General features: G+C 66.0%; 56 protein-coding genes and 1 riboswitch (2 of these 57 cut by a window edge). Of the genes, 17 read left to right on the plus strand and 39 right to left on the minus strand.

What is annotated here, in order from left to right; all coding sequences use genetic code 11:
• The 10 genes from ABIC51_RS15970 to ABIC51_RS16015 form a co-directional block, all read right to left on the minus strand.
• A protein-coding gene (locus ABIC51_RS15970; RefSeq protein WP_175899237.1) for a porin crosses the window boundary here: on the minus strand, positions 1–1,034 show its 5' portion. Its footprint begins 55 nt before the window's first position; the window shows 1,034 of its 1,089 coding nt (coding positions 1–1,034); its start codon is at positions 1,032–1,034; the stop codon falls past the left edge of the window.
• 195 nt (positions 1,035–1,229) lie between these two features.
• Entirely contained in the window at positions 1,230–1,565 is a 336-nt protein-coding gene (locus ABIC51_RS15975; protein WP_027789802.1) for a Rieske (2Fe-2S) protein, read from the minus strand.
• 3 nt (positions 1,566–1,568) lie between these two features.
• Positions 1,569–1,880 carry a YciI family protein gene (locus tag ABIC51_RS15980; protein ID WP_021160030.1) on the minus strand — a complete coding sequence of 104 codons (312 nt, stop codon included), beginning with the start codon at positions 1,878–1,880 and terminating at the stop codon, positions 1,569–1,571.
• Positions 1,881–1,885: 5 nt separating this feature from the next.
• Positions 1,886–2,023 (minus strand): hypothetical protein, encoded by a 138-nt coding sequence (locus tag ABIC51_RS15985; protein ID WP_155637450.1) that lies wholly within the window; start codon positions 2,021–2,023, stop codon positions 1,886–1,888.
• Between the two features lie 27 nt (positions 2,024–2,050).
• Positions 2,051–3,118, minus strand: a complete 1,068-nt coding sequence (locus ABIC51_RS15990; RefSeq protein ID WP_060208540.1) for a maleylacetate reductase — start codon at positions 3,116–3,118, stop codon at positions 2,051–2,053.
• Positions 3,119–3,126: 8 nt separating this feature from the next.
• Positions 3,127–4,593, minus strand: coding sequence for an aldehyde dehydrogenase family protein (locus tag ABIC51_RS15995; RefSeq protein ID WP_091920415.1), 1,467 nt, complete (start codon positions 4,591–4,593; stop codon positions 3,127–3,129).
• A 44-nt stretch (positions 4,594–4,637) separates the two neighbouring features.
• Positions 4,638–5,657 carry a hydroxyquinol 1,2-dioxygenase gene (locus ABIC51_RS16000; protein WP_027789805.1) on the minus strand — a complete coding sequence of 340 codons (1,020 nt, stop codon included), beginning with the start codon at positions 5,655–5,657 and terminating at the stop codon, positions 4,638–4,640.
• Between the two features lie 38 nt (positions 5,658–5,695).
• A complete protein-coding gene (locus ABIC51_RS16005) occupies positions 5,696–6,190 on the minus strand; it encodes a cupin domain-containing protein (RefSeq protein WP_027789806.1) in 495 nt (164 codons plus the stop codon).
• Between the two features lie 115 nt (positions 6,191–6,305).
• Positions 6,306–7,235, minus strand: coding sequence for a LysR family transcriptional regulator (locus tag ABIC51_RS16010; protein WP_027789807.1), 930 nt, complete (start codon positions 7,233–7,235; stop codon positions 6,306–6,308).
• 146 nt (positions 7,236–7,381) lie between these two features.
• The gene (locus tag ABIC51_RS16015) at positions 7,382–8,635 is read right to left on the minus strand and encodes an MFS transporter (RefSeq protein WP_060171584.1); all 1,254 of its coding nucleotides are present in this window, start codon (positions 8,633–8,635) and stop codon (positions 7,382–7,384) included.
• A gap of 978 nt (positions 8,636–9,613) precedes the next feature.
• Between ABIC51_RS16015 and ABIC51_RS16020 the strand changes: the two genes are divergently transcribed.
• The 6 genes from ABIC51_RS16020 (at position 9,614) to ABIC51_RS16045 (ending at position 18,564) form a co-directional block, all read left to right on the plus strand.
• Entirely contained in the window at positions 9,614–12,382 is a 2,769-nt protein-coding gene (locus tag ABIC51_RS16020) for a type VI secretion system Vgr family protein (RefSeq protein WP_354006544.1), read from the plus strand.
• 142 nt (positions 12,383–12,524) lie between these two features.
• Entirely contained in the window at positions 12,525–14,699 is a 2,175-nt protein-coding gene (locus tag ABIC51_RS16025) for a T6SS effector phospholipase Tle3 domain-containing protein (protein ID WP_354006560.1), read from the plus strand.
• Positions 14,696–16,177 (plus strand): virulence factor, encoded by a 1,482-nt coding sequence (locus ABIC51_RS16030; RefSeq protein WP_354006545.1) that lies wholly within the window; start codon positions 14,696–14,698, stop codon positions 16,175–16,177. The genes ABIC51_RS16025 and ABIC51_RS16030 overlap by 4 nt, the downstream gene beginning before the upstream one ends.
• Before the next feature lie 70 nt (positions 16,178–16,247).
• Entirely contained in the window at positions 16,248–16,505 is a 258-nt protein-coding gene (locus ABIC51_RS16035; RefSeq protein ID WP_081072723.1) for a PAAR domain-containing protein, read from the plus strand.
• 18 nt (positions 16,506–16,523) lie between these two features.
• A complete protein-coding gene (locus ABIC51_RS16040) occupies positions 16,524–16,829 on the plus strand; it encodes a TrfB-related DNA-binding protein (protein ID WP_354006546.1) in 306 nt (101 codons plus the stop codon).
• 256 nt (positions 16,830–17,085) lie between these two features.
• Complete coding sequence (locus ABIC51_RS16045; protein ID WP_354006547.1) at positions 17,086–18,564, plus strand: aminotransferase class V-fold PLP-dependent enzyme; 1,479 nt, start codon at positions 17,086–17,088, stop codon at positions 18,562–18,564.
• 97 nt (positions 18,565–18,661) lie between these two features.
• On the opposite strand, the gene ABIC51_RS16050 is transcribed toward ABIC51_RS16045, so the two are convergent.
• Entirely contained in the window at positions 18,662–19,453 is a 792-nt protein-coding gene (locus tag ABIC51_RS16050) for a helix-turn-helix transcriptional regulator (protein WP_175899229.1), read from the minus strand.
• 110 nt (positions 19,454–19,563) lie between these two features.
• On the opposite strand from ABIC51_RS16050, the gene ABIC51_RS16055 reads away from it, so the two are divergent.
• Together ABIC51_RS16055 and ABIC51_RS16060 are read left to right on the plus strand one after the other, a co-directional pair.
• Entirely contained in the window at positions 19,564–20,643 is a 1,080-nt protein-coding gene (locus tag ABIC51_RS16055) for an alcohol dehydrogenase catalytic domain-containing protein (protein WP_175899227.1), read from the plus strand.
• Positions 20,644–20,682: 39 nt separating this feature from the next.
• Positions 20,683–21,204: a hypothetical protein gene (locus ABIC51_RS16060; protein ID WP_226128178.1), complete on the plus strand. Its 522-nt coding sequence runs from the start codon at positions 20,683–20,685 to the stop codon at positions 21,202–21,204.
• A gap of 17 nt (positions 21,205–21,221) precedes the next feature.
• On the opposite strand, the gene ABIC51_RS16065 is transcribed toward ABIC51_RS16060, so the two are convergent.
• Entirely contained in the window at positions 21,222–22,322 is a 1,101-nt protein-coding gene (locus tag ABIC51_RS16065) for a DJ-1/PfpI family protein (protein ID WP_175899224.1), read from the minus strand.
• An 88-nt stretch (positions 22,323–22,410) separates the two neighbouring features.
• Between ABIC51_RS16065 and ABIC51_RS16070 the strand changes: the two genes are divergently transcribed.
• Together ABIC51_RS16070 and ABIC51_RS16075 are read left to right on the plus strand one after the other, a co-directional pair.
• Positions 22,411–23,421 (plus strand): GlxA family transcriptional regulator, encoded by a 1,011-nt coding sequence (locus tag ABIC51_RS16070; RefSeq protein ID WP_060171602.1) that lies wholly within the window; start codon positions 22,411–22,413, stop codon positions 23,419–23,421.
• A 35-nt stretch (positions 23,422–23,456) separates the two neighbouring features.
• Positions 23,457–23,660 (plus strand): helix-turn-helix domain-containing protein, encoded by a 204-nt coding sequence (locus tag ABIC51_RS16075; protein WP_244112279.1) that lies wholly within the window; start codon positions 23,457–23,459, stop codon positions 23,658–23,660.
• A 65-nt stretch (positions 23,661–23,725) separates the two neighbouring features.
• Here the strand turns inward: ABIC51_RS16075 and ABIC51_RS16080 are convergent, their stop codons facing one another.
• From ABIC51_RS16080 to ABIC51_RS16125, 10 genes are all read right to left on the minus strand, one after another.
• The gene (locus ABIC51_RS16080; RefSeq protein ID WP_049098427.1) at positions 23,726–24,157 is read right to left on the minus strand and encodes a hypothetical protein; all 432 of its coding nucleotides are present in this window, start codon (positions 24,155–24,157) and stop codon (positions 23,726–23,728) included.
• A 43-nt stretch (positions 24,158–24,200) separates the two neighbouring features.
• Positions 24,201–26,045 carry a S10 family serine carboxypeptidase-like protein gene (locus ABIC51_RS16085; protein ID WP_175899222.1) on the minus strand — a complete coding sequence of 615 codons (1,845 nt, stop codon included), beginning with the start codon at positions 26,043–26,045 and terminating at the stop codon, positions 24,201–24,203.
• 732 nt (positions 26,046–26,777) lie between these two features.
• Positions 26,778–28,592 (minus strand): ExeM/NucH family extracellular endonuclease, encoded by a 1,815-nt coding sequence (locus tag ABIC51_RS16090; protein ID WP_175899220.1) that lies wholly within the window; start codon positions 28,590–28,592, stop codon positions 26,778–26,780.
• Positions 28,593–28,806: 214 nt separating this feature from the next.
• The gene (locus ABIC51_RS16095) at positions 28,807–29,748 is read right to left on the minus strand and encodes a CopD family protein (protein ID WP_354006548.1); all 942 of its coding nucleotides are present in this window, start codon (positions 29,746–29,748) and stop codon (positions 28,807–28,809) included.
• A complete protein-coding gene (copC, locus tag ABIC51_RS16100) occupies positions 29,745–30,125 on the minus strand; it encodes a copper homeostasis periplasmic binding protein CopC (protein WP_027789824.1) in 381 nt (126 codons plus the stop codon). The genes ABIC51_RS16095 and copC overlap by 4 nt, the downstream gene beginning before the upstream one ends.
• Before the next feature lie 14 nt (positions 30,126–30,139).
• On the minus strand, positions 30,140–30,487 hold the full coding sequence (locus tag ABIC51_RS16105) for a copper-binding protein (RefSeq protein ID WP_027789825.1): 348 nt from the start codon (positions 30,485–30,487) through the stop codon (positions 30,140–30,142).
• A gap of 68 nt (positions 30,488–30,555) precedes the next feature.
• Positions 30,556–31,851 carry a multicopper oxidase family protein gene (locus ABIC51_RS16110; protein ID WP_175899215.1) on the minus strand — a complete coding sequence of 432 codons (1,296 nt, stop codon included), beginning with the start codon at positions 31,849–31,851 and terminating at the stop codon, positions 30,556–30,558.
• A 1-nt stretch (position 31,852) separates the two neighbouring features.
• Positions 31,853–33,349 (minus strand): TolC family protein, encoded by a 1,497-nt coding sequence (locus tag ABIC51_RS16115; protein WP_354006549.1) that lies wholly within the window; start codon positions 33,347–33,349, stop codon positions 31,853–31,855.
• Positions 33,346–33,624, minus strand: a complete 279-nt coding sequence (locus ABIC51_RS16120) for a hypothetical protein (protein ID WP_059688620.1) — start codon at positions 33,622–33,624, stop codon at positions 33,346–33,348. Before ABIC51_RS16120 ends, ABIC51_RS16115 begins: the two co-directional genes overlap by 4 nt.
• Positions 33,625–33,714: 90 nt before the next feature.
• On the minus strand, positions 33,715–34,071 hold the full coding sequence (locus tag ABIC51_RS16125; RefSeq protein ID WP_146252393.1) for a hypothetical protein: 357 nt from the start codon (positions 34,069–34,071) through the stop codon (positions 33,715–33,717).
• A gap of 266 nt (positions 34,072–34,337) precedes the next feature.
• On the opposite strand from ABIC51_RS16125, the gene ABIC51_RS16130 reads away from it, so the two are divergent.
• Both ABIC51_RS16130 and ABIC51_RS16135 read left to right on the plus strand, forming a co-directional pair.
• Complete coding sequence (locus ABIC51_RS16130) at positions 34,338–35,009, plus strand: heavy metal response regulator transcription factor (protein ID WP_027789830.1); 672 nt, start codon at positions 34,338–34,340, stop codon at positions 35,007–35,009.
• Positions 35,006–36,418 carry a heavy metal sensor histidine kinase gene (locus ABIC51_RS16135; RefSeq protein WP_091920435.1) on the plus strand — a complete coding sequence of 471 codons (1,413 nt, stop codon included), beginning with the start codon at positions 35,006–35,008 and terminating at the stop codon, positions 36,416–36,418. The genes ABIC51_RS16130 and ABIC51_RS16135 overlap by 4 nt, the downstream gene beginning before the upstream one ends.
• 70 nt (positions 36,419–36,488) lie before the next feature.
• Here ABIC51_RS16135 and ABIC51_RS16140 read toward each other — a convergent pair whose 3' ends face one another.
• The 6 genes from ABIC51_RS16140 to ABIC51_RS16165 form a co-directional block, all read right to left on the minus strand.
• Positions 36,489–36,674, minus strand: a complete 186-nt coding sequence (locus ABIC51_RS16140) for a DUF1289 domain-containing protein (protein ID WP_021159996.1) — start codon at positions 36,672–36,674, stop codon at positions 36,489–36,491.
• 2 nt (positions 36,675–36,676) lie between these two features.
• On the minus strand, positions 36,677–37,678 hold the full coding sequence (gene dmeF, locus ABIC51_RS16145) for a CDF family Co(II)/Ni(II) efflux transporter DmeF (RefSeq protein ID WP_301764490.1): 1,002 nt from the start codon (positions 37,676–37,678) through the stop codon (positions 36,677–36,679).
• 12 nt (positions 37,679–37,690) lie between these two features.
• Entirely contained in the window at positions 37,691–37,966 is a 276-nt protein-coding gene (locus tag ABIC51_RS16150) for a metal/formaldehyde-sensitive transcriptional repressor (RefSeq protein ID WP_021159994.1), read from the minus strand.
• A 126-nt stretch (positions 37,967–38,092) separates the two neighbouring features.
• The gene (locus ABIC51_RS16155; RefSeq protein ID WP_080982157.1) at positions 38,093–38,320 is read right to left on the minus strand and encodes a DUF1289 domain-containing protein; all 228 of its coding nucleotides are present in this window, start codon (positions 38,318–38,320) and stop codon (positions 38,093–38,095) included.
• A gap of 156 nt (positions 38,321–38,476) precedes the next feature.
• A complete protein-coding gene (locus ABIC51_RS16160) occupies positions 38,477–39,157 on the minus strand; it encodes a hypothetical protein (protein WP_354006550.1) in 681 nt (226 codons plus the stop codon).
• Positions 39,130–40,392 (minus strand): DUF6402 family protein, encoded by a 1,263-nt coding sequence (locus ABIC51_RS16165; protein WP_354006551.1) that lies wholly within the window; start codon positions 40,390–40,392, stop codon positions 39,130–39,132. The genes ABIC51_RS16160 and ABIC51_RS16165 overlap by 28 nt, the downstream gene beginning before the upstream one ends.
• A 686-nt stretch (positions 40,393–41,078) precedes the next feature.
• Positions 41,079–41,253: riboswitch (yybP-ykoY riboswitch) on the plus strand.
• Positions 41,254–41,333: 80 nt separating this feature from the next.
• On the opposite strand from ABIC51_RS16165, the gene ABIC51_RS16170 reads away from it, so the two are divergent.
• Positions 41,334–42,344, plus strand: coding sequence for a sodium:calcium antiporter (locus ABIC51_RS16170; protein ID WP_354006552.1), 1,011 nt, complete (start codon positions 41,334–41,336; stop codon positions 42,342–42,344).
• Positions 42,345–42,417: 73 nt separating this feature from the next.
• On the opposite strand, the gene arsH is transcribed toward ABIC51_RS16170, so the two are convergent.
• From arsH to ABIC51_RS16220, 10 genes are all read right to left on the minus strand, one after another.
• On the minus strand, positions 42,418–43,155 hold the full coding sequence (gene arsH, locus ABIC51_RS16175) for an arsenical resistance protein ArsH (protein WP_080981935.1): 738 nt from the start codon (positions 43,153–43,155) through the stop codon (positions 42,418–42,420).
• Complete coding sequence (gene arsC, locus ABIC51_RS16180) at positions 43,133–43,555, minus strand: arsenate reductase (glutaredoxin) (protein ID WP_060171627.1); 423 nt, start codon at positions 43,553–43,555, stop codon at positions 43,133–43,135. The genes arsH and arsC overlap by 23 nt, the downstream gene beginning before the upstream one ends.
• Before the next feature lie 20 nt (positions 43,556–43,575).
• Entirely contained in the window at positions 43,576–44,646 is a 1,071-nt protein-coding gene (arsB, locus tag ABIC51_RS16185) for an ACR3 family arsenite efflux transporter (protein WP_059692948.1), read from the minus strand.
• The gene (locus tag ABIC51_RS16190; protein ID WP_027789840.1) at positions 44,643–44,975 is read right to left on the minus strand and encodes an ArsR/SmtB family transcription factor; all 333 of its coding nucleotides are present in this window, start codon (positions 44,973–44,975) and stop codon (positions 44,643–44,645) included. Before ABIC51_RS16190 ends, arsB begins: the two co-directional genes overlap by 4 nt.
• 210 nt (positions 44,976–45,185) lie before the next feature.
• Entirely contained in the window at positions 45,186–45,554 is a 369-nt protein-coding gene (locus ABIC51_RS16195; protein WP_124545924.1) for a copper-binding protein, read from the minus strand.
• The gene (locus tag ABIC51_RS16200; RefSeq protein WP_354006553.1) at positions 45,551–48,757 is read right to left on the minus strand and encodes an efflux RND transporter permease subunit; all 3,207 of its coding nucleotides are present in this window, start codon (positions 48,755–48,757) and stop codon (positions 45,551–45,553) included. The genes ABIC51_RS16195 and ABIC51_RS16200 overlap by 4 nt, the downstream gene beginning before the upstream one ends.
• Positions 48,754–50,295, minus strand: coding sequence for an efflux RND transporter periplasmic adaptor subunit (locus tag ABIC51_RS16205; protein WP_354006554.1), 1,542 nt, complete (start codon positions 50,293–50,295; stop codon positions 48,754–48,756). The genes ABIC51_RS16200 and ABIC51_RS16205 overlap by 4 nt, the downstream gene beginning before the upstream one ends.
• Before the next feature lie 11 nt (positions 50,296–50,306).
• A complete protein-coding gene (locus ABIC51_RS16210) occupies positions 50,307–51,599 on the minus strand; it encodes a TolC family protein (RefSeq protein ID WP_321839501.1) in 1,293 nt (430 codons plus the stop codon).
• Between the two features lie 93 nt (positions 51,600–51,692).
• Positions 51,693–52,076, minus strand: a complete 384-nt coding sequence (locus ABIC51_RS16215) for a hypothetical protein (RefSeq protein WP_175860711.1) — start codon at positions 52,074–52,076, stop codon at positions 51,693–51,695.
• A 93-nt stretch (positions 52,077–52,169) separates the two neighbouring features.
• Positions 52,170–52,802, minus strand: coding sequence for a glutathione binding-like protein (locus ABIC51_RS16220; RefSeq protein WP_226160341.1), 633 nt, complete (start codon positions 52,800–52,802; stop codon positions 52,170–52,172).
• A gap of 136 nt (positions 52,803–52,938) precedes the next feature.
• On the opposite strand from ABIC51_RS16220, the gene ABIC51_RS16225 reads away from it, so the two are divergent.
• Positions 52,939–53,331: a winged helix-turn-helix transcriptional regulator gene (locus tag ABIC51_RS16225; RefSeq protein WP_027789847.1), complete on the plus strand. Its 393-nt coding sequence runs from the start codon at positions 52,939–52,941 to the stop codon at positions 53,329–53,331.
• A 31-nt stretch (positions 53,332–53,362) separates the two neighbouring features.
• On the plus strand, positions 53,363–53,731 hold the full coding sequence (locus ABIC51_RS16230) for a hypothetical protein (RefSeq protein WP_059692720.1): 369 nt from the start codon (positions 53,363–53,365) through the stop codon (positions 53,729–53,731).
• Here ABIC51_RS16230 and ABIC51_RS16235 read toward each other — a convergent pair.
• Complete coding sequence (locus tag ABIC51_RS16235; protein ID WP_226257367.1) at positions 53,728–54,462, minus strand: YbhB/YbcL family Raf kinase inhibitor-like protein; 735 nt, start codon at positions 54,460–54,462, stop codon at positions 53,728–53,730. The two genes, ABIC51_RS16230 and ABIC51_RS16235, sit on opposite strands and share 4 nt — an antisense overlap.
• 32 nt (positions 54,463–54,494) lie before the next feature.
• On the opposite strand from ABIC51_RS16235, the gene ABIC51_RS16240 reads away from it, so the two are divergent.
• Complete coding sequence (locus tag ABIC51_RS16240; RefSeq protein ID WP_226128188.1) at positions 54,495–55,355, plus strand: XAC2610-related protein; 861 nt, start codon at positions 54,495–54,497, stop codon at positions 55,353–55,355.
• Positions 55,356–55,537: 182 nt separating this feature from the next.
• Positions 55,538–55,993, plus strand: partial view of an MFS transporter gene (locus ABIC51_RS16245; RefSeq protein ID WP_226128190.1) — the 5' end (the start) only. 930 nt of this gene lie beyond the right edge of the window; 456 of the gene's 1,386 nt are visible here — the first part of the coding sequence; it begins with the start codon at positions 55,538–55,540; the stop codon falls past the right edge of the window.

Genomic DNA, 55,993 nt, shown 5'->3' on the forward strand with positions numbered 1-55,993 from the left:
GCCCCGTTCGGATCCAGCACGCCGTTGACCTGCGCATTCGCGCCGCTGTTCGCGCGTTGGTAGTCGGCCGACACATAAACCATCGTCCGCTTCGAAAACAGGTACTGAAGCGCCACACTGACCTGATGCGCGTGGTTGTCGTTCACCGCTTCGTTGCCCTTCATGTACATGTATTTCGCGCCCAGCACGACATCCGGCCTGATGTGCCACAGCCCGCCGGTCTCCGCCATCCACACGCCGGCATCGTTGAACGCGTTGTGCACGGTGGTCACCAGCGCACTCGCGGTCACGGCACCGAAGTCGTAATGCATCCCGACACCCCAGTTGCGCACGCTGGTGGACGGCACGCCAGGCGCGGGACCGTACTTCTCGTTCGTGTAGGCCGCCCCGACCCCGAACGCCCCCATCTCGTAGCTCACCCCGGCGCTGACCGCATTGTCCGCGCCGACCGAGCCGGCCACCCCGCCGAACGCGTACATCACGCCGCCGGAAAAACCCGCGACCGTCGGCGAACTGTACTTGACGGAATTCGCGATCGGCTTGCTGCCTGCCGTGCGATCCCAATCGAACGCACCGGTCGGATTGCCCGGCAGCGCGAGACGCTGGAACGGGCCATTGCGAAAGCCGTACAGCCCCGAGATATCCCGAGAGATGGCGTTGCCCTTCGAAAAGAGCGAATCCACCATGAAGTCGTACTGGTTGCCCAGCGTGATGCGGCCGAACCGGTTGCTTTCGAGGCCCACATACGCGTTGCGGCCGAAAATCCCCGTCCCGACGATACTGCCGTTCGCCATCGAGAACTGGTTCACGAGCGCGAACGTCGCGCGATACCCGCCACCGAGGTCTTCAGTCCCGCGAAAGCCGAAGAGATTGGGCGCGAATATGCCGTCGTCGAACTTGACGTTCTTTCCGCCGCCCTCGTTGCTGACATAAGAAATGCCTGCGTCGATCAGACCGAACATCGTCACGCTGCTCTGTGCCCATGCGCCGTGCGTCACGGCAAGCATCACCACTGCTCCAAACCTGAGTTTCATGTCGTCTCCGTCTTTTTTATGAAAATGCGAGGCCGCCACCCGCTACGTGGCGGGTGCTCGCTCGGTGCTTCAAAGGAAATTGCGTTCATTCAGGCGGAATCGAACAACGCCTGAACCATGATTAGCTCGACTGATTGATCAATTCGATGACCGCCGCATCGACCCGCCCCGCTCGTACTCGTCGAAGCGCCCGAATCAAGCGCCCAGATGGACGATCCACGCGGTGGAATCCACCTCGACCGTCACGGCCTCCAGTGCCGAACCCGAGCAAGGCCCGTCGATACACACGCCATCGTCGAACCGGAACAGCGCGCTGTGATGGGCGCACATCAACACCTGCGACCGGTAACAGGAAACGCTGCCCGGGACGAAATCGAGCGGCACCGAGAAGTGCGGGCAGCGATTCACGTACGCCCACACCTGCCCGCCGCGTCTCACGACGATCACGGGACGTCCGATGCAGGCCTCGTCGACGACCCGCGCGCCGCCGTCGGGCACATCGGAAAAACGGCAGAGTTGTCGGGCTTCCATGTCTCACACCCTCTGCTCGGGATTGCCGAGGCTCCAGTCCCACGGCCGCACTTCGACGTGCGAAAACAGCCCTTCCTTCACGTACGGATCGTTGCCGACGAACTGCATCACCGCGTGAATGTCGTCCGCCTCCACGACGAGCAGCGTGCCGTTCATCGCGTCGCCGTGCGGGTCCAGCGTCGGGCCGCCGAGCCGCACGACCACGCCGTGCTGGTCGGCCGAGCGCAGGTAGGTTCGATGAATCGGCCGCATGCGATCACGCACGTCGCGCATGCCCGGCTGGTCCGTCGCAAACACCGCAAAAAATCGCGCCATGTCGATCAACTCCGGTCGAGGACGAACGCGCGAAGAGGCCGTACCAGGCACCGTACGCGCAGGCGCGCGCCTGGCGTGCCGTCGAAGCCGGCGGCGACCTGCCCGGTCAACCCGGCATCGCCGTCATGGTGGTCATCGCTCATGTCTGTCTCCATTGACGCGCGAGCCGCTCACCGCGGCGCGCGTCCTTCCCATGCATCCTGAAGCAGCGCGCGAATCGCCGCGCGTTCGATCGGCCGCGGGTTCGCGTACGGGTTGCGACAGGCGAGGTCGGCCGCTTCGTCGAGACCGCTCTCCGGCATCCCGAGGTCGGCGAGCGCAGGTGCGATGCCGAGCCGCGCGTTCAGCGCGAACAGCAGCGGGCCGGCTTCGGCTGCGTCGTTTCCGCCCAATGCGCGCGCCACGCGGCGCAGCGCATCGGGCGCGGCGGCATGGTTGTAGTGCGCGGTATGCGGCAGCATCGCCGCGTGCGTCTGTGCGTGCGGCAGGTTGAAGGTGCCGCCGAGCGTGTGGCACAGCTTGTGGTGCAGCGCCATGCCGACCGCGCCCAGGCAGGTTCCGGCGAGCCACGCGCCGTACAACGCGCGGCTGCGCATCGCGCGGTGTTCCGGATCGCGCACGATCACGGGCAGCGCGTCACCCAGCGCGCGGATCGACTCTTCCGCCATCAGGCTGATCACCGGGTTCGCGTCTTCCGCATAGAGCGCCTCGACGGCGTGCGCCATCGCATTGATGCCCGATGCCGCGGAAATATCCGGCGGCAGCGTCACCGTCAGCGACGGGTCGTAGAGCACCGTACGCGGCAGCACGCGCGCGTCGCGCCCGGTGCGCTTCAGCCGGCCTTCCGTGAGCCCGAAGATCGGCGTCATTTCCGAGCCGGCGTATGTCGTCGGCACGGCCAGGATCGGCAACACCGACTCGAGCGCAATGGCCTTGCCGAGCCCGATCGTCGAGCCGCCGCCGATCGCGACGCAGCAGTCCGCGTCCAGCTCGCCGGCCATCTCGCGGGCGGCATGCGCGACCTCGACCGGCACGTGCATGACCGCCTGCGCACAGATGCCGGCCGCACGCTCGCCCAGGATCGCCTCCACGCGCTCGGCGAGCGGCCGCTGCTCGGGCGTGGACAAGACAAGCGCGCGGCGGGCGCCGAGCGTCGACAGCTCGTCCGGCAGCCTCGCGAGTGCGCCCCATTCGAACACCACGCGGGAAGGCGTGCCCTGATAGACGAAGCGATCCATGGAAAACCTCAGCGCTTGAAGTGCGGCGGCACGTTGCCGTCGACGTTGACCCACACCGATCGCGCTTCCGTGTAGTCGTGCATGGCCTCGAAGCCCATCTCGCGGCCATAACCCGACTTGCCGACGCCGCCGAACGGGCTGCCCGGATTGACGCGCTTGTAGCAGTTGATCCAGCACATGCCTGCGTTGATCCGCGATGCCATCCGGTGCGCGCGCGAGAGGTCCTTCGTCCAGAGGCCGCTGCCCAGCCCGTATTCCGTCGCGTTGGCGATGGCCAGCGCTTCGTCGTCGCTGCCGAAGCGCAGCACCGTGACGAACGGGCCGAACACTTCCTCCTGCGCGACGCGATCGGCCGCGCTCCTCGCTTCGATGACCGTCGGGCGCACGTAGTAGCCGCCGGCGAGCGCCGGGTCCTGCGGCGCGCTGCCGCCCGTGAGCACGCGGCCGCCCTGCTCGCGCGCGACGTCGACGTACGACAGCACGCGATCGAGGTGCTGCTTCGAGGTCAGCGGCCCCATCTCGGTATCGGCGTCGAGCGGGTTGCCGATGCGGATCGACGACGCGAGCGCGACGAATCGCTCGATGAATTCATCCGCGATGCGTTCGTGCAGCACGAGACGCGAACCGGCGATGCACGCCTGCCCCTGGTTGTGGAAGATCGCCCATGCGGCGCCGTTGATGGCCGCGTCGAGATCGGCATCGTCGAAGACGAGGTTGGCGCCCTTGCCGCCCAGTTCGAGCTGCACGCGCTTCAGGTTGCCCTGCGACGCTTCGACGATCCGGCGGCCGGTGGCCGTCGACCCCGTGAACGCGATCTTGCCGACCCCCGGATGTTCGGCGAGCCGCTGGCCGGCCGTATGCCCGTAGCCGGGGACGATATTGACGACACCGGCGGGGAACCCGACCTCGGCCATCAGCTCGACGATGCGCAACGTCGACAGCGGCGTGATCTCCGACGGCTTGAGCACGACGGTGTTGCCGGCGGCGAGAGCCGGGCCCATCTTCCAGCTCGTGAACATCAGCGGAAAATTCCACGGCACGATCTGGCCGACCACGCCGATCGGCGCGCGCTGCACGTAGTTCAGGAAGCCGGTTTCGACCGGAATCACCGAGCCTTGCAGCTTGTCGGCCATGCCGCCGAAGTAGCGGAAGCAGGCCGCCGTGCGCGGCACGTCGAGCGCACGCGAATCGCGGATCGGGTGGCCGGTGTCCAGCGATTCGAGCCGCGCCAGTTCGTCGGCGTTGGCCTCGATTGCGTCGGCGAGGCGCAGCAGCAACCGGCCGCGTTCGGCGGCCGGCAGGGCCGACCATTTGGGAAACGCGCGCGCGGCGGCTTCGACGGCGAGATCGACATCCGCCGCGTCGGCTGCCGCGATCTTCGTGATGACGGAGCCGTCGTGCGGGTTCAGCACGTCGATCGTGCCGCGGTCGACGGCGTCAACGAAACGCCCGTCGATGAAGAGTTGGGTTTGCATGAATCGTCCTCGGTACAGGGCTGAAGCGGAAGCGTCTGCGTTGCTCAGAACGCGATCGGATACGGCGCGAGCTCGCCGCTCTCGTAGCGTTGCGGCAGGTCCGGCGTCGCGTTTTCCCAGACGAGCAGCATCGACCGCTTCGTCGAATAACCCTGGTGCCGGATGTCGGCAGGCATCGCGCAGATGTCGCCGGCGCGCATCGTGACGCGTGCGCGCGGTGCGCCGGTGTTCTTGTCGCCGATGTCCCACACGATTTCGTCGGACAGTTGCAGGAACCATTCGACGCGGTCGTTGCCATGGAACACCGGCAGGATGAATTCCTCGGTGGTCGGACAGAACAGGCTGCGCCCGCAGACCGACGTGACCGACGGATTCCACGTGACGTCCGAACGCGACAGGTACTTGAACAGGTTGAACGCGTGCAGTTCGCCTTCGAAGCCCGGCTCGACATGCACTTCCGGTTCGTCCTGCGCGACGTCGAGGAACGCGCGGTTGACCGGCAGGTCGTCGCGCAGCGGCGAGTCGCCCTCGAGGCCCGGCATGCGGCGCGTCGCGATGCGCGTGCGCTCGATCGCCGCGCCGTTGTCGCCGTGCTTGCGCCCGAACGCCGTGCCCGTTTCCTCGGGCGCCGCGAACGGATCGAAGCCTTCGTTCGTCCAGTCGTGCAGCATCGCCTTGAAGGTCGCCATGATCGTGGGCGTTTCGAAGGTCTCGGTGTAGTCGACCCCGGCGTCCTTCAGGATGCCGTTGAACGTGCCCGCATACACGTCCACCTTGCCGTAGTGATTGCGCGTGCCGAACACGTGGTCGAAATTCACCCAGCCGTAGAAGAAGCCCCACGCCACGTCGCGCATCATCGCGCGCAGGAACGCGTCCGCCGGCAGCGCATGCGTGCGGGTCCGGCCTTTCGCGGGCCAGCTGATCTTCACGAAGTATTCGTCGCGCTGGAACGCGAATTCGCCGAGCTGGAAGCGGCGGTAGCCGGTGACGGCATCGGCTTCGGTCGATCGCACCAGATCGGCGGCAAAGCCCGTGGAAAGGTCGAGGGTGTCGAGGGTGGCCATAACGTGTCTCCTGGGAATGTCGAATGAGGTCGGACGAATCAGTGCAGGCAGATTTCGGCCCACTTCTCCACGGACAGCTCGCCAAGGACGGTCTGCACCAGCGCGACGCCCGGCCGGCTCGCGGTGAAGCGGTATGCACAACCGGCCGGCAGCAGCGCCTGATGGCCCTTGCGCAGCACGACATACCCCATCTTGCGGCCGGCCGGCTGGGCGCCGGCGCTCACGGTGCCGCGTCCCGACTTCGGCGGCGAATCGAGCTTGATGAAGTCGATCCGGACTTCGCCGTCCATCTGGATCACGAACTCGTCGTGCGGGCACGCGAACCACGGCGACTGGCCGTCGGTCCGCAGCACTTCGATCACGTATTCGAGGTTCTTGCCGGCGACGACCTTTTCATACGGCGCCGATTTCGATGCGACCTCGAACACGTTCGAGAACGCGTAGTGGCGGGCGCTGCCGCTGGTGATTTCGATCTCGCCCTTCCGGTAATGGTCGAGCGAGCCAAAGACGGTGTGGAATGCCGTGTCGGTCATTGCTGTCTCCTGAGTTGAACTGCTTGTTGGATTCAACTCTAGGGGCAACGCACAGCAGCAACAAGGCAACGGACGGCGATTACGGCATTTGCGTTTCGCGAATAATCCGCGCGGTTCAACGCACCCAGCCGCGCTCCAGGAGGGGACGATCCCACGGGGATTCGTCGCCGATATGGTCTGCAAGGAATTCGACCAGCGCCTTCACCTTCAGCGCCTGTCGCTGCGTCGCGGGATAAACGGCGGCAAAGCTCAGCGGCGCGAGCTGATAGTCGGTCAGGATCGGTACCAGGCGGCCCGCGACGAGCGCATCGCTCGCCACGAGCGTGGGCAGGCAGACGACGCCGCCGCCGGTCAGCGCGTACTCGCGCAGCAGGTGCACGGAGTTCGAGCGGATCATGCCCGGCAGCTCCATTTCGACGACCTCGTCGCCGCGCGTCATCGTCCAGCGGTTGCGCGACGGGTAGCCGGAATACAGCGCGGTCGTGTGCTGCAGCAGGTCGCGCGGATGTTGTGGCGCACCATGCGCGGCGAGGTAGGCGGGCGACGCGCAAAAGAGGCGCCTGACGGTGAACAGCCGCCGTTCGATCAGCGACTCGGAGATCGGCGGAAAGATCTGGAACGCGATGTCGAACCCTTCTTCGACGGGGTCGACCACACGGTCGTTGACGATGACGTCGATCTGGATGCCCGGGTAGCGCCGGTTGAATTCCATCAGCGGCGCGCCGAAATGATCGAGGGCGAAACCGGGCAGCATCTGGATGCGCAGCCGCCCGGTGGGCGTGGCGCGCAGCTCGCGCATCTGGTCCGTCAGTTCGTTGACGCGCCCCACGACCTCCGCGCACTCGCGATAAAACGCCTCGCCCACTTCCGACAGGCGCACGTGGCGGGTGCTGCGATGGAACAGCGGCGCGTTGACGAACTTCTCGAGCTGCTGGATGCGGTTCGTCACGACCGAGCTGGTCACGCCGAGCTGCCGCGCCGCCTCAGCGAAGCTGCTCGCCTCCGCCACCCTGACGAATGCTTCGATGCTCAGAAACCGGTCCATGCCGCGCCCTTTTTCGACAGCGAAACCGGCAGTCTACCCGTGCGGATATCGGGCTGTGTCATGCGGGAGGCGTCACTGTGTCACCCAATCGATGTCAATCGCCGGCGGCGCCGCCCGCCGCATGCACCGCCCTGCCCGCGCGGGCCTTACCGCGATTGCTCGCCGGCCGCCAGTTCCGGCTGCACGGCTACGCGGCGCTGCAGCACGGCCGGCGCGGTTTCCTTCAGCAGCAGGCTGACCAGGATGCCCAGCACGACCGCACACATCGGCAGCCACAGAATGTTCTGGATGCCAAAGTGTGCGGCGACATAGCCGCCCAGCGCCGGCGCGATGCCGCCGCCGAAGATCTCGCCGACGCCCACCACCACGCCGATCGACGTCGACACGAGCCCGACGGGCGCGGCCTCCGTCGCCACCGGGCCGGACAGCAGCGACACCAGGCCGAGCGTGAAGAACGACGCGACGAACAGCACCCCGAACAATGCGAACGGCTCCGGGCCGAGGCCGCGGAACAGATAGAGCATCACGGCCGTCCCCGCGAAGCCGACGATGCTCGCTAGACGGCGGCCGACCAGGTCGGACAGGCCCGGCAACCCGAACTGCCCGAGAAAGCCGCCGAAGCCGATCGCCGACACGACGAGGCCCATCTTCTGCGTGCCGAGCGCCAGGTAGTCGGTCAGGTACAGCGGCAGCAGCGCACCGAGCACGAATACGCCCGTCATCGCGCAGCACAGCGCGGCCATCGCCACGAGAATGTTGCGGCTCCTGAGCACATGGCCGAGCGATGCCGGTGCATGCTCCGACGCGACGGCCGGCGTGACCTTCGGCTCGCGGATGACGAAGAACATGATCGCGCCGAGGATCAGGCCGGGAATGGCGACGAGCGCAAACACCCAGCGCCACGACACGAAACCGAGCAGCTGCGTCGCGATGATCGGCGACAGCGCGAGCCCGAACAGCGCGAAGCCGCTTTGCTGCAGGCCGAGGTTCAGCCCGCGCCGCCGCGGATGCGATGCGTCGGCAGTCGCGGCAAAGCTCGTCGGGCAGAACGAGCCCTCCGCGACACCCATCAGGCCGCGAATCGCCATCAGCCCGAGCAGCCCGCCCGCGAGCCCCGAGAAGCCCGACAGCAGCGAGAACGCGATGATGGCCGGAATCAGCACCTTCCTGCGGCCGACCTTGTCGGAGATGCCGCCCATCAGCGCCGCGAAGATGCCCCACGACAGGCCGAGCACGCCGATGCAGTTGCCGACGTCCTGCGCGTTCAGGTTGAGGTCCTTCATGATCGAAGGGAACAGCGGCGCGATCAGCCAGCGGTCGAGGCCGACCAGCCCGAAGCCGAGCGCCAGCAGCGTGACCGCCTTCCACTCATAGGAGGTATCCCACTCGTTTGCTTTCATTTCCGTCTCCGTGGACACGGGTTCGCCTGCGCGCGACGGAGCGCCTGCGCATCAGCCAGGTCCGATGGTTTTTGTGTGCGATGTGAATCGCCGGGAAGCGCCGGCTGCCGTTCCGGTTCGACATATCGAATCCGGCCAGCCGACGGCACAACGATAGGTGCAACGCCGGGGATCGGGTATCGAACGCGCGGCGAACGCGACATTCGCGATATGCAAATAATCGGCGGCGGTGGGCGGAAGTGACGGTGGGAAGGCGGGGAGAGATCGGTCGTGGGGGTGAAGTGACGCGCGATTGCGCGTCTCGGGGGAAATCCCTCATGGACATCCGGGCGACCGGGGACTGGCCCGTTCACGCCCGGCATGCACCCGATCCGGCGAGGCCGGGCGATACGTGCGGACAACGTATTTCGTATGACAAAAGATGCGTTTTCGATCTTCGACCGCGGTGGACTTTGACTCGGGTTCCGGAATCTTCGCGCTTATGCAGTTGGCCATGGCGAGCCGTGACGGAAACCGCCTTCCACACTATCAAACTGAAAACGGCAAAACTGCTGTCAAGCAGGCACGCATACCGGGTGCACGAGCGCGATCGCACGCACATCGATTTTTATATTTCAAATCCGCCTTATCTATATTCGAATTAGGACAAGTCGAATTTCGAATTGCCAACATCCAATCCGGCTCGGCATAGTTGCCTGCAACCTCCGCGTCCGAACCGTCCAGAAAGGGATAGCGACAAATACCACCCCTGACGAACTGATATAAGACTTTTCCAACCAAAACAAAATACCCAACCGAATCAGAAAAATGTCGAACACCGTTTCAGAGCTAATTGATTTCCATCTCAAAATACCAATAAACCTTTAAAACCCCCATTGTTTGATATTCTTCGCACCGAAATCACGATCACCACTGTTTTACCGCATTGAAAGTCCGACTCAAAGAATACGAAGCCAGAAAAGCAACGAGATTGCCGTTATGTCGATAGCAACAGCATTACGAAACTTTGCGTCCGGTCTGGTCGACTGGAACAACCGGCCCGTCGCCCTGCATTTCGGGCAGGCGCAACACGCGGTCGGCCATCTGCTGGCGCTTCATCACGCCGATATTCGCGAAGGATTGATGTCGGGAATCGACGGGCAGCTGACCTGCATATCCACCCACGCCCATCTGGCGCCCACGCTGTTTCTCGGCCTGCCGGTGTCGGTCCGGCTGACGACCGACCGGGGCGACGTGCGGGCGATCAATGCGATCGTGCACGACGTGCAGGCCGGTCAATCCGACGGCGAGTTGACCGTGTATCAGCTGCGCATCTGCGATGCGCTGTCGTTGATGGACCGCCGCATCAATTCCCGGGTATTCCGGTCGCGAAACATCATCGACATCCTCGGCACGCTGCTGAACGAATGGCGGCAACGCAGCCCCGCACTCGCGCGCGCGTTCGATTTCGACCTGTCGGGATTGCGAGCCGAACGTTATCCGGCACGCGAGCTGACGCGGCAGGTCAACGAGTCGGACGCCCGTTTCGTGCGCCGGCTGTTGCGACGCGAAGGCATCACCGTCTTTGCAAAGGCGTGGGCGGTCGGCAACGCGCGCGGCACGGCCGACGAGCGGCCGATCCACACGCTCGTGTTCTGCGACGACCCGCTGCGATTGCCGGAATCGCCTGCCGGCACCGTGCGCCTTCATCCGCGCGATTCGGGAACCGCGCAACGCGATACGGTGACGTTGTTTGCGCATCATCAGCGCCTGTCCCCCGGCAAAGCCGGCCGTCCGTCGTGGGACTACAAGAAGGCGCGCATGGACGATTCCGCGATCGCGACGAGCATCGATCAGGGCGACGCCGGCAACGACCTGGCCCGGCTGCTGACCGATGTCGCGATCGACATTCCGCACGTCGGCGACTCGTGGAACGATCACGACCGCATCACGCATGACCGGATACTCGCCCACCAGTTCGCGGCGGAGCGCTACGACGGTATCGGCCACGTTCGCGACATGCCGGTCGGCTGCTGGTTCACGCTGACGGGCGACCCCGAACTCGACATGAAGCCGGCCGAGCAGCGGCAGTTCGTCGTGACGTCGGTACAGCACGACATCCGGAACAACCTTCCCAAAGACCTGGCCAGCCGCGTGATCGCGCTGTACGCAGCCAGCCGGAACCTCGCGCAAGCCGCCCCACCCGCGCCGGCCGATGCGTCGGAACAGGCGGATACGCGCTACGAGAACCATTTCACGTGCGTGCGTCGCGGCGTGCCGCTCACGCCGTCCTACGATCCGACAATCGACCTCCCGCCGGCTCACCTGCTGACCGGCACGATCGTCGGCACTGAGGGCGAGGAAGTATTCTGCGACGCGGCCGGCCGCGTGCGCGTACGGATTCATGGCTTCGATCCCGCCGATCACGAACACGCGCAAGGCGCCGGAACGAACGGGTCGGCCGGCGACAGCGCACCGATACGCGTCGGCGCGAGTCTGGCGGGCGGAAACTTCGGCACGCTCTTTCTGCCCCGCGTCGGGATGGAAGTCTTGCTGGGGTGCCTGTCGGGCGATCCGGACCGCCTGGTCATCATCGGCGTGCTGAGCAACGGGGCGAACCCGCCCGCGACGTTCACGCATACCGGCGCGCTGCCCGGCAACCGTTACGTGTCCGGGATCAAGACGAAGGAAATCAAGGGCGCTCGGTACAACCAGCTTCGCCTGGACGATACGCCGTCGCAGATATCCGCGCAGTTGGCGAGCGAGCATGCGCATACCCAGTTGAACCTGGGTTATCTGACGCAGCCCCGCAAGGATGGACACGGTGCCGATCGGGGCGAAGGCGCGGAGTTGCGCACCGATGCCGCGGCGGCCTTGCGCGCGGCCCAGGGCATCCTGTTCTCGACCTATGCGCGCACATGCGCGACCGGTGGTCAGCTCGATCGTGACGAACTGATTCAGTTGCTCGACCAGTGCATGATGCTGTTCAACTCGCTCGGCGACTATGCCGGCCAGCACGGCGGACGAGCCGCGGATACCGCCGGGCAGGAGAAGATCGTCGATGCGTTCCGTCACTGGAAGCCCGACCTTGCGGATGCCGGTTCCGCCGGCGACACGTCCGCCTTGATGGCGTTCGGCGCACAGGCAGGATCGCTGCACGTCACGCCCAGGACGCATGTCATGTATGCGGGCGAGAACATCGACCAGATTGCCCAACGGCACGTGCAGGTCGCGAGCGGTGAGCGCATCAACCTGCACGGCGGCCATGGCGTCGCGATGTTCGCGCACAGCGGCGGCGTGTCGGCCATCGCGAATCGCGGGAAGGTGACGATCCAGTCGCAGGACGACGACACGCAGGTGGATTCCGCGAAGAACATCCAGTTGACCGCGGCCGGCGGCAAGCTCGCCGGCATGGCGAACGATCAGGTCGTGTTCGTGACGTCGGGCGGTGCGTACCTGAAGCTGAACGGCGGCGACATCGAACTCGGGTGCCCCGGCACGTTCACCGTGAAGTCGGCCGGCCATGCGTGGGGCGGCCCGGCCAGCATGAGCACCGACATGCCGACGTTCGACCACGCCCCGCTCGGCCGTGTGCCGAAACTCGTTCGCGCGACCGACGGCGATGCGGTGGCGGGGTTCGACGGGCACCTGCAGCGGGCATCCGAAGCGCTGTCGAACGTGACCACCGACGCGGCCGGCGAGCTGCCCGCAGTGCATGGCGACCAGTTCGAAACGCTGTCGGTGCAGTTCATCAAGAAGAACGGCTAAGACCATGACCGATTCGATTCTCGACCATCGGCCAGTAGCGGGCGCGCGCGCCGACGCGCCCGACACGACGACCGACGCACCCGCCACCGCTGCATCGCACTCCGAATTGCCCCCTGTCGTCGTCGGCAGAGCCGAGGGGCCGATGCTGTTCGACAACGACAAGCGGCTCATCTGCGTCAAGCAACTGCCGTTGCCCGGCGTCGTCATCTTCGTCCACGGCGTCAACTCCGAGGGCGAATGGTACAAGGCGTCCGAAGAGGGATTGTGCAAGGGCCTGAATCGTCGGCTGGGACGCCTGGACGACCAGATGACGTATCACGGAGTCGACGCCGGGCAGTTGACGCCTGCGAAGTACACCGAGAGCGTGACGCCGGAGGGGTTTCTGAATCCGGACTTGCTGCCGGACAATTACGTCATCCCCGATCCGTCGTTCTCACCCGTCATCCATTTTCGGTGGGGCTACCGCGCGACACTGGAAGAACTGAAGGAATACGGCGACAAGATCTTTCTCAACGAGAAGGATTATTGGGGAGGCGGCCCGTTCACCAATGGCTGTTCGAGCTTGCCCGATCTCTGGCACGACGGCCTCGACGACCGAGCCGTGGGGTGGATAACCGTGCAGGGCATCAACCCGACCAACCGGCCGCTGTATCGCGCGCCGCCGCGTGCCTATGGCGTGCTTGCCGCGTTGCGGCTTGCCAAACTGATCGAGTCGATCCGGAAGATGCGCGCCGACGCGCCGATCACCGTCGTGTGTCACAGCCAGGGGAATATCGTCGGCCTCACGGGCGCGTTCTTCGGTGACGCGTTTCCGGAAGTGGAAGATCCGTGGGGCCGCAAGGGACGCTGCGTCGCGGATGCCTACGTGCTGGCGAATGCCCCGTACAGCCTGGCGAACAGCGAAGGCCCGCACAAATCCGACACGTTCATGGATACCTGGTCGCAACGTGCGACGAAGGATGCCGAGGGCAAGCGCGGCCGGCAGACCTACGCAGCGCGCACTCAGACGCTCCGCACTTTCTTGTCGATGATTGGCGATCGCGCTGCCCATGAACCGTCGCCAGACACGGTCGACGCCGACATGGCGAACAATCGGGTATCGCCGACGAGCAACAAGTCGTATACCGCACTGGCCGACCGTGCGCGCCACGGCCTGAACGGATCGACATATGGGCGCGTCACCGCGTATTGCTGTCCGCACGATCAGGTGATTTCGGCGATCACCGTGCAGGGTATCGGCTGGCGCGGCATCGACAAGCACGAACTGACGGATATCGGCGTACACGGCGTCCTGACACAGCGCGTGTTCGCGTCCGGCTTCGATGTCGGTGTGCAGAAGCGCTATCGCTATTGGGAAGACGACTGGCGGTACGGCAAGAAAGGCACGAAGAGGGGCTTCTGGTATCCGCCCTCGCCGCCGGCGAAATTCAATCTGATCGGTGCGCTCAAGGGGAATGAGTCGGTGTGGGGAATGGCGGCAACGCTGTTCTCGGCGCCGATCATGTTCGTCGCGACCGCGGTCAGTTCGGCAATGAACATGTTTCGCGTGAACGCCGATCCGCCGAAGGGTTGGGAGGTATTGGCGGACGCACCGGCCCTGGACGAGACGTTTCCGCCGCAGGCGTTGAGGTTCGACAAGCCGATTCTGACCGAGGACGGCGAAGCAACGAGCGCCTTCAACGAAGACAACGATCCGCCATCCGCATGGCGCGATGCCGGCAAGATCGATGCGGCCAAACGGGCCGACGATCCTTACGACCAGTACAAGGCGAAGAACAAGGACGGTGACGCGCACGGTACGGCCGCGAGTGAAGCCGGGCAACGTTACGAAGACCGCGCCCTGATGCGGATGGAAGCGCGCCGCACGTTGAACACGGAGTGGCTCGACAGCGACGGTCACGTCATCGGTGAAGATGGCAAAAGCGCTCTACCGGATGGCTACAAAGAGTGGCGAGACAAGCAGATCGTGGACTGGCTCGATCGCGGTACGACGAACAGCCCGACGAACCACTCGACGACGATGACCAACCCGGAGCATGCGGAAAAAGCGCTTGCGTATGACGTCGCGATTGGTCCGTGTTACCTGACGCCAAAACAGATGAGAGCTCTGCGCATTGAGGCAGATTGGCGGATGGGGAATGGTATTCCACTCGACAATCTGAACAAAAAATACTTCGACTATTTTGAGTCCGGGCAACTCGACCGAATGACAATGCATGAGTGGGTGCATGCCAATGATTGCGAAGGCAATATGCCCGGCAAAATCGTAGACGAGCGCGAGGGCCAGCTCTATCTGAAGGTTGGAGGGCCGCTATGAAAGCTTTGATCGCCACTCGATCCCGACGCATCACCATCGCCTTTATGGTCTGGTTAATCGCGATCCCGCTGATGGCCACGCTAATGGCACATGTAGAACAACCGGACCCGGCACACTTGAAAATGGGAGATTGGATGAAACGATTCGTAGCTGTGCCCGGCTTGCTGGCGCTCATGATGTTTCTATTCACCACGGCCATGGCACGGCCGGCCCAAGCCGAGACGCACCCCATTCCCCCCACTCTGGAAGCCGCCCGTACAGACGATCCGGCCAGGAACCCCGTTGCGCAAGTCGTCGGCATGATTTGGTTGAATCCATTGCAACGGATGGACTATCCGACAGAGTGGCAACTGTTGTGGGCGCAAGGGCTTGTTACGCCCAACAAGAACGACGATATGGTACGGACCAAGCCTGAAAAATTCTCTTCGCTTCGGTCAATTGGCGCACTGGTCTACGGCAACGAAGGGGAAGAGACGTTCAAAGGCTTCTATGCCAAGTACATTGATAAATCCATACTGCTGCTTCGAACGCGCTATGGGATGAATTCAAAGTACTTCTACACAGTGGGCCCCAAGAATCAGAAGGACTGGCGCGAACTCGCCGGCATACGCGTTGAAATTGCCATTCCTACTCGTCTCGACGCAACGTTCGCTCGGTCGCGCCTGGTCGATCGAATGATGACATTCTATGAAATCGGCCCGCCTTCCCCCAAAACTCTGTGGAGCCGCGACACGCCCCCTGATGTGCAGATCACGCAAGGCGGTGCAAACGCCGGCTTCACATCACTGAACAACGCGCTGGACTACCTGCAAGCGAACCCCGACAAGAGCGTGTGGGTAATGAATTGGGACGCGCCGAATTTCCCGCCCACCGACGCCCAGATCAACGAGAACCTCGTCGTGCTGTTCCTCGCCGGCCCGACCTTCAACACCGAGCGCGAACCGCTCGCGTGGATCGGCAAGGCAACGACCGGCAACACCGCCGAGTTTTCGCAGAAGGCCGGCACGACACGAACAGTGCAAGCGTGGAAGGCAACCATCGATCAGGCAGCACGCAACGCCGGGATTGCCGTTCCGGATATCAAGTACATCGTTCACGATGCCGGTGCCGGTAGCGACGCCGCATCGACGCGACTTGTCGGCCTATCGCAGACACTCACCGAAATCCTGCCGGAGTACGACCACAAGAATCAGGCGTTCAACACCGCGGCCTTGCTCGGCGACATGGGAACCGGCAGCGCCTTGACCGACGTTGCGCTGGCGATCGGCCGGATCAATCACTACGGCGGCAACGCGCTCGTCGCGGGCACGACCGACCCGAAACACCCCGCGGCCGTCGTGGTCATGCCGCCGGCCAATCTCACGCCGATCGATCCGAACGAGGACTGGTTCCGTGCGCGTGGCGGGAACAACGCTTACCTGCCGTGGTGGGGGCGCCGTCACGACACCAACTACGGGATGCAGGGCTATTCATGGTGATGCATGCCGACACACGGCGCGTTGAGCACGAACTCGACCGCCACACCGAAGCACACTGGAAAGGGGTTATATGCGAGGCATCATTCGAACAGGTGACCTGCACACTCACGGCGGCCGGGTCGAATCCGGGGCGGCGACGAGCAAGGTGATGGGACGCGCGGTCGCCCGCGTCGGCGATGCATGTTCGTGCCCGCTTCACGGCGCCTGCGTGATTGCGGAAGGAGACATGGCGTTCGATGTCGAAGGCCGCCCCGCCGCATTCCACAATCACAAGACGTCCTGCGGCGCGGCATTGATTTCTACCCTGCAAACTTCCGGGCGCATCTGAATGGCACAGATTCGACGCATGACAGCCGAACAGTTTCAGTTGTTGAGGCTGCACGATACCCGGATCAAGCCGGTGAACCGGTGGGCCTTGTTTGAAATCTTCGTCAGGGGCCAGTCGCAGCGCAAGCTCGCCGCCGAACTCGGCATCACCAATTCCGCCATGTCGCAGCTGGTCCGGAGAGCGTGGCAGCGATATCTGGCATTGCCGGGCAACGACACGCGCCTGACCACCCTGACGATCACGATCCCTGCCAGGTACGAAAGCGCCTTGCATGCATGGGTGCGCGACACTCACCGACAGGCCACGCCACTCGATTCGCTGTGACCACCCGGTCGAGCCGGGGGAAACGCCGCGCCCCCTTCCCCGTTTCGCAGACGTCGCGGGGTATCGTTTCCCCCGCAACCCAGAGACGGGGCCATCTCGCGCGGCGCCATTGATCAAGAAACAAATTCCCCCAATCGCCACAAAAACAAAACCACATTCCACGCCAGACCCAAACACCAACCCATTTTGGATCCTTTTTCCCTTCTGTCCCCCGTATCATTTCTCCCATTCTGAAAGAACAGAGCAAGAGACGGACATGAGCGAACCCACCACGCTGCACTACCTCGACTACGCAGCCACGACGCCCGCCGATCCCCACGTGATCGAAGCGATGACGGCCTGCCTCGGCTTCGACGGCATCTTCGGCAACCCCGCATCGAGCTCGCACGCCGCCGGCCGGCTGGCGAAAGACAAGGTCGAGCAGGCCCGCGCGCAAGTCGCCGCGTTGATCGGCGCGGATGCCGACGAGATCGTCTGGACGTCCGGCGCCACCGAATCGAACAACCTCGCGCTGAAGGGTTACGCGGAAAACGCGACCGACAAGCGCCACCTGATCACGAGCCGCATCGAGCACAAGGCGATCCTCGACACGATGGCGAACCTGTCGAAGCACGGCATGTCGGTCACGTTCGTCGCGCCCACGCGCGACGGCGAGATCACCGCCGACGCAGTCGCTGCCGCCATCGGCCCCGATACGGGCCTCGTGTCGCTGATGCTGGTGAACAACGAGCTCGGCACGCTGACCGATATCGCCGCCATCTCCCGCATCGTGCACGCCGCCGGCGCGCTGCTCCACGTCGACGCCGCACAGGCGCTCGGCAAGACGCCGATCGACGTGCGCACGCTCGGCATCGACATGCTGTCGATGTCCGCGCACAAGGTGTACGGCCCGAAGGGTATCGGCGCGCTGTTCGTGCGCCGCGACATCGCCAACCGGATCGCCCCGCAAATCCACGGCGGCGGCCACGAGCGCGGCCTGCGCTCAGGGACGCTCGCGACGCATCAGATCGTAGGCATGGGCGTTGCATGTGAACTGGCCGCGGAAAAGCTCGACGGCGAAGCCGCGCGGATCGCGGCGCTCGGCGCGCGCCTGACGAACGCGCTGGCCGCGCTCGGCGACGTCACGCAGAACGCGGCCACGGCACGCCGCATCCCGCACACGCTGAGCCTGACGGTGAATGCGCCCGGCTTCTTCCCGTTCATGCTCGACGAAGCGCTCGCCGTGTCGTCGACCTCCGCGTGCAACTCGGCCAGCGGCGCACCGTCGCACGTGCTGACCGCGATCGGCCTCGACGCGGAGACGGCGGGCCGCACCGTGCGCGTGAGCTTCGGCCGTTTTACGACGGAGCAGGACGTCGATTTCGCGATCGCCTGTTTCCGCCGCGCGATCGAGCAGTGTCGTGCGACGGCCGCGAACGGGTTTTCCGCTTCGCGGCAGATCACGCCGGCCGACCTGAAGGCGATCCGCAACGCCGGCTTCCGCTCGGTGATCTGCAACCGTCCCGACGGCGAAGGCGTCGACCAGCCGGCATTCGACGAGATCGCCGCGGCGGCTCGCGAACTGGGCCTCGACGCGCGCTACCTGCCGGTCGAGCGCGACCGCATCGGCGAGGCGGACATCGACGCATTCGGCGCGCTCGTCGATACGCTGCCGAAACCGGTGCTCGCATACTGCGGAAGCGGCAACCGGGCCGGCATGCTGTGGAATCGCCTGTCGGCACGACGCACGGCCTGAGGCGGCACACTACCGTCGTTACACCGCAACGTCCGCGTTCACGCACGAAGCCGACGCTTCGCTGCCTGAACGCGCGGTGACGCCGGCCTACTCGGCCTCACGTCCCTTCATCGCCGTCCATCGGCGTATAGATCGCCAGCTTCAGCGCGGGATCGTCGTTCGCCTGGAACGTCGCGTACTCGTAGCGCTGCGCGCCGCGTTGCGCGTGGACGAGCACCTTCTCGCCCGACACGCCGCTGCGCACGTCGTGCTCATCCCACCATTGCGCGAACTCGACGCTGCCGGCGCGCAAGCGTTCCACCAGTGCGACGAATGCCGGCTCGCTCGCGTAGAGATCGTGGTTCGCGCGAAACAGTGCGATCATCCGGCGCGCCTCGTCGGCCCAGCTCGCGGCGAAGAGCGCACGCGCGTGCGGCTCGACGAACATGTAGACGAGGATGTTGCGATCGGCTTCCGCCAGCCGGTCGAAGCCGAGCAGCTCGGCCGCTGCGGCATTCCACGCGAGGATGTCCCAGCGCCGCCCGGTCACGTAGGCCGGCTGTCGAAGATGTGCAACGAGCCGCGCGATCGCGGGCGGCACGCGCTCCGGCACGAACGCACGCGCCTCGTCGCGCCGTGCGAGCGTGCGCAGATGGGCAGCCTCGGCCTTGTCCAGCCGCAATGCGCGTGCCAGCGCGTCGAGCGTCGCATCCGACGGGCTGACGTCGCGCCCCTGCTCGAGCCGCACGTACCAGTCCACACCGATGCCCGCCAGTTCCGCCACTTCCTCGCGCCGCAGACCGGGCGTGCGCCGGCGCGGGCCGCCGTGCAGGCCGACGGCATCCGGCCGCAGCTTCTTGCGCCGCGAGCGCAGGAAATCGCCGAACGGGGTTCGCGTGGTGACGGTCATCGGGTTCGCTCCGTGCAGGGTGGTATTGGCCGATCCTGGGCTCGCGCCGGGCCTTGTTGCGGATTCTAAGCCTGCCAGAATCGGCGCGTCCCCCACCCTCGGGAACCCTCATGAAAGCTGCGATCCTGAAGTCACTCGGCCTGCCGCTCGCCGTCGAGACGGTGCCCGATCCCGTGCTCGGCACCGGCGAGGTCATCGTGGATGTCGTCGCGACACCGGTTCTGCCCTACGCGCGGGAAGTGTTCAGCGGCGAGCGCCGCTATCCGATCGCGCTGCCGATCGTCCCCGGCTGCGGCGCGATCGGCCGGGTCCGGCAAACCGGCCCCGATGCGACGCAGTTGCAACCGGGTGACTGGGTGTTCTGCGATCCGACCGTGCGCTCGCGCGACGATGCGCGGATGCCCGACATCGTTTTGCAGGGCTGGAGCGCGCGCGGCGAAGGCGGCAAGCAGTTGCAGCGGTATTTTCACGACGGCCCGTTCGCCGAGCGGCTGCGCGTGCCGACCGAGAACGCGGTGCGCATCGGCGATATCGCATCGGCCGACGCCGCGCGCTGGTGCGCGCTCAATACGCTGCTCGTGCCGTACGGCGGGCTGCTCGCGTCCGACCTGCGCGCGGGCGAGATCCTGCTCGTCAGCGGCGCGACCGGCCACTTCGGCAGCGCATGCGTCGCGGTGGCGCTGGCCATGGGCGCGCGGTGCGTGGTCGCACCCGGCCGCAATGCGCGCGTACTGGCCGACCTCGAGCGCCGCTTCGGCGATCGCGTGCGCACGGTCGAGCTGACCGGCGACGAAGCCGCGGATCGCGCCCGCATGCAGCAGGCGGCACCGGGGCCGATCGACTGCGTGATCGACCTGATGCCGCCTGCGGTGCCGGCGACGACGGTGCGTGCCGCCGTGATGGCCGTGCGCCCCTACGGGCGCGTGGTGCTGATGGGCGGCGTCGGCATGCTCGGCGGGGCGGGGCTCGAGCTGCCGTATCCGTGGATCATGCGCAACGACATCACGCTGCGCGGCAAGTGGATGTACCCGACAGAAGCGGTGACGCTGATGGCGGGGCTCGTCCACGGCGGGCTGCTCGACCTCGGGCATTTCGACGTGACGACGTTCGCGCTCGACGACGCGAACGATGCGGTCGCGCATGCTGCCGCGAACGGCGGGCCGTTCAGGGTGACGGTGATCGCGCCCTAGCCTCCGCATCGCGATCGTGGCGGCGTGCGATGCGACGCGATGAAAGGCGCGCGCGAAGCACTGCGCGAGTTTCCGCTGGCAAAGGCCGGGCGCCGGCGAATTCCGGCACAATGCCCGTCGTGTCCGTCACCCGAAACCCGCATGCCCTGCCCGCCAAACTCCCGCGCGCGGAAGCGCGCTGGCGCCGACGCCCTTTCCCCCGACAGCCCCTGCAACCGGCAGCATGCCGGCCGGGCCGCCGCGCTGCTGCTTGCCGTGAGCCTCGCCGCGTGCGACGCGACGCCCGTCCCTGACCGGCTCTCGGACTTCGACGCGACCTACGCGATGCAGGAGCGGTTCGGCCTCGGCGACGTGTTGGTATTTCTCGGGTCCTGCATCGGCGCCAAAAACCCGACTTATCCGGGCCAGGCCGCCTGCACCGCTGTCATCTACTCGAACGGCCACGGGTCGGAAACGCAGGCCGATTTCCACTGGAACGGGAAGAAATGGGTGGCCGAGCCCACCCAGTCGCAGGATCTCCTGCCTTACCCCGACCCCAAGCTCGCAGAGTGGGTGAAGTAAGCGCGCGCGACGCGCCGCTACTTCGGATACTCCAGTTGCAGTGCGACCCAGCCCGATGTCGCGTCACCGTAGCGTGCCGCGATGTCTGCGAGCACACCCGGAAGCACCGATTCGCCACGCCGTCCGGCCGGCATCGCCACGCGCGCGTGCCCGGCAGTCGCCGGCTGCGCCAGCAACCGCAGCCCGTGCCTCGACTCGATCACGCGCGCGCCCGCCGTCGCGACGACGTCGCTGCGCCAGGTCCGCGCCCACGCATCGGCCGTCAGCGCAACCGGAAGCTCGTCGAACCCGTCTTCGACCGGAAGATCGAACGTCTCGTGCCGCCAGAACGCGAGGCGGTTCGTCAATGCGACCGCCACTGCCGGCGCGGTCAACACGAACCGGCTGCCGTCATGAACGTCGCTCCATGCCTGCGCACCGACGCGCCGCGCGGTCTCGCGCGCCGCGGCCGGCCCGGCCAGCGCACCCACCAATGCCAGCGAAGCGGGAATCGACGCCGACACGCCGGTCGTCGTCATGACGTCGCCGTCCATCACATAGCGGCGATCGTCGACCCACTTCGTCCCGGTAAAGCGGCGACGCAGGCGGTCGCGCGAATACCAGTGCGACGTCGCCGTGCGATGCTGGAGCAGGCCCGCGTTCGCGAGGACTTCCGCGCCATCGCAGATCGCCACCATCGTCGCGCCGCCGCCGGCCTGCTTGCGCAACCACGCCAGCACCGCCGGCCGGTCGGCACCGTGCAGCGCGGGGACGATCACGACATCCGCCCCGGCTGGAACGGCCGCGTCGAACCGGTCGAACGTGGTGTCGGCCAGCATGCGCAACGCGGGCATCAGTTCGACCTCGCCCTCGTCGGCCGATACGGCGACGACATCGGCCGCACCGGACGTCTTCAGAATCGCGTACGGAACGATGAAATCGGTCGTCTCCGTTCCTGCATTGTCCGCGACGATCGCCACGAGCGGCCGCACGCGGCCCGCCTTCGGCGCGCCGACCGTGAGCGCTCGCGCGACCGGCGGTGCGTCCTCCGCCCACACCGGTGCCGGCCACCCCGCCGCACACGCGCCCAGCACCGCGCACACGAGCAGCACTGCCCCACCTGTCTTCCCTGACCGCATCGTCCACCCGTATCCGTCGATTGCACGTCCGGAAAATTACAAGGATCATGCTCGCGGTCACAAGGACAACTCCACCGCACTTTCCGCCATGTCCCAGTCAACCTGTTCGGCACGCGACATCGTTGTCGTCGGCTTCGAAGGCGTCCAGTCGCTCGACATCACGGGCCCGATGGAAGTGTTCGCGGTCGCGAACCGTCATCTTCCCGACCATGCGCTGCCGTACCGGCTCACGCTCGCGTCGCAACACGGCGACGACATCGTCACGCACGCGGGCCTGCGCCTCGCCGGTACGGCCCCGCTGGCGGCACTGCCGGGGCAGATCGACACGATCGTCGTCGCCGGCGGCAATGAAGCGGCACTGCGACACGCCGCGTCGGAAGCCGGCGTGCTGCCGTGGCTGCGCACGCGAATCGCGGACACGCGGCGCATCGCGAGCATCTGCACGGGTGCGTTCGTGCTCGCCGCGGGCGGATGGCTGGACGGCAAGCGCGCGACCACGCACTGGAACCAGTGTGCGACGCTGCAGGCGCTGTGCCCCGACGCGCGAATCGAACCGGACGCGATCTACGTGAGCGATCCGCCGTTTCATACGTCGGCCGGCGTGACGGCCGGCATCGATCTGTGTCTTGCACTCGTCGAAGCGGACTGCGGCGCGCCGACCGCGCTCGCGGTCGCGCGCGAACTCGTGCTGTTCGTGCACCGTCCCGGCGGGCAGGCGCAGTTCAGCGTCGGGCTCGATATCCAGGCCAACGCGACGCCGCGCATGCGGACGCTGCTCACCGGGATCGCCGACGATCCGACCGGCGATCTCGGTGTCGCCGCGCTGGCCGCACGGATGCACATGAGCGAACGCTCGTTTGCGCGCAACTTCCTCAAGGAAACCGGACGATCGCCCGCGCAGTTCGTCCTTGCGGCACGCGTCGAGCGCGCGAAGGCGCTGCTGGAGCGGGCCGACTGGCCGCTCGAGCGGATCGCCGAGCGGTCGGGATTCGGCAGCGTCGACGCGTTGCAGCGCGCATTCGCGAAGCAGGTCGGCGTCTCGCCGCGCGACTATCGCGCACGCTTCGGCGTGAGGCGCGACCGGCAGCGGATCGCGTAGGCCGGCGCACCGCGCAATACGCGTTCCAGGATACGTTGAACCTGAACCCCGTCGCGGACCTGCGGGCCGTGCGCCTGAATCACGCACGTCGCGAGCTTCGGCTCGGCGATTCCGTGACGTCTGCCGCGGCCACCAAATGGGGCTCCCGGCACCTGAGCAGTTTCGCGCAGGACTATCGCGCGATGTCCGGCGAGTTGCCGTCGGCCACCGCGAAGCGCTACGCGCGCCACGCAACCTGAACGCCTGTCACCTTCCGGCGGCCGGTGCAAACGATCCCGCGCCGGCCGCCGCCCTGCCTGCTACGTCACTCGTCCTGCTGATCCTGCTGCGCCTGCACCTGCCGCTGCCGGATGAACTGCCGCACATCGCTCATCGTCACGCGGCCGGTGTGCTTCGCATCGATCTCGTCGAAGTGCTTCGACACGAAGCCCAGGCCGCTGCTCTGCGCCTGCGCCTTCGTCACGGCCGCGCCGTTGCTCAGCACCGTATTGGCGCCGAGCCGCGCATCGACACGCTGCTGTGCCTGCTGCTGCAACGTCGCGCCGGTCGACGGCAGCACCGGCGCCGCCCGCGTGGCAGGAAAGAACGGACCGTCGACACCGTGCCCGCCGTGCGGCAGCTTCACCGGCGCCACCGACTGCGGCGGCAACGCGTGGGCACTGCTCATCACGGCACCGAGGACGATCAACGGGGACATACGCCGCATCAAATTGATTAGGGACATGATCACTCGCATTCAATGGATGAATAGAGGGTTCCTTTGACAAGGAGTCCGTCGCTCAAGGGGCCGCCGCCAGCGTCGTCGCGGCCGTCGCGCCCGGGACGCTGCCGGTCGGCACGCCCGGCGGGTTTTCATCCGGCCACGGCGGCGGCAGCGTGTGCAGCGTCAGTGCCGTCGGAATCCGCGCGCCCTTGTAGAACGTCTTCAGGTCCCGCTTCATCTGCGGACGGGCAACGTCGTCCAGGTAGATCATGTGGCCGCCCTGGAAGAAGTTCACCTGCAGCTTCGGATTCAGGCCCTTCACCGTCTGCAGCCGCGCGAGCTGCTTCTCGGTGTTGAAGAACGGCGTCGCGAGATCGTGGAAACCGTTCTCCGCGAGCACGCGCAGCTTCGGGTTGAGCTGCAGCGCACCGAGCAGATCGGGGATCGTGTCGGGCATCGGCTGGCCGTCGTGCGAGAAGTCCCAGACGCCGATGATGTTGTCGTTCAGCGGCAGGTACGTCGCGTTCGGCGCGGTGTAGCCGAGGTAATCCGGCATCTGCGTCGCGAGCGCGTTCGTGAACGGCTGCGAAATCAGGATGTCGGACGGGTCGCCGTCGTTCTGCAGCCGCGGATCGGAGTTCGGCAACGACACGCGTCCGTCATACCGGCCGATCGTCGTCCCGGGCAGCAGGCTCGTGCCGAACGGATTCGCGTTGAAGTAGCCGCGCAGCGCCTGTTGCGTGAGGCTCGACGGGATCGACCACAGCTTGAGCGTCGCGTCGCTCGGGAACACCGGCGTGCCGAGCGCATCCGGAATGCCGAGCTGGCTCAACACCCACGACTGCGAATACTTCTGCAGCTGGTTGTAGATCAGCGTCGTGAACAGTTCCGTCTGCAGTGCGTACAGATCCTGGTTCACCGGTGCCGGCGAAACCTGGTTGAAGTACGCCGCGACCGCCGCATAACCGGGCAGGTAACCGGCCACGGTATCGGTTTCGAGCAGCAGCCCCTCCGTCGACTGCGTGATCGCCACGGCTTCCACCGCATCCGCGAAGTAGTTCAGGATCGCCGACTGCAGCACGATGCCCGTCAGGTGCACGCCGGCCGATTCGAGCGCCAGCGCGAGCATGTCGGTACGCGGCGTGCCGTACGATTCGCCGTACAGGTAGATCGGCGACGTGCTGCGGCTGTTGACGTTCAGGTAGCGCTGGATGAAGTCGCGCATGATGTTCACGTCCGCGTCGGAACTCCAGTATTTCTGGTTGGTGTTCGGCAACACGGCTTCCGACAGCCCGGTGCCGGGCGGGTCGATGAACACGAGGTCGGTGGTGTCGATCAGGCTGTCGGCGTTGTCGACGAGCGGATAGTTCGGCCAGTTGCTGCCGAACCCCGGATCGGGCGTGGCCACGCGGGTCGGCGCGAACGAGCCGAGACGCAGCCAGATCGACGACGAGCCGGGGCCGCCGTTATAGACGAACGTGACAGGGCGCGGCTTGCCGTTCGTGCTCGGCGCGGTGTACGCGACATACGACATCGACGCTTCCGCATTGCCGTTCGCGTCCTGCGCGGTCAGGTGGCCGGTGGTCGTCGTGTAGTTGACGGTCGTGCCACCGTTTTTCCACTGGTAATGCATGACGGCCGCTTTCTCGGACACCTGGGCGGGCGCGAGGCCGTCGCCCGCGTTCAACGAATAGGCGACCTGGTCGACGTAAGGCTGGTTGGCCGCCGGTGTCTGGCTGCTGGCCGCTTGCGCGCTGGCCTGCTGACTGGCCGTTGTCTGCGCGAGGCTCGACGCGCCGACGGACGACGAATCGTCGCCGCCGCACGCCGAGAGCGCGAGTGTCATCGCGGTCAATGCGCCTAGCCCGGCCATCCGGCCGCGATGGCCATGGCTGCCGGTACTGCTCCTGTCTGGTTTCATCTCGTTCCTTGTGGCTGGTTCGGATACCGCTTCACAAAGGCCGCCCTCACTGGCGAGACGCGCAGCAACACCCGCCACTCGCGCAAAGGCGGTTGGGATCGGACTGCTTCAAGAGACTGAACGTGATACAGACACAGCAAACTGCTGGCGAGAATCGTGCTTGAACCGCCCCCTGCAGTTTGGACTTCTTTTCTGATTACCGAAATTTACGACATCGACAAAATAGGCGGTGCTGCGCCGCGTTGTCAAAGATCATTCCGATATTAAAAATCCCGCAATGATGCGAAGGGTCGCCAGTGTCTGGCATTTGAAAGAAAACGGGATTATTCGTGCAAGGTGCGTCTTGTCGGCAATGCCGCGCCGAATATTTTACTTTTTCGCGAACAACGACGAAGCCTTTACTGCATTGATGCAGCACGCTCAATACCTTCAGATCGACAGGATTTTTCTTTCATTTTTATTATCGCCAATCGATTAATTCATTGCGGTGAAATGCAGGCTTGATTCGAAGATTCGATTCACTTCAATCATTCTTCAATCCGGGGCTTATGCATCCCCGCCATCCATAAAATACCGATTTCGCGGCATGCATCGGTTCCAGTGGAATTATTTACCCGATATCCGGCCGGGTTTGTCGATGCGCGAGCGGCGTGCGATTCATCCGCCGCCGCCCGCGCGACGACGTGCGCACGTGCCGCACGTCGTCCATCGCGAAGCCGGTTCAACCCGCGCTCAATGCCCGCCGCCCGGCAGCGCGATATCGATCAGCACCGGGTCGTGATCCGACGAACGATACGCATCCGGCGCGTAGAACGTCTTCTGCTGCTCCGCCGATTTGTAGGCGAGCGTGTACTGCAGCGCGAGCGGTTCGTCCGCGTTGATGTGCCATTCGTGCACGGCCTTCACGTGCGACGCGAGCGGCAGTGTCGCGAGCGCGTGATCGAGATAACCGGCTTCGCCGTTGTACACGTAGCTGTACGCATTCGCGCCGATCCAGCGCGCGACGAGATTGCGGTAGCCGCGCGATTCGAGCGTGCGGATCGGGTCTTCATACGTGTAGCTGTTGAAATCGCCGATCAGCAGCACGCCCTGGCCCGCGACGCCCGTCGGGTTGCCGGCGAGCCAGTCGGCCACCTTCGCCGCCGCGCGCGTGCGCGTCGGGTTCCAGCAACCCTGGCCGTCACCCTGGTCGAGATCGTCGTTCGTGGCGTCCGGGCAGTTCTTCGACTTCAGATGGTTGACCGCGACCGTCAGCGACTGCTTGTTGCCGCCGACCAGCCGGAACGACTGCGCGAGCGGCTGGCGGTTCTTGTCGTCGATCGCGAGCGTGACCGCGCGGCCGACCGGCTCGACCTTGCGGCTGTCGTAGATCATCGCGACCGCGATCGCATCGCCGCCGAGGCGCGACACGCCCGGATCGACCACGCGCCAGTGGTTGCCGAGCTTCGCCGCGAGCTGGCGCACCGCGCTCAGCTCGCCGTAGCCGTTGTTCTGGATTTCCATCAGGCCGATCACGTCGGCGTCGATCGCCTTCAGCGCGCTGACGATCTTCGCTTCCTGGCGCTGGAATTCCTGGAAGTTCTTCGCGCCGCGGTTGTTCGGATCGTCGAAGCCGCCGCCGAGACCGTCGCCGTTGAAGTAGTTGAGGACGTTGAACGACGCGACGCGCAGGTTCGATTTCGGATCGCGCGCGGGTGCGCTGGTGCGCGGGTTCGTGCGCGCGTCGAATGCCGGCACGGCCGCGCCGGGCAGCGGCTGCACGCGCCATGCGCCGTAACGCACTTCGAGCACGCCTTCGACGTCGCGCACCGTGTAGCCCGCACGCAGCGTGTTCGCGGCCGACAGGCCCGGCGCCGGATACGGCACGGTCGCGGGGTTCTGCTTGTTCGAGCCGTCGTCGAGGACGAGACGGTTGCGTGCGTTCGCATCGATCTGCGTCTGTGCCTGCGCGGGCGGCACGACGCTCGTCGGCGTGCGCAGGCGACCGTTGCTGAGCATCACGCTGCCGTAACGGCCGAGTTCGTAGTTGTCGGTGACATTCAGTGTCTGCGGCAGGCGCACCAGCATCCCTTCATACGCGGCGAACGCGTTCGGGCTGTCGACCGGCAGCGTGAGCGTCGCGGGCGTGACGGCCTGGCCGTTCGCGCACACCGCGATCGCACCCGACTGCGTGAGCTGCGTCTGCCCGTACTTCTCCTCGACCTTGCCCGTCACATGCACGAGGTCACCGGCCTTCGCGCGCACTTTCGGCGCATAGACGAACAGGCCCTCGGACACGCCCGGCTGGTTGCGGCGCTGCGCGTCGGCCTGCTGGACGAAGAAGCCGCCGAAGCCGTCCGTGCCGCCGAAATCGGCGGTGACGACGGCTTCGATCGACACGTTCTGGCCGGCGAGCGGCGACGGCGCGCCCGGCCCCTGGATGTCGGCGATCGGCGTCGTGCTGCCGCCGCAGTTCGGGCTGACAGGCGCGGCGGTGGCGGCGATCGCCGGGGCAGCGAGCGTGGGCAGAAGCAATAGCGGGGCAAACAGGAGGATTATCGAGCGCATGACGGGGAATCCCGGTTGTGAGGGTGGCGAAAGCTTAGCGGCGCTCAATGACAGTTTTTGGTAATCGAAAGACAGGCTGATGTAATCGTCGTCATCACGCTGCGATCGCCACCGATCGCACGTTCGGGCCTGAAAACGCGGGGAAATCGTCCGGCAATAAATTCGTCGCGCTCGCGACGATTCCCCCGCGTGCCTTCGCGCATGGTCCGCCGCGCTATACCGTCCCCGGCAACGCGCTCGACACGAGCACGGCCGCCACCATCAGCACGCCGCCGAGCACGACCGCCTCGATCCGCAGCACTGTGCCGAACCGTTTCAGCGAAACAGCCGGCATCGCGGCGGCCGGGTCCTTCAGCGCGGCCAACAGCTTCGGCATCCCGAAGAAGCGGTTGTGTCCGCCGAGCGCTGCGGCGATCAACACCAGCGCGAGCTTCAGCAGGAGGATCTGCCCGTACGTCGACGCGAGCAGGTTGGCGGGCGTGTCGACGCCGCGCCAGCCGTTGTACGCGCCGGTTGCGAACAGCACGATCAGCGCATATGTCGATGCATCGGACAGCGACTGCACGAACGATGCGCCCGTCGTGCGTTCGCTCGCGGGCAGGCCGGTGAGCCGCGGCATCACGCCGAACGCCGTCACGAGCACGAGCCCGACCCACGCGCTGATCGCCAGCAGATGCAGCCAGTCGATCCACACCGGCACGCTGAACAGCCCCGCGTCGACTGGATGCCCGCCGTTGCTGCGCGCAAGCGCGACGCAGGCGAGCGCGGCCCAGATCGCGAACGGAAAACGCGAATCGTGCGCTCGCCCGACGAACGACAGCAGCACGACGACGAGCATGAATATGGCGCCGGCCAGCCACGCATGACCGAACCCCGTGCCCGCGAGCATCGCGCGGACGGCCGGCCCGGCGTCGAGCATCGACACGTCGCTCATCAGCGCGCAGTGCGCCCAGAACGCGGTGATGCTGGCAAGCAGCGACACGACGGACGCGATGCGCAGCGTCGCGACGAGCCGCCGCCCGATGCCGTGCTGCCACGTCGACGCGCCGCGCGCGAGCCAGTGGCTGCCGAGCAGCGCGCCGACGACGACGGCGAACCCGGCATTCTGGATCGCCACCGACACGAGCCGCAGGAGACCGACGAAGCCGTCGTTCACCCTTTCACCTTGAACGTATAGGCGCCCTTGGTGCGATGCGCATCGGCCGTCATCGCGACCCACTGCACCGTGTACGCGCCCGGCGCGAGCTTCGGCATCGCAATGGTCATCACGCGCGGGTTCGACGCATCGACCTTCGCCTTTTCCTGCGTGACGGCGTTGCCGTTCGCGTCCGACACCTTCACCGAACTGAACGTCGGTTCGAGGTCTTCGTTGAAGGTGAGCCGCAACGTGTCGGGCGCCGTGTCGACCGTGCTGCCCGTCGCCGGTGCGGCGCTTTCCAGCTTGCCGTGCGCCGATGCGGCGACCGGCGCGGCCGCGACGATCGTGCCGGCCACGGCGAAGGCGGCCAGCCGCCTGAGAGTCGTGATCTTCATGTTCATGCCTCGCGTCACGGCTTCTTCAGCTCGACGACGGTCAGCGCGCCGCCCACGTCCTCGGCGACGAAGTCGATCTTGTCGCCCACCTTCACCTGCGACAGCATCGCCGGGTCCTTCACCTTGAACACCATCGTCATCGCGTCCATCCCGAGGTTCTCGAGCGGGCCGTGCTTGATCGTCAGCTTGGCCGCAGCCGTGTCGACCTTGCGGATTTCGCCGTGCGACATGCTCCGCTTTGCCGCGGCTTCCTGCTTCGCGCCACCGCTCATGTCCATGCCGGCCATGTCGCCCGCCGCGTACGACGCGGCGGAAAACGCCAGCGCCCAACCCGTTGCCATCAAAACCAGTCCCTGCTTCATCGTGTCGACTCCCGTGTGAGTGAATGGAAACCGGCGGCCGCATCGGTACGGCCGCCGCATGCTGCTGCTCAACCGTCCGACAGTTCGCCGGTGTACTCGTACGCGACGGTGCCCTTCGGATGCCTGAACCAGCCCGGATCGCGGTAGTCGTTGCGGCCGAGGCCCTGCCGCACCTTGCAGACCGTGAACATGCCGCCCATCTCCAGCGGCCCGAACGGGCCCGTGCCCGTCATCATCGGCAGCGTGTTGTCGGGCAGCGGCATCTCCATGCCGCCCATCGCGCCGCCCGTGCTGCCCATCGCCATGTAGTCGGGCACGAGCTTGCCGATGCGCTGCGCGAGATCCTTCTGCGGCACGCCGATCAAATTCGGCACCTGATGGCCCATCGCATTCATCGTGTGATGCGACTTGTGGCAGTGGAAGGCCCAGTCGCCCGGGCGATCGGCGGTGAATTCGATCGCGCGCATCTGGCCCACCGCGACATCGGCCGTCACTTCCGGCCAGCGCGCCGCCGGCGGAATCCAGCCGCCGTCGGTGCCCGCCACTTCGAAGCTGTAGCCGTGCAGGTGAATCGGATGGTTCGTCATCGTCAGGTTGCCGAAACGAATCCGCACGCGGTCGCCCGCGCGCACCGGCAGCGGATCGATGCCCGGGAACACGCGCGAATTGAACGTCCACATGTTGAAGTCCGTCATCTCGTTCACGCGCGGCGTGTAGCTGCCCGGATCGATGTCGTACGCGGCGAGCAGGAACACGAAGTCGCGATCGACCGGCATTGTGCCGCGATCCTTCGGGTGCACGATGAACATGCCCATCATCCCCATCGCCATCTGCACCATCTCGTCGGCGTGCGGGTGATACATGAACGTGCCGTGCGCCTCGAGCTGGAACTCGTAGACGAAGGTCTTGCCGGGCGGGATATGCGGCTGCGTGAGGCCGCCGACGCCGTCCATCCCGTTCGGCAGCCGCAGCCCGTGCCAGTGGATCGTCGTGTGCTCGGGCAGCCGGTTGGTCACGAAGATGCGCACCTTGTCGCCTTCGACGGCCTCGATCGTCGGCCCGGGCGACTGGCCGTTGTAGCCCCACAGGTTCGCGTTCATGCCGGGCGCCATCTCGCGCACGACGGGCTCGGCCGTCAGGTGGAACTCCTTCCAGCCGTTCTTCATCCGCCACGGCAGCGTCCAGCCGTTCAGCGTCGCGACGGGCGTGTACGGCCGGCCGTTCGGCGGCACGAGCGGCGGCTGCGTGCCGGTTTTCGCCATCGTGGGCGCTTCCGGCAACGACGCGGCGCCGGCCTTGCTGACCATCGCCGAACCGAGCAGCGCGGCGCCCGAGTGGCTGAGAAATTGTCGACGGGACACCATGTCAATGACCTTCCGGATGCGTTTGCGTCGCGGGCGCCGGTGGCGCCGCGGGGGTGGGAGCCGGCTGCGGCGCAGCGTCGGCGTTGGAAGCGGATTCCGGCCGGGCAGATGGCGTCGCACGCGGCACGTCGCCCGGCGTCGGCAGCCGCCCCCCGACGGCCATCTGCAGATCGGTTTCGGCGAGCCAGTAGTCCTTCAGCGCATCGATGTAGCCGTTCACCGCGCCGACCTGCTCGCGTGCATCGGCCAGCAGCTCGAACACGCTCGCGAGCATCCCGTTGTAGCGCAGCAGCAGCTCGTCCGAGATCGTCTTGCGCAGCGGCACGACTTCGTCGCGATAGTGGGTGGCGACGTCGTAGCTCGTCACGTAGGCCGCATACGATTCGCGCACTTCGGAACGCGCGTCGATGGCCGTTTTCGCGAGCCGGTTCGCCGACTGCATGTAGACGGCCTCCGCCCGCGCGACCTTCGCGCCGCCCCAGTCGAACAGCGGAATCTCGACGCTGATCTCGAAGCCGTGCTCGTGCCCCTTGCCGGTCTCGTAGTCGTTCACGTAGCCGAGATCCACCGCATTGACGAAGCGCGTGGCCTTGCTCAGGCCGAGCGACGACGCGACACCCTGCGTCTGCAGCTTCGCGGCCTGGATGTCGAGGCGGTTGCGCATCGCGAAGCGTTCGAGATCGGGCAGGTTCGGCCGCGCTTTCGGCAGGTCGGGCAAGCGCTCGGGCAGCGCGTATTGCGTGCGTTCGCCCCACAGCCCCATCGCGCGCGTGAGCTTCTCGCGCGCGGCCACGGCCTGCTGGCGCGCCTTCGCGTGCTGCGCAACCGCATCGGCGTGGAACGCCTGCTCCCGCGCGTAATCGAGGCGGCTGAAGTTGCCGGCCTGCCGCATGTGCTGCGCCAGTTCGGCGGCCGCGCTCGCGGCATCGCGCACCTGCCCTGCATAGTTCGCGGCCTGTTCGGCCGCGACGGCCTCGACATACGCGCGGCGCGCGTCGGCGGCCACCTTCAGCATCGCGTCGGCGGTTTCGAGCTTGGTCTGCTCGAAGCGGCGGCGTTCGATGTTCGTCGCAAGCGGCAGGGTCAGCAGCGCGAACACGTTCGCCGAGAACGTGCGGCCGAGGGTCAGCTCGCCGTCGCCCGCGCGCGTGCGGCTGAACGCGAAACGCGGATTCGGCAGCCGGCCGGCCTGGACGAGATCGGCCTCCGACAGCCCCAGTTCCGCGTACGACGCCTGCAGGCCGCGGTTGTTCAGCAGCGCGACCTGCACCGCATCGTCGATCGACAGCGGCTTGGCGAGCAGTTCCTTCGTGCGCGTGTCGACGGCTTCACGGTCGGCGTCGGTCCTGACCACGACCGCGTCCTTGCCGATGCGCTCCGACGCGACGGACGACACCGCGTCGAAACCGCCGTCCTTCGAAAACGTCGTACAGCCGGCGAGGAAGGCCAGCACGGCCGCGGCCGCGCCGATCCTCGGCGAGATCGACAGCCTCGTCATCGCGCGGCCTCCTCGTGCATCGAACGGGTAGCGCCGCCAGCCGCACGACCGGTCGTGCGCCCCTTCGCGGGCCGTTCCGTCACGTCGCGGTTCAGCTGTTTCCAGCCCGGGCCTTCGTCGTCACGATACGGCCGGTAGCCGTCGAATGCGGATGTCACGGTGACGTCCGGCACCGCCGCGGCGGCGTCCGCCGGATCGGGCAGCGGGGTTTGCGCAGGCGCGAGCGACGGCACGATGGCCGCCGCGCCAAGCAGCGCCGCAGTAATCAATCGCATGAATGGGTCTCGTCGTGTGTCGTGCGGCGGACGGGATGCCGCCGCCGGAGCGGATTGCGGAGCACGGCCGGTCGGGGCCGCGGGCGGGGTCTAGACGAGAAGCCGGCGCGGCGGCCTGTCGATGCCGCCGGTCAGGAACGACACGACCCCGGCCGCGGGCGGTGGCGAGACGATCGCCGCGCGAACGCCGGCCGCGGCGGGCACGGCGGGCGCGCCCGACATGCCGGCGCCGATGCAGCAGGACACGCACGCGGAACACGCCGGCGCATGCCGGGCGTGGCTATCGGCGTCGTGATGGCCGTCCTGCGCGGCCGGCATTGTGTGCGACGCCGCTTCCATCGGCGCGACGGCAACGCGTTCGCACTGCATCGAAACAGTCGCGAACGACTGGATCGGCAGGCTCAGCGCCAGCAGCACGACAAGGAGGAATTTGCGCCAGTACGACATGGATGCGGAATCAGGCAGGCAACGACCGGATGGGCCGGCGCGGCGCCGTGACAGCGCGTGCCGGGGGACAAGACGGCCGCAGCTTATCGCCGTCGCGGTGACGACGACATGGCCGAAACATGACCGGATTTTCATGAAACGCGTGCGACGCGCCGCAAGCGCTTCATGACAATTCCGTCATCCGGCGGTCATTCTTCGCGCACGCTCGGCGCCCTATACTCACGCGTTACACTGACCGGCTGGAATCACGGACAGCCTGCCTCACCATGCGGATACTGATAGTCGAAGACGAACCCAAGATGGCGTCGTACCTCCGGAAAGGGCTGATGGAGGCGAGCTACACGGTCGACATCGCGGAAACCGGCAAGGACGGGCTGTTCCTTGCGCTGCACGAGGATTTCGATCTCGTCGTGCTCGACGTGATGCTGCCGGAAATGGATGGCTTCGAGGTGCTCCGGCGCCTGCGCGCGCAGAAGCAGACGCCGGTGCTGCTGCTCACGGCGCGCGAGGCGATCGAGGACAAGGTCGCCGGGCTCGAGCTGGGTGCCGACGACTACCTGCTCAAGCCGTTCGCGTATGCCGAGTTTCTCGCGCGCATCCGCTCGCTGCTGCGACGCGCGCCGCGCAACGTGCGCGACATCCTGCATGTCGCCGATCTCGAAGTCGACCTGATCCGCCGCCGCGTGCGGCGCGCCGACACCCGCATCGACCTGACCGCGCAGGAATTCGCGCTGCTGCAGCTGCTCGCCGAACGCGAAGGCGAAGTGCTGACACGCACCTTCATCACGTCGCAGATCTGGGACATGAATTTCGACAGCGACACGAACGTCGTCGATGCCGCGATCAAACGCCTGCGCGCGAAGATCGACAACGCCCATGAGAAGAAGCTGATCCACACGATCCGCGGGATGGGCTACGTGCTCGAGGATCGTTCGTGACGCGCAGCAGCCCGGCCTCGTATTCGCTGCTGCGGCGCCTGACGCTGGCGTTCGCCGTCGTCGCCGCGCTCGTGTTCGCGCTGACCGGCGCGTACCTGTATCGCTCGCTGTCCGCCGAGCTGACGCGGCGCGACGACATCGAGATCTCCGGCAAGCTCAACCAGTTCCTGCAGCTTGCGCACGCGAGCGGCTCGGCTGCCGCGCTGCGCGCCGATCCGGCCGTGTTTCATGAAGTGCTGCTGTCGCATCCGGGCGTCTATCTCGGCATCTACGACGCGCGGAACCGCGCGCTCGTCGAGCATTCCGACGAAGCCGGCCACACGCTGGCGTCGGTGATCGCCGCGCCCCATCCGGCCGGCGCAACCGGCACCCCGTTCACGTGCGCGCCGCCCGGCATCGGCACGTCGCGCTGCGTGTATGCGCGCGCCACGCTGCCGTCCGGCGATGCGATCCAGGTTGCGCTTGCACGCACGGCGACCGATCGCCAGTCGTTGCTCGAAAGCTACCGCGTCGACATCTGGCTCGCGGCGGCCGCGGGCGCGCTGCTGGTCGGCGCGCTCGGTTACGCGGTCGCGTCGCGCGGCCTGCGCCCGGTCGAGAGCCTCGGCCGGCAGACGTCACGTATCGAGGCGCACAACCTGAACGCGCGGCTCGACGCGCGTGGCGGCCCGGTCGAGCTGCGTGAACTCGCGACGTCGGTCAACCGGATGCTCGACCGCCTCGAACGCGCGTTCGTGCGGCTCTCCCAGTTCTCGTCCGATCTCGCGCACGACATGCGCACGCCGCTCGCCAACGTGATCAGTTCGTCGCAGGTCACGCTGTCGCGCGCGCGCACGACCGAGGAATACGAAGCGCTGATCGATTCGAACATCGAGGAATGCGAACGGCTGCAGCGGATGATCGAGAACATGCTGTTTCTCGCACGCACCGACAATGCGCGTCAGCACCTGAAGACCGCCGAACTTGACGCGGGCGGCGAACTGCGCCGGCTCGCGTCGTATTTCCAGGCGCTTGCCGATGAAGCCGGCGTAAGCATCGACGTGCAAGGCGAAGCGACCGTCGCCGCCGATGCGACGCTGTTCCGGCGCGCCGTCAGCAATCTCGCGTCGAACGCGCTCGAACACGCGCAAGCCGGGTCGACGATCGAGCTGGCGGTGTCCACGCAAGGCGGGTATGCGGTCGTCGAAGTCACCAATCGCGGCGCCGCGATTCCACCCGAACAGGTCGAACGGATCTTCGAGCGCTTCTACCGCATCGATTCGTCGCGGCACGGCGCGGCGCGCAACGCGGGCCTCGGGCTCGCGATCGTGAAATCGATCATGGAGCTGCATCGTGGCAAGGTCGAGGTCGCAAGCCGTGACGGGCGCACGACGTTTGCGCTGCATTTTCCGCGCGGCGTCGAGGGGTAAGGCGTTTCCCGCGCGTGTCGCGTCGGCATGACGGCCGGCGCGACACCAGGCGAAGCACGACAACGCCCCTTCACTCTCCCGGTTCGCGCCGGATTTTCGCCTGGCGGCGATTGCGGTCGTTCAGTATCTGGTGCCGGCGATGGTCGGTCAGCTTCTTCCAGTCACGCGCCTCGTCGCGCGTGCGCAGGCAGCCGACACAAAAGCCCGTCCGGCCGTCGAACGCGCACAGCTCGATACACGGTGATTTCACGGCCACGGTCAGGCTGCCTTCGCAGGCGTCATCACTTCGACGGTCACGTGCGACACGCCGTCGAAACTCTCGATCAGCGCGTGGTAGAAACGCGCGTCGCGCCCCGTCTCGACGGTCTCGACCGACACGATCGCACTCATGTGGCCCGGGCCGACACGCCACACGTGAAGATCGTTGACCTTGTCGCCCAGCGCCTCGATCGCATCACGTATGCGCGCCGCCAGTTTGCGATCCACGTTGACGTCGAGCAGGATGCCGCCGGTATCGCGCATCAGCCCGTACGACCAGTTCGTGATCACGAGCGCGCCGACAATGCCCGCAACGGGGTCCATCCAGACCCAGCCGAATGCACGTGCGAGCAGCAGGCCGACGATGGCCAGCACCGACACGGCCGCGTCGGCGATCACGTGAACGTAGGCCGACCGGATGTTGTGGTCGCGATGGGCTGCCGTGTGCGAACCGTGACCGTGATGCGCATGATGGTCATCGTCGTGATCATGGTCGTGGTCGTGCCCATGATGATGACCATGACCATGCCCGTGGTGATGGCCGCCGCTCAGCAGCCACACGCTGGCAAGGTTCACCGCGAGCCCCAGCACGGCAATCGGAATCGCTTCGCCGAAGTGAATGGGTACGGGCGCCAGCAGACGCGCAACGGCCTCGTAGCCGATCAGGATCGCGATCATCGCGAGCACGATCGCGCTCGTGAACCCGGCCAGGTCGCCCAGCTTGCCGGTGCCGAACACGAAGCGCGGATCGTCGGCATGCTTGCGCGCATAGGTATAGGCCAGCGCGGCGATCAGCATCGCGCCCGCGTGCGTCGACATGTGCAACCCGTCGGCGACGAGCGCGAGCGACCCGAACAGCGTGCCGCCGACGATCTCGGCCACCATCATTGCCGAGCACAGGCCGATGACCATCCACGTCCTGCGTTCGTTCTGCTCGTGCGCCGCACCGAGGAAGATATGGTCGTGCCCCGCGCCGAACGCGTCATCCCGGAAAGCGTTCATGTCCTGCCTCGATTACTTGAAATAGCTGTGCACCACGTCGATCAGCTGCTCGGTCGCGCTGCCTTCGTGTGCGTCAGGTTCGTGCGCATCGACCAGATGCTCGCGAATGTGGTCTTCCAGCACGACGGCCAGCAGCCCGTTCATCGCGCCGCGACAACTCGTGATCAATTGCAGGACCTCGTTGCAGCCGCGCTCCTCCCCGAGCGCGCGCTCGATGGCCTCGACCTGGCCCTTGATCCGGCGCACGCGGTTCAGCAGCTTCTGTTTTTCACGAACGGTATGGCTCATCGACGACGGGCTCCTGAATAGGGAGGGGGAGTATATATCCGGAAGGGTTCCCGTATAGGGGAGAGGGGTATATTTTTTCGGGATGAAGGCTTGTCGAAAGGTATCCGCTCGGCTAGATGCGAAGCGTCAAGGCTGTTTCTCGGCGCGGGAAGTCTGGTCGTCGGCGCATCGACGCCGATGGCACCATGAGCACGATGATTGCCGGCACGTGCCGCCGTTCAGTATCTTGTGCCGGCGACGATCGGTCCGCCTCTTCCAGTCACGCACCTCGTCGCGCGTCCGCAGCCAGCCCACGCAGAATCCGATACGGCCGGCGAACACACACGGCTCGACGCACGGCGATTTCACGGCCACGATCAGGCCGCCTTCGCAGGCGCAATCACTTCGGCGATCACATGGGAAACATCGTCGAATCGCACGTCACGCGCTGCATCGGCAGTCTCGACCGACACGAGCGGGCATACGTGGCTCGGGCCGTCGCGTGGACTGCGACGGGTTTCAGCACCCGGATCAGCGCAGCGAAATCGGAATTCTCGCCGCGACCCAATCTATCGTGGTCGGCGGCATCGAGATCGTCCGCGTGCTGTCGTACGCATCCGATGCGTCGAAGTAGATCAGCTTGCCGTCGTGGATCTCGATTGGATCGTTTCCAGGCCGGCCGCCCCAGAAGACGAAAAACAGCCGGGTAGCAAGTGTCGATCCGTGCTCATCGGCCACGACGATTTTGATCTGTTCGTTTTGGTCAGCAAAGAGGACGTCGCCGCGGTGGCCACTTCCGCAGATGTTGACGATATAGGTTGTGCCATCGACCTGCTTGATGCCGCCGTTCAGTTTCGCGTTGTAGTTGTATCGCTGGCAGTCGGTTTCGTCGGTCGTGATCCCGCGAACGCTGACGAGATAGAAGATTGCCAGGAAGCCCAGCGTGACGATCGCCAGTCCTGCGCGCATCGTTCTGCTGAAATGGCCGATATTTCTGACAAGCCGGTAGAAGTAGATCACGAAGATGATCGACGTGATGGCGAAGATCGTGCTCTTCGCATGCTTGAGCGAGAAAAGCACGATCGCATTCCTGACGTCCACTGGCAAAAACATCCATGCAATGGCGACAACCAGGCATGTGACGACAACGGTCGAAACCGCTTTGAGAATGACGGCGGTCGCCTTCATTGCTCGGCCGGGACGGTTCTGCATACGGTGTCGAATTTCAGAATGATCGGTTTGTCCAGCTTGATGAGTTTAGGGCGACTGTAGACCATGAAGTCGCCACCACGATTATGCGCCGACCTCCAGTCGCGGTACGTCTTGTTATGAACTGGCCAGTAGACATCCTTCGCCAGGAACTTCCGAAAAAGGCTGGTGCGTTTGTCGATCGGCTTGTTGACCTCCTCGCCCGCGGGGAGATACCGCCATTCTTCAATAGTCGAGTTCCCGACGTTCAAGTTGCTGCTTTTGAAAAAATCGTTGACCGCCGCGGCATAGGACAGAACCATCCCGTTCCTGTTCCTGTTCCAGTGGCCGAGGTATTGGCTCTTGGAAAGCGAATCGTCGTTGAACGAATAGCTGTCTTTGATGTAGACATAGACGTGGGTAATCCGCGCGACAGGCTCGAGACAGAAGACCCTGTTCTCGCCTTCGTATTGATAAAAGCGTTCGCCGGTAACGGCCGCCTTCCCTACGGCAGCGTAGAAATTGAAGTTCGCCAGGGCGCCGGTCAAATCCGTCATCGCGGTACCGTCGAGCGTGTCGAGGGATGATACTGGCTGGTACTGAAATCCCCAGGCGATGTGAAACTGGAGCGGAGCAGTCAGAAACGGGGAGGTGTCGATAACAATACCTGCCGCGCTCACTTGTCCGGTCGAAAAACTCCGCTCGACCACGGGCGCCAGGACTTTCGTTACTGCGCGTGCGGCATTCGGCGTGTAAATCGCTTGCCGGACAAGCTGATTGAATCGTTCCGTTGCACCGCGAAATTTCAGAGCCCAATCCAGGGAAACCGTCGTGTCATCGAGCGGCTGTACAGAGTTGAGGTCGTTGTTATAGACATGTCTTGGGCTCGCAAACCATTTCCGCGCCAGCTTGGCCGAGATTGGCCAGCCCATCTTGTCCATCGCTTTGGGGATGTCCTGCAGATCGAACTCGGGCAATTTGTCGGCCTGCTCCGCGTCCCGAGGCTTGTCGTTCGGCTGCGGTTTGGCAGGCGGTTCGGTGGGCGCTGGCGCAGGGGTGGACGTGTGATGCGGCTTGACCGGTGCAGGTGCCTTGGGCGGCGATGGCGGCTCGTTCGGCGCACGCCTGTCGAACGAGATTTTTTGCTGCGTGTCGATGGGAATGCATCCGACCACTCCAGCGTGACATTTCCAACGTTTGCCGGAATAGAAGACTCCGGATTCCAGCTGGTAATACGGGACTTTTTTGACGTCGGGCATAGCGCTTGAATGATGATTCGCGAGAGAACCGGTCTCAGCGTAATCAAAACCCCGGCATTTCCAACGTCGATAACGAAGACAACTTGTCAGATCCAGCCGAACCTACGTAGGACATAGCGGTACGGGCAGTCTTCCGGCGGCACGACTGTTACAGAAGGTTTCGTCGCCACACGGCTCAACATCTCGTCCTCGAGTTCCGCAGCCCCCTCGTCTGCCAATAAGGCGACCGTGTCAGCCTCCACGGGGGCCGGACGCGTGGAGTGAAGAGATTCGCGTCGACGGGCCGCAGTGGTATGTGTCCCGCATCCCGCCACGAACGTCCTCGACGAAATCGCACCCCGATCACACGAAGATGGTCACCAACCGCCCATCGATACCGCCGCAGATGTCGGTCCATGCCAGTCGCTCCGGCATGGTTAGTCTGCCGGCCCTCAAAGGGCATTTGCAGCACGTCACCGACGAGATGCGCGTGTACTGCAGCGACGGGTTCTGCCGGACGGTCAACCTCGTCTTTGACAACGAGCACTTTCGCCTCTTTTGTGACCACTTCCGTCGGCCCCACGATCGACACATCACATCGGCCAGATCATTGCGTGCCCAGTCATTCAGCGTCTCCCCATACCCACCGACCCGACAATGCCGTACGAAATGAAGGCTTGTCGAAAGCAACCCGCTCGGCTAGACTGCCCTTCGTCTTTGGGGAGTAGCCTGCTTTCCGTCTCCGGAAAGCGAACGCGTCAACACACTCGGCCTGCGGCCGTGGCGCGTTCAGCCTGATCGGCCTGGCGAGACCATCGGCACATCGCGTCGTTCCTGGTCGGACGTCGGCGGATGTGCCATGGTTCGTCAACGTCCGACCACGGAGTCCCCATGTTCCCCGCCGCCCTCTCCCCGCGTTTCGCCGCCGTCCCCGTCCGCACGCATGCCTGCGGAGGTGCCGCATGACGTTCATGTTCGTCGAACTGGCGGTCATGCTGATCGTCATCCTCGTCGCCGCCGAGGTCTTCACCAATGCGCTCGAACATCTCGGCGAACGCCTGAAGATTTCCGAAGGCGTCACCGGTTCGCTGTTCGCCGCCGTCGGCACCGCGCTGCCCGAAACGATGGTGCCGCTGCTCGCGCTCGCCGGCGGCACGGCGAACCCGGCCGTGAACGAGGAGATCGGTGTCGGCGCGATTCTCGGCGCGCCGCTGATGCTCGCCACGCTCACCACGTTCCTGATGACGCTCGCGGTGATCCGCTCGCGCGGGCTGCGCGGCACGATCGCGCCCGAACGGACGGGTTTCGTGCGCGACCTGAACTACTTTCTCGCCGCGTTCTCGCTGGCCACCGCCGCGATGTTCGTCCCGCATCACAACAGCGCCGTGCGCGCGCTGCTCGCCGCGATGCTGGTCGGGATCTACGTGATGTATGTCGTGATGACGTTCCGTGCGTCGAGCCAGCTCGTCGATGCCGGGCATGGCACCGAGGCGCCGCACAAGATGTTCCTGTCGCGCCTGGGCGTGCCGACCAATCTTGCGACCATCGCGCTGCAGCTGCTCATCGGCGTCGCGCTGCTGGTCGGCGGGGCGAAGGGTTTCATTCACGGCGTGGAAGGCGTATCGCACGTGCTCGGCGTATCGGCCCTGCTGCTGTCGCTGATCATCGTGCCGATCGCGACGGAGCTGCCAGAGAAGGTCAACAGCGTGCTGTGGATCCGCCGCGGGAAGGACACGCTCGCGTTCGGCAACATCACCGGCGCGATGGTGTTCCAGGGCACGCTGCTGCCGGCGATCGGCATCATGCTGACGCCGTGGGAGCCGCGCCTCGAAGTGCTGACCGGCGTGATCGTCACGCTCGCGGCCGCCGCATGGCTGCGCGTCAACGCGCGCACGCGCGGGCTCGCGATCTGGGCGTTGCTGGCGAACGGCGCGGGTTACGCAGCCTATCTGTTCCTGACACTGGCCCGCTAACCCGGCTCACCCGGTACGGGCACGCTGCCCCGGTGCGAACGATGCACCGCCGCGCCGCGTGCCCGCGAGCGGTTCAGATGCGCGTCTGGTTCACACGCTGCGACAGCTGTTCGGCGCTTTCCTTGCGCTCGCTGTACCGGTCCGTCAGGTACGCGCCGACGTCGCGCGTGAGCAGCGTGAACTTGACCAGTTCCTCCATGACGTCGACGACCCGGTCGAAATACGCGGACGGCTTCATCCTGTCGTCGTCGCCGAACTCCATGAACGCCTTCGCGACGGACGACTGGTTCGGAATGGTCAGCATGCGCATCCAGCGCCCGAGCACCCGCATCTGGTTGACCGCGTTGAACGATTGCGATCCGCCGCTGACCTGCATGACCGCCAGCGTCTTGCCCTGCGTCGGCCGTACCGCGCCGACCGACAGCGGAATCCAGTCGATCTGCGCTTTCATCACGCCGGTCATCGCGCCGTGCCGCTCGGGGGAACACCACACCATGCCCTCCGACCATTGCACGAGCTCGCGCAACTCCGCCACCTTCGGGTGATGCTCGGGTGCATCGTCGGGCAACGGCAAGCCGGACGGATTGAAGATCCTGGCATCGGCGCCCATGGCCGTCAGCAGCCGCGCCGCCTCCTCGACCAGCAGCCGGCTGAACGAACGCGCGCGCAACGAACCGTAGAGCAGCACGATGCGTGGCGGATGCGTCGACGGGCGCGCGGGTTGCAGCTGGCTCGCATCCGGCACGCGAAACAGCGCGGCGTCGAGTTGCGGCAGATCGTTCAGGCGGTCAGACACGCTTGCCCTCCGCATCGATCACGATTTCGCCGTCTTCCTTCGCAAACGGCCCGTTCTGCGGATCGGGCAGGATGTCGAGCACCCGTTCGGACGGGCGGCACAGCCGCGTGCCGAGCGGGGTGACGACGATCGGGCGATTGATCAGGAGCGGATGCGCGACCATGAAGCCGATCAGATCGTCGTCGCTCCATTTCGGATTGTCGAGATCGAGCGCGTCATACGGTGTGCCCTTGCGACGCAGCACGTCGCGAACGGGGATGCCCATCGCCGCGATCAGCGCGCGCAATTCCGCTTGCCCGGGCGGCGTGTCGAGGTACAGCACGACACGCGGTTCGACGCCGCTGTTGCGTATCATCGCCAGCGTGTTGCGCGACGTACCGCAATCGGGGTTGTGATAGATCGTGATGTCGGTCATTTCCGGAATCCTGATTGATTTCACGCGCGCTCGTACCAGCCCTTCGAACGGTTGACGACGCGCACGACGAGCAGCATGACCGGCACCTCGATGAGCACGCCGACGACGGTCGCGAGCGCCGCGCCCGAGTGGAAGCCGAACAGGCTGATGGCAGCCGCCACGGCCAGCTCGAAAAAGTTGGACGCGCCGATCAGCGCCGACGGGCACGCGATGCTGTGTTTCTCGCCGACGACGCGATTGAGCCCATAGGCGAGCGCTGCGTTGAAGAACACCTGGATCAGGATCGGCACCGCGAGCAGCGCGATCACCAGCGGCTGCTTCAGGATCGCCTCGCCCTGGAACGCGAACAGCAGCACCAGCGTGGCCAGCAGCGCGGCGATGGACCAGGGGCCGATCTTCGCCATCGCGCGGTCGAACGCCGCCTGCCCCCTGGCGAGCAACAGCCTGCGCCACGCTTGCGCGAGGATCACCGGGATGACGATATAGAGCACGACCGACGTGAGCAGCGTCGCCCATGGCACCGTGATGGCGGACATCCCCAGCAGCAGGCCGACGAGCGGCGCGAAAGCGATCACCATGATGCTGTCGTTCAGCGCGACCTGCGACAGCGTGAACAACGGATCGCCGCCGGTCAGCCGGCTCCACACGAACACCATCGCCGTGCACGGCGCGGCGGCCAGCAGGATCAGGCCGGCGATATAACTGTCGATCTGGTCGGCCGGCAGCATCGGCGCGAACAGCTGCCGGATGAACAGCCAGCCGAGCAGGGCCATCGAAAACGGCTTGACGAGCCAGTTCACGACGAGCGTGACGCCGATCCCCCGCACGTGCTGGCGAACCTCATGCAACGCGCCGAAGTCGACCTTGACGAGCATCGGCACGATCATCACCCAGATCAACAACCCGACGGGCAGGTTGACCTGAGCGTATTCCAGGCGGCCGATGCGCTGAAAGAGCCCCGGCAGTGCCAGGCCCAGCGCGATGCCGAGCACGATGCACAGCGCCACCCAGACGGTCAGGTAGCGCTCGAATGATCCGATGGCGGGCCTGGCCGCCGCGGCTTGCGACGGGGCCGCGTTCGAGCCGCTCACGTGCGATCCCCGCAGCAGGCCGGCGCCGCCGTCACGCCGCACGCAGCGCCGGCGCAGCAGTTTTCGGTCAGGAACCCGATGAGGCCGCTCATCGATTCGAAGTTCGCCGCGTAATAGATGAACCGGCCATCCTGACGCGCGGTGACCAGCTCCGCATGCGACAAATCCTTCAGATGAAACGACAGGCTCGATGGCGACAGCCCGATCTGCTGGGCGATCGCACCGGCCGGCAGCCCTTGCGGCCCGGCGACGACCAGCGCGCGAAAGATGGCCAGGCGCGCTTCATGAGCAAGCGCGCCCAGGGCGCGCACGACGAGATTGGAGTCCATGGCGCGAAGGATAGCGTCTTCATTTCCATATTTCAAGAATTGTTGAAATAAAGGTGCCGAGCCCCTGTCGAACGGCATAACCGGGCTGCACCCGACCCGCCGCGCATCGCCGAACGCCGCCGCGCGAGCCGCATCCGGCCCGACATGCGCGACGCCGGTGCGGCCGCCGCCCCGGTTCACGGATCGGCGAGGCACCGGCGCGCCGTCAGGTCAGGACGCCTTCACGAGCTTGACGATCGTCAGCGTGCCGTCGACCTTCTCGATCCGCACCTTGACCTTGTCGCCCGCATGCGCGTGCTCGAGCATCGCCGCGTCCTTCGCCTTGAACGCCATCGTCATCGCAGGCATCCCGACGTTGTCGAGCGCGCCGTGCTTCAGCGTGATCCGGCCGCTCGCGGCATCGACCTTCTTCACTTCGGCATCGGTCAGCGCGGCGTTCGACTCGGCCGCACTGCCCGACGACATCTTCATGCCCGGCATGTCCATGCCGGCCATGTCGCCGGCGGCGAAGGCCGGCGCGGTGAAAGCGCCGGTCGCGAGAACGGCTGCGGTGGTGGTGACAGTGATCCACTTCTTCATCGTGATTCTCCGGTTGGGATGGATGGCACGTTCGTGCCGTGAGGTACTGCATCGGAATGCCGCACGCGGCCCGTGCTTCGCGCATGACGGCGCTGAAGCAGGAGCCAGGCGGCGGGAATGACGAACATCGACAGCAGCGGCGCCGTGACCATGCCGCCGACCATCGGCGCGGCGATGCGCTGCATCACTTCGGAACCGGCACCGTGGCCGACCATGATCGGCACGAGGCCGGCGAGCACGACGGCGACCGTCATCGCCTTCGGCCGCACGCGCAGCACCGCGCCTTCGCGGATCGCGTCGAGCAGCAGCGCGTCGGTCAGCGGTTCGCCGGCATCGAGCCGGCGCTGCAGCGCGCCCTTCAGGTACAGCAGCATCACGACGCCGAATTCGGCGGCCACGCCCGCGAGCGCGATGAAACCCACCGACGTCGCGACGGACACCGCATGGCCGAGCGCCCACACGAGCCAGAAGCCGCCGACCAGCGCGAACGGCACCGTCGACATCAGCAGCAGCGCATCGGCCGCCGAGCCGAACGTGAGAAACAGCAGCACGAAGATCACCACGAGCGTGACCGGCACGACGGTGCGCAGCCTGGCCGCCGCGCGTTCGAGATACTCGAACTGCCCCGACCACGCGATCGAATAGCCGGGCGGCAACGCGACCTGTTGCGCGACGGCCTGCTGCATCGCGCGCACGGCGCTCCGCAGATCGGTGCCGCGGATGTCGACGTACACGTAGCCGGACAGTCGCGCGTTCTCGCTGCGGATCATCGGCGGCCCGTCGGCGATCGCGATGCGCGCGACGTCGCCGAGGCGGATCTGCGCGCCGCGCGCGGTAACGACCGGCAGCAGCCGCAGGTTCTCGACCGAATCGCGGATCTCGCGCGGGTAGCGGAGGTTGATCGGAAAGCGCTCGCGCCCCGCGATCACTTCGCCGACGTCGTCGCCGCCGACCGCCGAAGACACGACCGACTGGATGTCGGCCACCGACAATCCGTAGCGCGCGGCCGCGAGCCGGTCGATATCGACGTCGATGTAACGGCCGCCGTTCAGCCGTTCCGCAAGCGCGGACGTCACGCCCGGCACGCGCTTCACCGCGGCCTCAACCTGCTTCGCGATCGCGTCGATCCCGGCCAGGTCCGGCCCGGAAATCTTCACGCCGACCGGCGTCTTGATGCCGGTGGACAGCATGTCGAGCCGGTTGCGGATCGGCGGCACCCACACGTTCGACAGGCCCGGCACCTTCACCACGCGGTCGAGTTCGTCGACGAGCTTCTCCGGCGTCATGCCGGGCCGCCATGCGCTGCGCGGCTTGAAGCGGATCGTCGTTTCGAACATCTCGAGCGGCGCGGGATCGGTCGCGGTATCGGCGCGGCCCGACTTGCCGAACACCGTGTCGACCTCGGGCACGGTCTTGATCAGCCGGTCGGTCTGCTGCAGCAGCTCGCTCGCCTTGTCGGCGGAGAGGCCCGGCAGCGCGGTCGGCATGTACAGCAGGTCGCCTTCGTCGAGCGGCGGCATGAATTCGCCGCCGAGCCGCGACAACGGTACGGCCGTCAGTCCGAGCGCGACGACCGCGACGCCGATCGCGACCCACGGCCGCCGGAGCGTCGCTTCGAGCAGCGGCCGGTACACGCGGATCAGCACGCGGTTGATCGGGTTCGCGTGCTCGTGCGGAATGCGGCCGCGCACGAGATAACCCATCAGCACCGGCACCAGCGTCACCGACAGCCCGGCAGCGGCGGCGATCGTGTAGGTCTTCGTGAACGCCAGCGGCGCGAACAGCTTGCCTTCCTGCCCTTCCAGCGAAAACACCGGGATGAACGACAACGTGATGATCAGCAGCGAGAAGAACAGCGCGGGCCCGACCTCCGCGGCCGACGTTGCGACGATCTCCCATCGTCGCGCGGCCGTGACCGGTTCGCCGGGATGCGCGTGGTCGTACGCCTCGAGATGCTTGTGCGCGTTCTCGATCATCACGATCGCCGCGTCGATCATCGCGCCGATCGCGATCGCGATCCCGCCGAGCGACATCAGGTTCGCGTTGACGCCCTGGTAGCGCATCACGATGAACGCGGCCAGCACGCCGAGCGGCAGCGACAGGATCGCGACGAACGCGCTGCGCAGATGGAACAGGAACACCGCGCAGACGATGCCGACGATGACGAATTCCTCGATCAGCTTGTCCTTCAGGTTGCCCACCGCGCGCTCGATCAGTTGCGAGCGATCGTAGGTCGTGACGATCTCGACGCCGGGCGGCAGCGAACGCTTCAGGTCGGCCAGCTTCGCCTTCACCGCGTCGATCGTCGTGAGCGCGTTCTTGCCCGAGCGCATCACGACAACGCCGCCCGTCACCTCGCCCTGCCCGTTCAGCTCCGCGATCCCGCGCCGCATCGCGGGGCCGACCTGGATGCGCGCGACGTCGCCGAGCAGCACGGGCGTGCCGGCGTCGTTCGTGCGCAGCACCACGTGCCGGAAATCGTCGAGCGTGCGCAGGTAGCCGGTCGAGCGCACCATGTACTCCGACTCGGCCAGCTCGACGACCGAGCCGCCGGACGCCTGATTCGCGTTGCCGAGCGCGTTCGCGATTTCCGCCTGCGTGATGCCGTACGCGCGCAGCCTGTCCGGATCGAGCACGACCTGGTACTGCTGCACCATGCCGCCGATGCTCGCGACTTCCGAGACGTCCGGCACGGCCTTCAGCTCGAACTTCAGGAACCAGTCGTTGAGCGCGCGCAGCTGCCCGGGATCGTGACGGCCGGTGCGATCGACGAGCGCGTACTCGTACACCCAGCCGACGCCGGTCGCATCCGGCCCGAGCGACACGGTCGCGCCGGCCGGCAGCCGGCTCTGCACCTGGCTCAGGTATTCGAGCACGCGCGAGCGCGCCCAGTACGGATCGGTGCGGTCGTCGAACAGCACGTAGACGAACGCGTCGCCGAACGACGAGTACGCGCGGACGGTTTTCGCACCGGGCACGCCGAGCAGCGTGGTCGTCAACGGATAGGTCACCTGGTCCTCGACGATCTGCGGCGCCTTGCCCGGATACGACGCCTTGACGATCACCTGCGTGTCCGACAGATCGGGCAACGCGTCGAGCGGCGTCTGCCCGACGGAGTGGACGCCCCACGCGGCGATCAGCACGGTGGCAAGCAGCACGAGGAAGCGGTTGTGGACCGACCAGCGAATGATGCGCGTGATCATCGTTCGCCTCCCTGCGGTTCGACCTTCGTCAGGCGATAACCGTCGTCGGTCTGCGTGAACGCGAAACGCACCGTCTGGCCCGGCCTCACGCCAGGGAACGCGGCGGCCGACGGCTTGCCGAACGTCATCGTCATCGCGCCCCAGCCGAGCGCCGGCACGGGTTGATGCGAGAACGTGATGTCGTCTGCCGTGACCTGTTCGACCTTGCCGGTGGTTTCGTAGATCGGTGCCGCTGCTTTCGGTGCCGGCTCGGAAGTCACCGCCGCCCCGCTTGCGCCGGTGTCGCTCCGCAGCCGCGGCAGCACGCTCTTCAGGCTCGCCTCCGAATCGATCAGGAACTGCCCCGATGCAACGACCGTATCGCCTTCGTTCAACCCGTCGAGCACTTCCGTGTCGCCGCCGATGTCGTTGCCGGTCGTCACCTGCACCGGCTGGAGCCGGCCGTCGCCGTTCTTCACGATGACGATCGTGCGCTTGCCGGTCGCGATCACCGCTTCGGACGGCACGAGCAGGCGCGACACGCTCGCCTTCCCGGCAACCCGCACGTGCATCAGCATGCCGGGCGTGAGCTTCAGCGCGGCGTTGTCGATCTCCACGCGTGCCTGCAGCGTGCGGCTGCTCGTGCTGATGCCGGGCAGCACTTCGCGGATGCGTCCGGTGAAACGCCGCGCCGGGTCGCCCGCGAACGTCGCATCGACCGGCATCCCCGGCTGCACGTTCAGCGCGAGCGCTTCCGGCACCTCGACGATGAGCCACAGCGTCGACAGCCCCGCAATCTTCGCCAGCGTCTGTCCGGGCGCGACCATCGCGCCGTCCCGCACGTTCAGCTCGCTGACGACGCCGGTTTCCGGCGCGGTCAGCACGACGTGCGTCTGCGCGCGGCCGGTGCGATCGAGGCTCGCGATCATGCCGTCGGGAATCGACAGCGCCCGCATCCGCGCGCGCGATGCATCGAGCAGGCTGCCGTCCATCCCGCCGCGCTTGAGCGCGAGGTATTCCTCCTGCGGCGCGAGCCAGTCGGGCACGAACAGCGACGCCACCGGCGCGCCCTTCGCGATGCGCTGCATCGGTGCACGCGCATAGAGGCGATCGATGTAGCCGGTGACGCGCGACTGGACGACCTCTGCGCGCGATTCGTCGAACTGCGTGGTGCCCACCGCATCGAATCCGGCCGCCGTCTGCTGACGGCGCACGGTCGCATAACGGATGCCGAGATTCTGCTGCAGGCCCGGATCGATCCGGATACCGGACGCGCCGCCGCCCTCGTCCGCATAGACGGGCTGCAACTGCATGTCCATGAATGGCGACTTGCCCGGCTTGTCGAAGTGCTGGTTCGGCACCATCGGGTCGTGCCAGTACAGCACCTTGCGGCCCGTGTTCGGGTCGGTCTTGCCGGCAGGTGCGGCGCCGGGCGCTACGGACGATGCGGCCGATACGCCGCCCGCCGCATGGCGCATGCCTGCGACGTAACCGGCTCCGAGCAGCGCCGCGGCGGCAAACGTCAACAGCGCCGCGCGTGCCAGGGATGGCTTCTTCATGAGGTTCTCCTTCACTGCGCGGCGGCCATCGTCGACGGCACGACCTGATATTCGAGCTGCGCCCAGGTCTGCGACACGTCGCGCCTGAGATCGAGCACCTGCAACTGCGCGTCGAGTTGCGCGCGCCGCGCGGCGAACGTGTCGGCGAGTGAACCCGTGCCCGCCCGGTAGGCGGCATCGGCCAGCTGCACGCGCTGGTCGGCGGCGGGCAACAGCGACGTACTCAGGTTCGCGATGCGTTCGCGGCCGCTCGCGAGCGTTTCGGACTGCGTGCGGATATCGGCCTGCACCTGGCGCAGCGTGTCCTCGTACATCAGGCGCGCCTTCGTCGCCAGTTCGGCCTTCTCGGCGACATCACGGTTCTGGCGGTTCCTGCGATTGAGCGGCAACGGAATCGTGACGCCGACGGACACCATGTTCGAATACGCGCCGCCGCGCTGCTGGTACGCGACTTCCCACGTCCAGTTCGGGCGTCGTTCGCTGTTCGCGACGGCGGTATCGGCTTCGGCGACGGCGATATCGTCGGCGGCCGTGATCAGTGCCGGCTGCGATACGCGCAGTTCGTCCGGCGGCAACGACGACACGAACGATTCCGGCGCGGGCGGCGTGCCCGTGACGTCCGACGCCGGCACGGCGGTCCAGCGCGACAACGCGATGAGCGCGGTCTGGTAGACCTGCCGCGCTTTCAGCCATTGATCCTGCGTCTGCGCGAGCATGGCCCGCGCCTGGACGACATCGGCCGCACTCGCCTTCGCGCCGCGATACGACGCCTTCGTCGCGTCGAGTTCATGGTTCATGTGATCGAGCAATGCCTGCTGCAGCGCGAGCGCCTGCTTCGCGTAGACGGCGTTCAGCCACGCCGTTGCGGTTTGCTGGCGTACGCTCGCGAGCTGCGCGAGATAGCCGGCGCGCTCGCGTCCGACCTGCTCGTTGGCCAGTGCCGAGCGCAGGCGCCGCTTGTCGCCGGACACCCACTCCTGCTCGATGCCGATGCGGCGCATCGTCATGAAGTCCTGGCCGACGGTGAAGCGCTGGCCGCCATTGACCGGCAGGTTGTCGATGCCGGCCTTGAGCATCGGGTCGGGCAGCTGGCCGGCCTTCACGGCCGCCTCCGAGCTGGCGCGCACCGAAGCCTGGGCGGCCTGCATCGACGCGGAATGATCGGTGGCGGACTGCAGCGCGGCGTCCAGCGTAAAAGGCGGTTGCTGCGCGTGAGCCGCGCCCGCAACCAGCAGCGCCGCCCAAAGCATGGGCGCGCGCCGGCGCGCACGCCGCGCAAGCGGCGTGCCGGGATGGAATGACATGGTTTAACCCCAACGGCGGAACCCCATGGGGATTCCACGTCCTGCGCACAGGACGAACCTCACCGCGAATGCGGCGAACCTATCGGATCGGGATCAGCTGATGCGTGGAGGGCGCCACAACCCGTTCGGATCGCGGACCGGGAGGATTTGCGCGTAGTGGAAGGCTACGATGCTGGCGAACGCAGCGGGACGACTGACTTCGGCGCGAGCGGCCGGATGATAGAGACTGCCGAACTGGCATTGCGCCGTCAGCTTGCAGGACAGGCCCTTCGCTTTCGCGTGGGCCTTGCCGGTGGACCACGACTGCATCGAATCGCAACCCGGCATGTCGGCGGACATGCCGGCGTCCATGTCCGTCGACATCGACATGCCCTGCTGCATCATCGGGCATTCCCCGGCCAGGCCGCTGGCTGCCAGCCCGCTGATGGGCAGCACCGCGCAGAGCAGCAGCAGGATGACGGTCCGGAGGAATTTCATGCGGGCGATTATAGCGCGGGGTTTTGCTGTGTGGCGGCGCATCGATACGGCGGAACGACGCGCCGTAGCCCCACCCATCGCGCCCACCGCACGCTACCGCGCCAACGCGTCGGCCTCCAGCACGGCGCGCACCGCCGGCCGCGCACGCACCCGCTCGTACCACGCACGCAGATGCGCATACCGGGTCAGGTCGATATCCGCGTTGTACACCGACCGCATCCATTCGGCCTTGCCCCAGCCGGTCAGCGCGAACAGGTAGGCATCGGCAACGGTGAACGTGTCGCCGGTCAGGAATGCCTTGCCGTCGAGCTGGCGGTCGATCCATGCAAAGCGGCTGTCGAGCTTCGTTCTCGCCGGATCGACGTATTTCCCCGCCTGCACCGCGTACAGCAGCGGAATGAACCCCTTGTGGATCTCGGTGCCGAGAAAATTGAGCCATTCCATCAGCCGGTAGCGCGCGAGCGTGCCGTACGCAGGCGCGAGCGCGGCTTCCGGGCGCAGATCCGCGAGATACTGCGCGATCACCGGGCCTTCGCGCAGCAGCGTGCCGTCGTCGAGTTCGAGCAGCGGCACGTAGCCGAGTTCGGTCACATCGTAGTAATTGCGCCCGTCTTCAATGACATGCTTGCGTGCGTCGACCTTGATGACCTCCGCGTCGATGCCGCCTTCGCGCAGCACGATGCAGATGGCCTGCGAACAGCTTCCGGGAGCGTGATAGAGCTTCATGCGTTTCCTTCGTGGGTTGTCCATGTATCGATTCGCCGCGACGCGGGCGCTAATATCTCGCATCGGCGCATCGCCGGGAAGACGGCAGTCGTTTGTGCCGTAGTCACAAAAAATTTACCGACCAGGATTCAGCACGATGAAAACGAGTGCGACCGGATGTTCCGTTGAAGAAGCGATGCGCCTGCTCGGCGGCCGCTGGCGGCTGCTGCTGGTGTCGTATCTGCTCGACGGGCCGCGACGCTTCAGCGACCTGCGCCGCGACATGCCCGGCATCTCGCAGCGCATGCTGACGCTCGACCTGCGCGCACTCGAAGATGCCGGGCTCGTGCGGCGCACCGTTTATCCGGAAGTGCCGGTGCGGGTCGAGTACGACCTGACCGCCGACGGCGACCGGCTGCGGCCCGTCGTCGAGGTCATGCGCGAATTCGGGCTGTGGCTGAAGGCGCGCGATGCCGCTGCGTCGTGCGACACCGGCGCGACGCCCGGCGCGGCGGCAGCGATCGGAACGGCCCTTCATTCGAACCGATAACCCCTACCACCCTTACGCAGGAACCCCGTTCATGGAACTTCACGCCACCGTCGGCGCGGCGACGTCCGATCTCGACGACGACGAAAGCTTCGCCAACATCTACTGTCACGACGCCGAGCAGGACTATTGCTTCGCGCTGTCGCGCTTTCCGGACGACACGCTGATCGAAGTGATGGTGCGCGACCAGATCACCTGGCGCGTCAAGGATCTGTCGGTGAGGCTGACGGACGACACGATCGACATCGAGATCGAACCCGGCATCGCCGCGCGACTCGATGGCCAGACGCGTTACGTGATCCATCTCGCGCCCGGCCAGTACGATCCGGTCACGCTGCGCGCCGCGCTGAAGGAGATCTTCGCGGGGAAGAGCGGGTTTCAGGACGACAGCACGCGCGGCTAACGGCTCAACCGCACCGTCATCGTCGCCTTCGCGAGGGCCTGGTAGTGAGCGGTATAACCGACGACCGCGGGCGTCGCGTCGTGCTCGACCGGCAGCTTCGCCACCTTGAGCGCGGTCAGCGTAATGACGTAGCGATGGGTGTCGCCCTGCGGCGGGCACGGGCCCAGATAGCCGACATGGCCGGTGTCGTTCTTCATCGGGACGGCACCCGCCGGCAGTCCGGCAACGTCATTGCCCGAACCGGGCGCGATGCCATGCGCCGACGCCGGTATGTCGGCGACGACCCAGTGCCAGAAGCCGGAGCCCGTCGGCGCGTCGGCATCGAACATCGTCAGCAGGTAGCTTTGCGTGCCTTCCGGAACACCGCTCCACCGTATGGAGGGCGAAATGTTCTGACCGTGGCAGCCGAAGCTGTCGGATACCTGCGCGCGACCAAACGCGCCGCCGGCAAGCTCCGCGCTTTCGATCGAGAAATCGCCCGCCCGCGCCGTACCGGCAGCGAGCATCGCAACGCAAAGGGCGAAACCGGGCTTGAATATCGTCATCGTCACCTCACCAGCAAGCAGGAATGGAACGGACATTCTTGCAATCGCGCCGGCCCCGAACAAGGCAAGCAAACGTACCGGTATGGCGACTACCCGGCAACGTCCGGCCATGCCGGCCCCGCTCGCGGAAAGCGCCGGATGCCGGTACATTGGCGGCAAACGGAAGTCGGGGCCGGCCGCTTCCATCCTCATTCACGCCCTTCACGCCTGATCCGACCATGACGCGCCCTTCACGACTGCGTTCGCTGCTCCACGGCTCCATGCTGTTCGTTGCCTGCGCATCGATCGCGCCCGCCGCGCAGGCGGCCAAACCGCTGCTCACGTTCAAGGTCGACGACACCGTCACGGCCCGCGTCGAACGGGCGGACAGCGAGCACATTACCGTGCGCTTCCTGCCGAGCGGCAAGACGCAGACGCTCGACGTGACCGCCGCCGACGAGGAAGGCCGCTATCACCTCGCGTCGGACGACTACAACTTCGATGGCCACCGCGATCTCGCGATGCACGCGACGCTCGGCATGGTGAACGACGGCTACGGCATCTACCTGTACGACACCGCGCGCCAGCAGTTCGAGCCGTTGCGGATGCCCGCGAGCGACATGCCGCACGGCAATTGCGACGGGCTGGTCAACGTGCAGGCGAAGCCGAAGGAGCGCACGCTGTACAGCTCGTGCCGCGGCGGCCCGATCTGGTACACCGATGCGTATCGCTTCGACGGCAGCGGCAGGATGTACCTGTACCAGTCGAGCGAAGCGATACCGGACGAGCTGCGCGACCTGCTCGACACCGACAACGGCCCGTCGTCGATGCTGTTGACCTACGACGCGCAAGGCAAGCGTGTCGCGCGCCGCCCCGACGCCTATGGCGGCGGCACCGTCACGTTCAAGGTGCGCCCGGCACGCCTGCCGCTGCACGATGCGATGACCGATGCGCCCACGCGTCGCTATGTCGTCGCGGGCGACACGGTGGAGGTGATCGACGCGAGCGCCGATTTCCAGTGGTTGAAGGTGCGGTATCGCAACCCGCATGCGGGGGCGGTGCAGGGCTGGGTCAGTGCGAAGGAGGCGATGGGCAACTGATGCAAGCGGCGGCCTATTCGCCACGCCTTCCCACATATTGAACGCAGAGCATCCCATTAATAGGGATACCTGCCCAAATGTTGACGCGCTTCCCGCCGCGGCTCTAACGTTCGCCCCAACGCCATTCGATTCGGTCGCCCCGCTCGCGGGCGACGGCCGGGCACAGAACACAGGAGACAACCGTGGCCCAATCCGCGTCACGCACCCACGCCAACCCGCCGGATCAATTGCCCGCCCACGCCGGCATCGCATCCGGTTCAACCGCCCGCGCGGCCGCCGCGCAGGCGGCGCCGCCCAGCCGCAAGCGCCTGCTGATCCTCGCGCTGCTGTTCGTCACGGTCGTGATCAACTATCTCGACCGCAGCAACCTGTCGATCGCCGCGCCCGCGCTGTTCAAGGAACTGAACATCGATCCCGTGCGCGCGGGCCTCGTGTTTTCCGCGTTCGGCTGGACCTACGCGCTGATGCAAGTGCCGGGCGGCTGGCTCGTCGACAAGGTGTCGCCGCGCGTGCTGTATGCCGGCGCGCTCGCGCTGTGGTCGGCCGCGACGTTGCTGCTCGGCTTCGCCGGTTCGTTCGTCGGGCTGGTCGTGCTGCGTCTCGCGGTGGGCGCGCTCGAAGCGCCGGCCTACCCGATC

This window comes from Burkholderia sp. 572 (assembly GCF_040545135.1).
GTDB classification, from domain to species: domain Bacteria; phylum Pseudomonadota; class Gammaproteobacteria; order Burkholderiales; family Burkholderiaceae; genus Burkholderia; species Burkholderia cepacia.

Excerpts from the sequence above, each read along its gene's own strand:
- ABIC51_RS15975 (WP_027789802.1), bottom strand. The coding sequence starts at position 1,565 with ATGGAAGCCCGACAACTCTGCCGTTTTTCCGATGTGCCCGACGGCGGC.
- ABIC51_RS15980 (WP_021160030.1), bottom strand. The coding sequence starts at position 1,880 with ATGGCGCGATTTTTTGCGGTGTTTGCGACGGACCAGCCGGGCATGCGC.
- ABIC51_RS15985 (WP_155637450.1), bottom strand. The coding sequence starts at position 2,023 with ATGAGCGATGACCACCATGACGGCGATGCCGGGTTGACCGGGCAGGTC.
- ABIC51_RS15990 (WP_060208540.1), bottom strand. The coding sequence starts at position 3,118 with ATGGATCGCTTCGTCTATCAGGGCACGCCTTCCCGCGTGGTGTTCGAA.
- ABIC51_RS15995 (WP_091920415.1), bottom strand. The coding sequence starts at position 4,593 with ATGCAAACCCAACTCTTCATCGACGGGCGTTTCGTTGACGCCGTCGAC.
- ABIC51_RS16000 (WP_027789805.1), bottom strand. The coding sequence starts at position 5,657 with ATGGCCACCCTCGACACCCTCGACCTTTCCACGGGCTTTGCCGCCGAT.
- ABIC51_RS16005 (WP_027789806.1), bottom strand. The coding sequence starts at position 6,190 with ATGACCGACACGGCATTCCACACCGTCTTTGGCTCGCTCGACCATTAC.
- ABIC51_RS16010 (WP_027789807.1), bottom strand. The coding sequence starts at position 7,235 with ATGGACCGGTTTCTGAGCATCGAAGCATTCGTCAGGGTGGCGGAGGCG.
- ABIC51_RS16015 (WP_060171584.1), bottom strand. The coding sequence starts at position 8,635 with ATGAAAGCAAACGAGTGGGATACCTCCTATGAGTGGAAGGCGGTCACG.
- ABIC51_RS16020 (WP_354006544.1), top strand. The coding sequence starts at position 9,614 with ATGTCGATAGCAACAGCATTACGAAACTTTGCGTCCGGTCTGGTCGAC.
- ABIC51_RS16025 (WP_354006560.1), top strand. The coding sequence starts at position 12,525 with ATGCTGTTCGACAACGACAAGCGGCTCATCTGCGTCAAGCAACTGCCG.
- ABIC51_RS16030 (WP_354006545.1), top strand. The coding sequence starts at position 14,696 with ATGAAAGCTTTGATCGCCACTCGATCCCGACGCATCACCATCGCCTTT.
- ABIC51_RS16035 (WP_081072723.1), top strand. The coding sequence starts at position 16,248 with ATGCGAGGCATCATTCGAACAGGTGACCTGCACACTCACGGCGGCCGG.
- ABIC51_RS16040 (WP_354006546.1), top strand. The coding sequence starts at position 16,524 with ATGACAGCCGAACAGTTTCAGTTGTTGAGGCTGCACGATACCCGGATC.
- ABIC51_RS16045 (WP_354006547.1), top strand. The coding sequence starts at position 17,086 with ATGAGCGAACCCACCACGCTGCACTACCTCGACTACGCAGCCACGACG.
- ABIC51_RS16050 (WP_175899229.1), bottom strand. The coding sequence starts at position 19,453 with ATGACCGTCACCACGCGAACCCCGTTCGGCGATTTCCTGCGCTCGCGG.
- ABIC51_RS16055 (WP_175899227.1), top strand. The coding sequence starts at position 19,564 with ATGAAAGCTGCGATCCTGAAGTCACTCGGCCTGCCGCTCGCCGTCGAG.
- ABIC51_RS16060 (WP_226128178.1), top strand. The coding sequence starts at position 20,683 with ATGAAAGGCGCGCGCGAAGCACTGCGCGAGTTTCCGCTGGCAAAGGCC.
- ABIC51_RS16065 (WP_175899224.1), bottom strand. The coding sequence starts at position 22,322 with ATGCGGTCAGGGAAGACAGGTGGGGCAGTGCTGCTCGTGTGCGCGGTG.
- ABIC51_RS16070 (WP_060171602.1), top strand. The coding sequence starts at position 22,411 with ATGTCCCAGTCAACCTGTTCGGCACGCGACATCGTTGTCGTCGGCTTC.
- ABIC51_RS16080 (WP_049098427.1), bottom strand. The coding sequence starts at position 24,157 with ATGCGAGTGATCATGTCCCTAATCAATTTGATGCGGCGTATGTCCCCG.
- ABIC51_RS16085 (WP_175899222.1), bottom strand. The coding sequence starts at position 26,045 with ATGAAACCAGACAGGAGCAGTACCGGCAGCCATGGCCATCGCGGCCGG.
- ABIC51_RS16090 (WP_175899220.1), bottom strand. The coding sequence starts at position 28,592 with ATGCGCTCGATAATCCTCCTGTTTGCCCCGCTATTGCTTCTGCCCACG.
- copC (WP_027789824.1), bottom strand. The coding sequence starts at position 30,125 with ATGAAGATCACGACTCTCAGGCGGCTGGCCGCCTTCGCCGTGGCCGGC.
- ABIC51_RS16105 (WP_027789825.1), bottom strand. The coding sequence starts at position 30,487 with ATGAAGCAGGGACTGGTTTTGATGGCAACGGGTTGGGCGCTGGCGTTT.
- ABIC51_RS16110 (WP_175899215.1), bottom strand. The coding sequence starts at position 31,851 with ATGGTGTCCCGTCGACAATTTCTCAGCCACTCGGGCGCCGCGCTGCTC.
- ABIC51_RS16115 (WP_354006549.1), bottom strand. The coding sequence starts at position 33,349 with ATGACGAGGCTGTCGATCTCGCCGAGGATCGGCGCGGCCGCGGCCGTG.
- ABIC51_RS16120 (WP_059688620.1), bottom strand. The coding sequence starts at position 33,624 with ATGCGATTGATTACTGCGGCGCTGCTTGGCGCGGCGGCCATCGTGCCG.
- ABIC51_RS16125 (WP_146252393.1), bottom strand. The coding sequence starts at position 34,071 with ATGTCGTACTGGCGCAAATTCCTCCTTGTCGTGCTGCTGGCGCTGAGC.
- ABIC51_RS16130 (WP_027789830.1), top strand. The coding sequence starts at position 34,338 with ATGCGGATACTGATAGTCGAAGACGAACCCAAGATGGCGTCGTACCTC.
- dmeF (WP_301764490.1), bottom strand. The coding sequence starts at position 37,678 with ATGAACGCTTTCCGGGATGACGCGTTCGGCGCGGGGCACGACCATATC.
- ABIC51_RS16150 (WP_021159994.1), bottom strand. The coding sequence starts at position 37,966 with ATGAGCCATACCGTTCGTGAAAAACAGAAGCTGCTGAACCGCGTGCGC.
- ABIC51_RS16160 (WP_354006550.1), bottom strand. The coding sequence starts at position 39,157 with ATGCAGAACCGTCCCGGCCGAGCAATGAAGGCGACCGCCGTCATTCTC.
- ABIC51_RS16165 (WP_354006551.1), bottom strand. The coding sequence starts at position 40,392 with ATGCCCGACGTCAAAAAAGTCCCGTATTACCAGCTGGAATCCGGAGTC.
- ABIC51_RS16170 (WP_354006552.1), top strand. The coding sequence starts at position 41,334 with ATGACGTTCATGTTCGTCGAACTGGCGGTCATGCTGATCGTCATCCTC.
- arsH (WP_080981935.1), bottom strand. The coding sequence starts at position 43,155 with ATGCGGAGGGCAAGCGTGTCTGACCGCCTGAACGATCTGCCGCAACTC.
- arsC (WP_060171627.1), bottom strand. The coding sequence starts at position 43,555 with ATGACCGACATCACGATCTATCACAACCCCGATTGCGGTACGTCGCGC.
- ABIC51_RS16190 (WP_027789840.1), bottom strand. The coding sequence starts at position 44,975 with ATGGACTCCAATCTCGTCGTGCGCGCCCTGGGCGCGCTTGCTCATGAA.
- ABIC51_RS16195 (WP_124545924.1), bottom strand. The coding sequence starts at position 45,554 with ATGAAGAAGTGGATCACTGTCACCACCACCGCAGCCGTTCTCGCGACC.
- ABIC51_RS16200 (WP_354006553.1), bottom strand. The coding sequence starts at position 48,757 with ATGATCACGCGCATCATTCGCTGGTCGGTCCACAACCGCTTCCTCGTG.
- ABIC51_RS16205 (WP_354006554.1), bottom strand. The coding sequence starts at position 50,295 with ATGAAGAAGCCATCCCTGGCACGCGCGGCGCTGTTGACGTTTGCCGCC.
- ABIC51_RS16210 (WP_321839501.1), bottom strand. The coding sequence starts at position 51,599 with ATGTCATTCCATCCCGGCACGCCGCTTGCGCGGCGTGCGCGCCGGCGC.
- ABIC51_RS16215 (WP_175860711.1), bottom strand. The coding sequence starts at position 52,076 with ATGAAATTCCTCCGGACCGTCATCCTGCTGCTGCTCTGCGCGGTGCTG.
- ABIC51_RS16220 (WP_226160341.1), bottom strand. The coding sequence starts at position 52,802 with ATGAAGCTCTATCACGCTCCCGGAAGCTGTTCGCAGGCCATCTGCATC.
- ABIC51_RS16225 (WP_027789847.1), top strand. The coding sequence starts at position 52,939 with ATGAAAACGAGTGCGACCGGATGTTCCGTTGAAGAAGCGATGCGCCTG.
- ABIC51_RS16230 (WP_059692720.1), top strand. The coding sequence starts at position 53,363 with ATGGAACTTCACGCCACCGTCGGCGCGGCGACGTCCGATCTCGACGAC.
- ABIC51_RS16235 (WP_226257367.1), bottom strand. The coding sequence starts at position 54,462 with ATGGAAGCGGCCGGCCCCGACTTCCGTTTGCCGCCAATGTACCGGCAT.
- ABIC51_RS16240 (WP_226128188.1), top strand. The coding sequence starts at position 54,495 with ATGACGCGCCCTTCACGACTGCGTTCGCTGCTCCACGGCTCCATGCTG.